This window comes from Ruegeria sp. CDSC085 (genome assembly GCF_059610465.1).
The window spans coordinates 449344-507014 of the sequence record NZ_JBXWNR010000001.1; the positions used below are offsets into that span (position 1 = coordinate 449344).

Genomic DNA, 57671 nt, shown 5'->3' on the forward strand with positions numbered 1-57671 from the left:
CATAAGCTTCAAGCAGAACCGGATAGTAGGCCTGGACTGTATCCTCGTCATAGGCCCCGACACGTTTTAACCCGTGGGTCAACATCATGCGTCCACCTCGCAGCGCTATACCTGAATCTGTGCCATGGACCAGTACATCCCCGTGCCCCATCTCGCGGAAACAATGGTTCGCAGCAGCCAGCAAATCGCCGGATGTATCCGCCAAAGTACCATCCAGATCGAAGATGACGGTGCGCATTTAGCCCCCTTGCTCGGCAGGTTTTCGCCGTGTCCTGTTTCAATCGGCAATCTTGTTTGATTGCCGAACGGCTTGCGCCTTTGACCTCAGCGGATAAAACGGACCGCAACAAAACACAAAGAGAAAACGATTTCATGAGCAATGCCCTTGTCATCCTTGCCGCCGGAAAAGGCACCAGGATGAATTCGGATCTTCCCAAAGTCCTGCATCCCATCGCTCAGGTTCCGATGCTGATCCATGCGATGCGCGCCGGATCCGTCCTGTCGCCCGAACGTACTGTGATCATTACCGGCCACGGGTCCGAAGCTGTGGCCAAGGCTGCAATGGCCGAGGATGAAGATGTGCGAATCGCCGTTCAGGAAGACCAGTTGGGAACGGCCCATGCGGTCGCCCAGGCCCGGAACGCATTGAGCGGATTCGATGGCGATGTGGTTGTTCTTTACGGCGACACCCCGTTCTTGCAGCCCGACACGCTGGAAAGGATGATCGATGCACGGTCCGGGAATGACTTGGTCATTCTTGGCTTTGAGGCGGTCGACCCTGCCCGTTATGGCCGGTTGGTCATGAATGGCGATGTGCTGGAACGCATTGTCGAGTTTAAAGATGCTTCAGATGAAGAACGATCCATAACTTTCTGCAATTCAGGGCTTTTGGCCTGCAATGCGCAGCTGCTGTTTTCGTTGATCGATGAGGTCGGAAACGACAACGCTTCGGGCGAGTACTATCTGACTGACGTGGTTGAAATTGCGCGCAGCCGTGGACTGAACGTGACCGCTGTCGCTTGCGATGAGGCACAGACACTGGGCGTGAACTCTCGCGCTGATCTGGCCGCCGCAGATGCCGTGTTTCAGGCGCGCGCCCGAGCTGAGCTTCTTGACCTGGGCGTCACATTGATGGCCCCAGAGACGGTGTACCTAGCTGCGGATACGGTGGTCGGGCGCGATACGGTGATCGAACCGAATGTGGTGTTCGGACCGGGCGTCACTGTTGAAAGCGGCGCGACGATCCGGGCCTTTTCGCATCTTGAGGGCTGCCATGTCAGCCGGGGCGCGGTCGTCGGCCCCTACGCTCGCCTGCGCCCCGGCGCCGAACTCGCTGAAAACACTCGGGTCGGCAATTTTGTCGAGATCAAGAATGCCGAAATCGCCGAAGGCGCAAAGGTCAATCACCTCAGCTATATCGGTGACGCGTCCGTTGGCGCTGCGACCAACATCGGCGCGGGGACGATCACCTGTAACTATGACGGCGTGATGAAGCATAAAACCACGATTGGTGAGAACGTCTTTATCGGCTCGAACACCATGCTGGTTGCCCCGGTTACTGTAGGAGATGGGGCGATGACCGCAACGGGCACTGTCGTGACCAAGGATGTGGACCCCGAGGCATTGGCCGTGGCCCGCGCCAAGCAGGAAAACAAGCCCGGATATGCGCGTAAATTGTTTGATATGTTCAAGGCGAAAAAGGCTCGCCACGATAAAAAGGCCTGAGAAATGTGTGGAATAGTAGGTGTTTTGGGGCAGCACGAGGCCGCCCCCATTCTAGTAGAAGCCCTGAAACGGCTGGAATATCGCGGCTATGACAGCGCCGGGATTGCAACCGTCAACGACGGCGCATTGGGCCGGCGGCGCGCGGTTGGCAAGCTGGTCAACCTCAGCGACCTTCTGGTGCATGATCCTCTTCCCGGAAAATCCGGCATTGGCCACACCCGCTGGGCCACCCATGGTGCCCCGTCAGTCAACAATGCACATCCGCACAAGGCGGGCCCGGTGGCCGTCGTTCATAACGGCATCGTCGAAAACTATCGCGACCTGAGGGCCGAACTAGCCGAACATGGTATTGATTTCCAAACCGAAACCGACACGGAAACGGTTGCTCTTATGACTGAACACCACCTGAACTTGGGCCTGTCCCCGGTTGAGGCCGCATTCAAGACAATCGACCAGTTGGAAGGCGCATTTGCACTGGCCTTTCTGTTCGACGGTGAGGACGACCTGATCGTGGCGGCCCGCAAGGGATCACCACTGGCCATCGGCCATGGGGATGGTGAGATGTATGTGGGGTCTGATGCCATTGCTCTGGCCCCGCTGACCAATCAGATCACATATCTGGAAGAAGGCGACCGCGCGGTTCTGACCAGGACGTCACTTGAAATCCGCAACGAGGCCGGTGAGCTGGCAAACCGGGAAAAGCGCAAGATCAAGCTGGATCATGCGCGCGCGGACAAAGGCGAACACAAGCACTTCATGGCCAAGGAAATCGCTGAACAGCCCATCGTTGTGGCGGAAGCAATCCGGTCCTACCTGCCCACGGGCGGCGACCGCGTGGTGCTGCCGGACACGGATCTGGATTTCAGCAAGCTGGATCGCCTGACCATGGTGGCCTGTGGCACCGCGTTTTACGCCTGCCTGACCGCGAAGTACTGGTTCGAACAACTGGCCAAAATGCCCGTAGAGGTCGATATTGCCAGCGAGTTCCGCTATCGCGAACCTCCGATCACGGACCGGACGCTGGCCCTGTTCGTCAGCCAGTCGGGCGAAACCGCCGATACCCTGGCGGCTCTGCGCTATTGCGAGGGCAAGGCCGACAAGATCGTTTCGGTCGTCAACGTCCCCGAAAGCTCGATCGCACGGGAAAGCGATATCGCCTTGCCGATCCATGCCGGTGTCGAGATCGGCGTCGCCTCGACCAAGGCCTTCACCTGCCAGTTGAGCGTGCTGCTGATGCTGGCGCTCAAGGCCGCCGCAGACCGGGGCACGCTGACGGATGAGGAAATCGCCGATCATGCCGCTGCGCTGCGAGGGTTGCCGACTGTACTGAACGCGGCACTCGATCAGAACCGGGCAATCCGCAAGGCCGCCCAACGCCTGTCCGAGGCGCGCGACGTCCTGTTTCTGGGCCGTGGCCTGATGTATCCGCTGGCAATGGAAGGCGCGCTGAAGCTCAAGGAAATCAGCTATATCCACGCCGAAGGATACGCGTCGGGAGAGTTGAAACACGGCCCTATCGCCCTGATCGATAAGCATATGCCCGTGGTTGTCATGGCTCCACGTGATACGGTTTTCGACAAGACCGTCTCGAACATGCAGGAAGTGATGGCACGGAAAGGTAAAGTGATCCTTGTCTCAGATGATGATGGCATTGACGAGGCCGGCGACGGTGTCTGGAGCACCATCCGCATGCCACATGTTCACACCAGCCTTGCACCGATCCTCTACTCGGTTCCCGCGCAATTGCTGGCCTATCACACGGCTGTTGCCAAGGGCACGGATGTGGATCAGCCGCGCAATCTGGCAAAGTCGGTAACGGTGGAGTGATTTATGGCCAAGCAGTTCCCGCAGCTTGATGATTCTCATCAAAAGTTCATTGAAGAGCAGCATATGTTCTTCGTCGGCACCGCCGGGGCCGAAGGTCGGGTCAATATTTCCCCAAAAGGAATGGACTCGCTGCGTGTACTGGGACCAAACCGCATTGTCTGGATGAACCTGACTGGCAGTGGCAACGAAACTGCGGGGCATCTTTTGCAGGTCAACCGGATGACGCTGATGTGGTGTTCTTTCACAACGCGTCCGATGATTCTGCGCACCTATGGAACAGCGCGTTGCCTGCATGTTGGCAACGAAGGTTGGGACGACCTTGCCGGTCTCTTCCCAAGTCACCGCAGTGCACGGCAAATCTATGACCAGTCGATCGAGATGGTACAAACCTCCTGCGGCTATGCCGTGCCTTTCATGGAATTCCAATCCGATCGCGACACGATGCAGAAATGGGTGGATGGAAAATCAGATGAGGAAATCCGTTCCTATTGGATGGAAAGGAACGGCCAGACGATTGATGGGAAACCAACAGGCGTTCCATTGTGATCCCCATGCTGACCGGATATCTCGATCAGATCAAAGCGCATGGTGACCCCGAACGGGCGAGCCAGATGGCCAGTTATCATAAGGCGGATCGCATCTATCTGGGCGTCGCAAACCCGGTTCTCAACGACCTGACCAAGGCGTGGCGGCAAGAACTGGATGTGCCGGCGCGGATCGCATTGGCGGACGCGTTATGGCAAACAAACATCCACGAAGGGCGTCTTGCTGCATCCAAGCTTTTGACACAGGCACGCATCCGACCTGACGCGACGGTTTGGGACTTGCTTCAAAGCTGGCTGCCGGATTTCGATGCATGGGCCGTCGCGGATCACGCGTGCATGGCGATGCAAAAGCGGCTTTCAGCAGATCCTGACCGACTGGATCAGGTTGAACATTGGACCCGGTCCGATCACATGTGGACCCGACGCGCGGCCCTGGTTGCAACCCTGCCCTGGACCAAACAGAACCACCCCAAGCCCGACGACCTGCACCGCCGTGATCGCATCCTTGGCTGGGCTGCCGGATATGTTCCGGACCGCAACTGGTTCATTCAGAAATCCATCGCCTGGTGGCTGCGAGAGTTATCCAAACACGACCCAAAGCGTGTCATCACCTTTCTGAGCCAACACGGCGATACCATGAAACCCTTTGCCCGCCGTGAAGCAGGTAAATACCTGAAAAATCAATCTGCGTAGACTTCGACCTCAACGAGTTCGTCGAAAGGCACCAACAACGCCCTCATAGCGTCCAGAGACAAGCGGCTGCCGCTACTGTCCGGGCCTGAGACCGGGACCAAAGTGATGTAGGCCTGCGCCCCTGTTCGTGGCACCACTACGCGCGCCGTAACTTCGGTGTCCACCAGCGGTGTCTGCATCCAGCGCCCCGGAGTGGTCGGATCCCCAAGCCCGGCTATGGTGGTTTTCGCCCCGACCCAGTTTGGCCGCGCGGAAACCGGTTCGGGTTGCAGCACCTCTTCAGCAACTGCGGTACCAACTTCAGCGTCGGGTGCCGTCTGGGCAGGCGCGTCGCCACCGCCTAAAACTCGGTCAGTCGTTGACCGCACGGCGTCGCATCCAGCCATGACCACAAATAGTAAAACAAGTGTTTTCTTCATGGCTGACACCTACAGCCCTGCGCCCATCTGTTCCAGCGCAAAGCACAGTTCGCCCTTGTCGCGGGCATGTTACGGCTTTACCTATTACATCATGACAGCTCCGCTCATCGACCCGTTTGCCCGCGCCATTACGTATCTCCGCGTCTCCGTCACGGACCGCTGCGACTTCCGCTGCGTGTATTGCATGTCCGAAAACATGACCTTTCTGCCCAAGAAAGACCTGCTGACACTGGAAGAACTGGACCGGATGTGCTCGACCTTCGTCAGGATGGGTGTCGAAAAGCTGCGCATCACGGGTGGTGAGCCGTTGGTGCGTCGGAATATCATCACGTTCTTCAACTCGATGACACGCCACCTGGACAGCGGTGCATTAAAAGAACTAACGCTGACAACAAATGGATCGCAACTGCACCGCTTCGCCGAAGACCTGTATGCCGCTGGCGTGCGGCGGGTGAATGTCTCTCTGGATACATTGGACGATGACAAGTTTGCCAAGGTCACGCGCTGGGGTCGCCTGAAACAGGTATTGGACGGAATTGACGCCGCGCAAAAGGCTGGCCTGCGGATCAAGATCAACGCGGTCGCGCTGAAAGGGTTCAATGAACCCGAACTTCCGAAAATCACGGACTGGTGTGCCGAGCGGGACATGGATCTGACCTGGATCGAAGTCATGCCTATGGGCGACATCGGCAACGAAGACCGCCTGGATCAGTACTGGTCGCTCAAAGACGTGCGGAAAGAATACGAAAACCACTATTCGGTCACCGATCTGGCCGAACGCACCGGTGGCCCGGCCCGTTACGTGCGGCTCGAGGAAACCGGCCAGAAAATCGGCTTTATCACGCCGCTGTCGCACAATTTCTGTGAAAGCTGCAACAGGGTCCGCCTGACCTGCACGGGCGAACTTTACATGTGCCTGGGTCAGGAAGATATGTCTGACCTGCGCGGAGCCCTGCGCGATCATCCTGATACCGAACAGCCACTTGAAGACGCGATCCGATCTGCCATCAATCTCAAGCCCAAGGGGCATGACTTCGACTATTCGCGCCAAGCCGTCGATGGCAGGATGAGCCGTCACATGAGTCACACAGGCGGCTGATATGCCGGATCACAACGGCCGCCCCACGGCGTTGTATCATGTGTATTGCACCCTCACGTCTCTTGCAGCACCTCTGATATGGCGAATTGTTCGGAATAAGTTGCGGGCAGCAAACGTACCTGTTGAGCGGCAACAAGAACGACTTGGACATGCCAGCCTGCCTAGGCCAAATGGGCGTTTGATCTGGTTCCACGCCGCCAGCGTTGGCGAAAGCCTTTCGGTCCTCAGCCTGATCAGACGGCTGGCAGCCCGCCTGCCCGAAACCGAATTTCTGATCACCTCCGGCACCCCGACCTCAGCGGCTCTTATCGAAAAACGCCTGCCGCCCCGCACACGGCATCAATACCCGCCGCTTGACACGGCAGGTCCGGTCCGGCGCTTTCTGAGCCATTGGCAACCAGAGGGCGGGGTTTTTGTCGAAAGTGAAATCTGGCCACGGTTGATTGTTGAAAGTGCCAAACGCGGTATTCCGCTCGCCCTTCTAAATGCACGACTATCGGACAAGTCCGTCGCTGGTTGGAAAAAACGCCCCGGAACAGCGCGGTTCGTCTTGAACAAATTCAACCTGTTCCTGACGCAGAACGACAAAACCGCAGCCAACCTGACGTCGATGGGTGCCCCTGCCGATCGCGTCCGGCCCGGCACCAATCTCAAAGCCATGTCCGATCCCCTTCCCGTGGACCACAACACGCTGGATGACATACGTTCTAAAGTCTCTGGCAGACCGGTGTGGATCGCCAGCTCGACCCACGCAGGCGAAGAGGAAAGCGTTCTGGCCGCGCATAAATCACTTCTGGAACGCTGGCCCGATCTGCTGCTGCTGCTGATCCCGCGCCACCCAGAGCGCCGCGGCGTTATCGCCAAACTACTGGAAGCCTCTGATCTCAACGCCGCGTTCCGATCCGAAAATTCCCCGATCAAAGCCGAGACCCAGGTATATGTCGCGGATACACTGGGTGAGACCGGCACATGGTACGCGCTGTGTCCCATCGTGTTCCTGGGTGGCTCCCTGAAAGACATCGGCGGTCACAACCCATTCGAACCGGCACAGGCCGGAGCCGCCGTGATTACCGGCCCCGGATACTTCAATTTTGCAGAAACTTTCGCGCCGTTGATCAAAACCGGTGGCGCCATCGAGGTTCGAACCGAAAAGGATCTCTCCACAGCGGTCGAGCATTGGCTTTCAGACGGTCAGGCCCTGAAAAAGGCCCGCAGCGCCGCCCAAACCTGCGTCAAGACCCAAAGCAACGCGCTGGACTCTGTTGTTGACACGCTATGCTGTTCGCTCGACCTGACGTGACCGGGCGGGATCCCTCTTCATCTGGCCAAAAGTATCCCGGGGGTGTGGGGGCAGAGCCCCCACTCGTCCGATCAGGCCGCCGGCATACGCTGCTCAACGATCTCTGCCCACCAGCTGCACCCGGCGGGAATCGCCTCATCGTTGAAGTTGTACTCCGGGTGGTGAACCATGGCCGTATCGCCGTTACCCATTAAAATATAGGCCCCGGGACGTTCCTCCAGCATGAAGGCAAAGTCCTCGCCTCCCATGACCAAAGGCGCATCGTCACAATCGCCGGATACCGACCGGGCAACAGCTGCGGCGAACTCTGTCTGTTCTTCACTGTTCACCATCACCGGGTACCCGCGGATGTAGGTCACGTTTGCGGTGCCTCCGAACGTGGCCGCGATTCCATTGCAGATCTCATTGATCCGCTTTTCGGCCAGATCCCGCATATCCTTGCTCATGGTGCGCACGGTGCCTTTGATCTGAACAGTCTGCGGGATCACATTGAACGCTTTCGACGAGGTCTCGAACGACGTCACCGACACCACGACCTGATCGATCGGATCGGCATTGCGCGAGGAAATGGTCTGAAGCGCCAAAACCGCCTGCGCAGCCAGTACCGTGGTGTCTACTGTTTCATGCGGCTTGGCAGCATGACCACCTCGCCCTTCAAAAGTGATGTCAAACTGATCGGTTGCGGCAAAGAAGGAACCGGGACGGATTGCGAACTTACCTACAGGTTGACCCGGCCAGTTGTGCATGCCGTAGACTTCCTGAATATTCCAGCGGTCCATCATGCCATCTTCACACATTTCACGACCACCGCCGCCGCCCTCTTCGGCAGGTTGGAAGATCACAATAACCGTCCCATCGAAATTTCGGGTTTCCGACAGGTATTTCGCAGCACCCAAAAGCATCGCCGTGTGGCCATCATGGCCGCAGGCATGCATCGCGCCCGGTGTTTTCGAGGCATAGTCCAATCCCGTCGCCTCATGGATAGGCAGCGCATCCATATCTGCCCGCAGACCGATCACCTTGCCCCTGCTGTCCGACTTGCCCTTGATCACGCCAACAACGCCGGTTCGCCCGATGCCGGTGACGACCTCGTCGCAACCAAACTCCTTCAACTTCTCGGCCACCATTGCGCTGGTACGGTGCGTTTCGAACAGGATTTCCGGGTTTTCGTGCAGATCCCGTCGCCACGCGGTGATCTCATCCTGCAACTCGGCAAAGCGGTTTTTGACTGGCATGTTTTCTCTCTCCTAATTCAGTTCAAGCCGCCGGCATTCGGCGCTCGACCATTTCTGCGAACCATGAGCATCCGATCGGGATGATCTCGTCGTTGAAGTTGTATTCAGGGTGGTGCAACCCGGCGCTGTCACCGTTGCCCAGAACGATAAAGGCTCCGGGCCGTTCCTCCAGCATGAACGAGAAATCCTCACCCCCCATCACCATCGGTGCCTCGATGCAGCTGCCCCCGACCGAGACCGCGGCTTCTGCCGCATATCCCATTTGAGTTTCGGCGTTGATCGTCACCGGCACGCCACGCGTGTAATTGACTTTCACGGAACCACCGAATGTTCCTGCAATCCCTTCGGCGACCTCTTTGAGGCGCTGTTCGATCAGATCACGCATCTCGTTGGAATGGGTCCGCACGGTACCGCGTATCTGCGCCGATTGCGGGATCACGTTGAACGCTGTCGAAGACGTCTCAACGGACGTCACCGACAGCACGGCTTGCAGGATCGGGTCCGCATTGCGCGACACGATCGTCTGCAACGCGACAATCAGTTGCGACAGCATCACGGTTGTATCGACCGTCTCATGGGGTTTTGCCGCGTGGCCTCCGCGCCCTTCAAGATGGATGTCAAACTCGTCCGCCGCCGCCAGCAACGGGCCTGAGCGGATTGCGAATTGCCCGGTCGCCACGCCCGGCACATTGTGCATCGCGTAAACTTCCTGAATGCCAAACCGGTCCATCAGACCGTCCTTGCACATGGCTTCTGCGCCATTCCCGCCCTCTTCGGCGGGCTGAAAGATCACGATTGCGGTGCCATCGAAATTGCGCGTCTCAGACAGGTACTTTGCCGCTCCCAAGACCATGGCAGTATGCCCGTCATGCCCGCAGGCATGCATCGCATTTGGTGTTTTCGAGGCATAGTCCAGCCTGGTCTGTTCCTGCATCGGCAGGGCATCCATATCGGCCCGCAAACCAATCACGCGGCCCTGCGTGTCGCTTTTGCCGCGAATAACCCCGACCACGCCGGTACGCCCGATGCCGGTTACGACCTCGTCACAGCCGAATTCCTTCAGTTTGTCGGCCACCAGTGCACTGGTGCGGTGCGTGTCGTACAGGATTTCCGGATGTTGGTGAATGTCACGCCGCCAACCTGTGATCTCTTCGTGCATCTCTGCGAGGCGGTTTTTGATCGGCATGGCATTCTCCCTGATTTAAGCGACGCGCAATCGTCGTTCCACGATCTCGGCAAACCAACTGCAGCCGGCGGGAATCGCGTCGTCGTCAAAGTTGTATTCCGGGTGATGGCACATGGCCGTGTCCCCGTTCCCGATAAAGATGTAGGCTCCGGGCCGTTCTTCAAGCATGTAGGCGAAATCTTCCGAGGGCATGATCGGATCAGTGTTGTCATTGACCTTGCCCGCGACGGCCTCGGCTGCCTCGGCAGCGTACGCCGTCTCAGCCTCGGAGTTAACCGTTACCGGATACCCCGGCGTCCAGACGACATCTGCCTTTGCGCCGAAGGCCGAAGCCGTATCCTCGGCGATCCTGCGCACGCGCTCTTCGGCAATCGTGCGGTATTCGGGGTCGAGCGTCCGGACGGTTCCCTGCAAACGCACGGTATGCGCAATCACGTTCGACGCGACGCTGTCCGTTTCGAACGTACCCACGGTCAGGACGACGCGTTTGATCGGATCGACGGTGCGCGCCACAACCGATTGCAACGACACGACAATATGCGAGGCCACCAAAGTCGTGTCTACCGCGTCATGCGGTGCGGCGGCGTGTCCGCCCTTGCCGGTGATCGTGATTTCGAACTCATCAGATGAGGCCAACAATGCGCCGGGTCGGATCGCGAACTCGCCCACTGGCAACCCCGGCATATTGTGCATGCCATAGACCTCATCAATGCCCCAGCGTTCCATCAGGCCGTCCCGACACATGGCCAGACCGCCTGCACCGCCTTCTTCTGCGGGTTGAAAAATCAGAACAACAGTGCCATCGAAGTTTCGGGTTTCAGCCAGGTACTGGGCGACCCCAAGCAGCATCGAGGTATGCCCGTCATGCCCGCAGGCGTGCATCTTGCCCGAAACGGTAGAAGCATAGTCCAGCCCAGTCGCCTCTTCGATCGGCAGTGCGTCCATATCTGCGCGCAGTCCGATTACGCGCCCGGTCGTGTCCTGCCGCCCGCGGATAACGGCCACGACACCGGTCTTGCCAATTCCCGGAGTGATCTCATCAACACCAAACTCCTTGAGGCGCTCGACGACAAAAGCAGCGGTTTCGTGCACGTCATACATCAATTCAGGATGCGCATGCAGGTGGCGGCGCCACGCGGCAATATCGCCGTGCATTTCTGCAAGTCTGTTTTTGACAGGCATCTCAAGACCTTCCTCTGAACAATTGATGCTATGTTGAATCTTACGCCGCGCCGAGCTTTTCAACCAGTCGTTGCATAAACTTGTGCCCCGCATCGAACTGCGCGATCGATATGAACTCGTTCGGCTGATGAGCCTGGGCAATATCACCAGGACCGCAAATCACGGCTGAATACCCTGCCTCCTGAAACTGCCCCGCCTCTGTCCCGTAGCTGACAACGTGGCTTGCATTATCCCCGGTCAGCGTGCGCACTAAAGCTTCCGCTTCTCCGTCCCGTTCAGGCACCAGTCCCGGAATTGAAAAATGTTCCTTCAGTTCGATGCGTGTTTCAGGGTGGACAGCCTGCATCCGTGCCTCGGCCGCGCGGACCTGCTGAAAATACGCGTCCTGCCATTGCGCCTTTGACTCATCCGGCACGGTGCGGAAATCCATCATGAACCGACAGTCTTTGGCAGTGATGTTGTGGGCTGTCCCGCCTTCTATCATTCCGACATGACAGGTTGTCCACGGCGGGTCAAATACGACCGCGATTTCGCTCGGCTCAGCGGCCATGCTTTCGGCATTTCTGTGATTTGCCCAGTCGATCAGAGGTGCCGCCGCCATGATCGCATTCACGCCGGTATGCATGATCGAACTGTGCACTTCGAACCCCACGATGTGAGTATCAAAGCCGAACCCGCCCTTGTGCCCCGTCACAGCCTGCATCATTGACGGCTCACCCACGATCACTGCTGATCCCTTGGGCAAGACCTGTTGCATTGCCTCAATCATGGGCGGCGCACCGGTGCATCCGACCTCTTCGTCAAAGCTGAGCGCAAGTTGCAGCGGCCGCTTTATTTCAGCGTAATGCGCCTCGACCAGAACCCAGATCGCCAGAGCGTCAAAACCCTTCATGTCGCAGGTGCCGCGACCGAAATACTTGCCGTCCTTCTCGGTCACCGTGAACGGATCGGAATCCCAAGGCTGCCCTTCGATCGGCACGACATCCGTATGCCCGGACAGAACCAGCGCACCCTCTTCCATCGGACCCACATGCGTAAAAATTGCAGCCTTGTGCGGTTGATCCGGGTCCGGCCACCGATGGGGTGCGATTCCATGACCTTGCAGATATTCCTCAACCCAATCCACCAGCGGCAGATTGGTGTCACGGCTTACGGTCGGAAATGAGATCAGCTTTGTCATGATCTCAAGCGGCGTCAAGCGTTTCGCCATTGGGGTCAATACCCGCTGTCGGTGGTCAGAATGAAGTGCCCGGCCTCAACCTCTCGATATTGCGAAGGTTCCGGCGCGTAGTCAGTGGGATGAATCGGAGATGGGATCGGTTTGAAATTCAGATCCTTTTCCGATTTCCGCTTGTTCGGGTCCGCAATCGGAACCGCCTTCATCAGCGCCTGTGTATAGGGATGCTGCGGGTTCTCGAATACCCGCGCCCGGGGCCCAAGTTCGACAATTCGACCCAGATACATAACCCCGACATAATGGCTGACCCTTTCAACCACGGCCATATCGTGACTGATGAACAGATAAGACAGGCCCAGTTCGGACTGCAATTCCATCATCAGGTTCAAAACCTGCGCCTGCACCGACACGTCGAGGGCCGAAACCGCCTCATCCGCGATGATAAGCTTGGGGTTCAGGGCCAGAGCCCGCGCGATGGCAATCCGCTGCCGCTGACCGCCCGACATTTCATGCGGGAACCGACGCATGAAGCTGCGCGGCAGTTGCACCTTGTCGAACAGTTGCGCCACGCGGTCCTGCAGTTCCGATCCCGATGCCACGCCATAGTTGCGCATCGGCTCGGCCACCTGATCGACCAGCTGCATCTGCGGGTTCAGCGAGGCGAACGGATCCTGAAAGATCATCTGCATGTCCAGCCGCGCCTTGCGCAAGCCAGACGGATCAAGCTTCATGATATCAACACCGTCCATATCAATCTCGCCCGCCAGAGGCTCGACCAGTCGCAGGATCGAGCGCCCCGCCGAAGACTTGCCGCACCCGGATTCGCCGACAAGACTGAGCGTTTGACCTTTGTTCAGTGTGAACGAGACATCCTCGACCGCATGAACGTTCGAGATCGTGCGCCGCAAAAGCCCGCCCTTGACCGGGAACCGGGTCGTCAGGTTCTTGACGGTCAGAAGAACCTCGTCTGTGCCCGGGATCGGTGCAATATTCTGCCCTTCGACCCCCAGCAGTTTCATCGGCTCGGGCGCAAATTTTCCCTGCATCTCGCCCAGTTTCGGCACCGCGGCCAGCAAGGCTTTGGTATAGTCGTGCTGCGGGTTTTCAAAGATTTCTTTGACGGTGCCTTCTTCGACCTTGTTGCCGCGGTACATGACGACGACACGGTCGGCCATCTGTGCAACCACAGCCATATCGTGGGTGATGAACATCACAGCCGTGCCGGTTTCCCGCTTGAGACGGTCCATCAGCGCGAGAATTTCGGCCTGAATGGTCACGTCAAGCGCTGTGGTGGGTTCGTCGGCGATCAGCAGGCGCGGCTCACAGGCCATAGCCATCGCAATGACAACGCGTTGACGCATCCCGCCCGACAGCTCGTGCGGATACTGTTTCAGGCGGCGCTCAGGCTCAGGTATGCGAACCTGGCGCAACAATTCAAGCGCCCGCGCTTCTGCCTGTGACTTCGACATTTCCTTGTGGATACGCAGTCCTTCGGTCAACTGGCGACCAACGGTGAAAACGGGGTTCAGGGCGGTCATCGGCTCCTGAAAGATCATCCCGATTTCATTGCCGCGAATCTGTTTCATCAGATCCTGATCGACCTTGGCCAGGTCCACTTCTTCGCCATCGCGACGATCAAACAGCAACTCTCCGCCCGCGATTTTGCCGCCACCGAACTCGACCAGCCGCATCAAAGACAATGACGAAACCGACTTTCCCGAGCCTGATTCGCCAACGATACAAACGGTTTCGCCTGGTTTGACCTCGAACGAGACGTCCTCAACGCCGACAACAGGACCGTCCTTCGTCTGAAACTCCACCCGTAGTTTTCTGATTTGAGCAATAGGCTGATCCAGCACGTGCGCGCTCCCTTGACGACGTTATTCTTGTTCTGAATGCCGAACGCTACGGCGGGCCACCGGGAAAAGTCAAACCCATTACACATTTTCGCGACGGCACCACTTGCATTTTTCTCAAGTTCTGTTTCGATACCCAACGTAACCGGCTTGGGGCGGCGGTGCCAACGGAAACCGTTAGCGCTATTATCTTTGATAGTCAAAGCCTTAACCCAAGACGGCAACGCCAAACCCGCAGGCCTTGCGGAGATAATCGAGACACGAACGTGTCCAATTCGGGAGTGACTTATGAAAATCAAAACCCTTTTGCTTGGTGCGATCGCAAGCACGGCAATGGCCCCCGCGGCCTTTGCCGAGCGCGGTTCGGACGGCAATGTCAGCATCATCTATTGGCAGGCTCCGTCGATCCTGAACCCGTTCCTGTCCGGCGGCACGAAAGACGTGGAATCAGCTTCGCTGGTGATCGAGCCTCTGGCCCGCTACGATCAGGACGGCAACATGGTGCCGTATCTGGCGTCCGAGATTCCGACCGTGGAAAATGGCGGTGTCAGCGAAGATCTGACGTCGATCACATGGAAAATCACGCCGGGAATCAAGTGGTCGGACGGCTCTCCGTTCACCGCCGCTGACGTGAAGTTCACCGCCGATTACTGTATGCACCCGGAAGGTGGCTGCGCGCAGGTGACAAAGTTCGAAGGCGTCACCTCGGTCGAAGCTGTTGATGACTTGACCGTCAAAGTTACCTTCGACAAGCCAACACCGTTCCCCTATGGCCCGTTTGTCGGCGGCGAAAGCCCGATCATTCAGGCCGCACAGTTCGCCGATTGCCTTGGTGCGAAAGCGCCTGAATGCACCGACCAGAACTTCAACCCCATCGGAACCGGCCCATTTGTCGTCACCGAGTTCAAACCGAACGACGTGATTACATTCAAGGCAAATGACAATTATCGTGACCCGGCCAAACCGGCCTTTGCGACTGTGACCTTCAAGGGCGGCGGTGACGCAACTGCTGCTGGTCGTGCCGTCATGGAAACCGGTGAATTTGACTATGCCTGGAACCTTCAGTTGGCGCCTGAAGTGATCGCACAGATGCAGGAAGGTGGCAAAGGTACGCCGGTTGCAGGCTTCGGCCCGCTGGTCGAGCGTATCATGATGAACCAGACCAACCCGTCGCCCGACCTGCCGGAAGGCGAGCGTTCGACCGCAAAGCACCCGCACCCGTTCCTGAAGGATCCGGCCGTTTACAAAGCCATGTCCATGGCCATCGACCGTCCGCTGCTGGTGGAGATCGGCTATGGTCAGGCTGGTAAAGTGACCTGCAACTGGGTTCCGGCGCCTGCCGCGTTCAACTCGACCTCGATGACCTGCGACACGCAGGATATCGAAGGCGCGAAAAAGCTGTTGGATGATGCGGGTATCGTGGATACCGATGGCGACGGCGTTCGCGAAAAAGACGGTGTTCCTTTGAAAATCGTCTACCAGACCTCGACCAACGCTGTCCGTCAGGACTTCCAGGCGCTGATCAAGGAGTGGTGGAGCCAGATCGGTATCGAATCCGAACTGCGCAACATCAACGCGTCGGTCTTCTTCGGTGGTGACCCGGGCTCGCCTGACACCTTCCAGAAGTTCTATGCTGACGTTGAGATGTACGCCAACACCTTCAACGGCACCGACCCGCAGTCCTATCTGGGCAACGGCCTGTGCGATAAGGCACCTCGCCCCGAGACCCAGTGGCAGGGAGAAAACATCAGCCGCTTCTGCAACGAAGAGTTCGACAAGCTGCACGGTCAGCTGGCTGAAACTGCGGGTCTTGAGCAACGTGCCGAGATCGCGAAAAAGCTGAACGACATCATGGTTGAAAACGGTGGCATGATCCCGCTGGTTCACCGTGGTCGTCTGTCGGCGCACGCAAACACCCTGGGTGGCGTTGTCCTGAACGTTTGGGACAGCGAGCTGTGGAACATTGCGGACTGGTACCGCAAGACCGGTTCCTAAGCCCTGACCTTGCAAAACCGCGCCCCGATCGTTATCGGGGCGCGGCCATTTGCATACCACCCCAACAAGAAGACGCATATAAAGGCGCCTCTTAATGCTTAATTTTACAATCAGACGACTGGTGCTGGCGGTTCCAACACTGCTGTTCATCAGCCTCGTCATCTTCCTGCTCCTCGAACTCGCACCCGGCGATCCGATGGCGCAGGTTCCGCTCACCGTTCCCCCCGAAGTCAAAGAAAAGATGCGCGAGGCGCTTGGCCTCGGCCAGCCGATGCATATCCGGTTCTGGAAGTGGATCGTGCAGTTCTTCTGGATCGAACCGCAGGTTCTGATCGACTCGATGTTCGGTACAACCTTTTCCGAAGGCGACCTGCGCGTGATATCCTGGCAGACCCGTTCGCCTGTCATGGACATCGTCGTTCAGCGGATTCCCCAGACCCTGTGGGTTGTCGGCACCGCCTACGTGGTCGCCATCCTGATCGCCCTGCCTATCGGGATCTATTCGGCTTATCGTCAGTATTCCTGGTTTGACCAGATGGGTACTTTCGTGTCGATGGTCGGTTTTTCTGTCCCGCCCTTCTTTTCGGGTGTGCTGGTGATCGTGATCTTCTCGGTCCAACTGGGCTGGTTCCCGTCGATCTATGACACCACGCTTGTGGTCAACAGTTGGGACAGCTTCATGCTGCAGCTGAAACAGATGATCATGCCCGTCATGGTTCTGGCCCTGCAAATCACGGCGCAGCTCAGCAGGTTCATGCGCGCCTCGATGCTGGACAATCTCAATCAGGATTACGTCCGAACCGCCCGCGCCAAAGGCCTGAGCGAATACACGGTGGTCATGGTCCATGTGCTGCGGAACTCGATGATCCCCGTGGTGACGGTTATTGCGCTGGGTATCCCGGCTATCTTCGGTGGCGCCATCATCACCGAACAGGTGTTCAAGGTGAATGGTATCGGTCAGTTGCTGATCGGGGCAATTCAGGCAAACGACCTGCCCATGGTGCAAACCCTGACCTTCATCTTTGCCGTGTTGATCGTCCTGTTCAACCTGATCGCGGACGTTCTCTATGGCATTCTGGACCCGAGGATTCGCTATGACTGATCATGATCGTACCGATACGCTGGTCCCGGACGAAGGGCTTGCTCCTGCCTCGACCGCACTGCCGACTGCTGACGTGATGGAAGAACTTGCCACCCCACCCCGCAGCCAATGGCGCGATGTGTGGGATCAGTTCAAGACACACAAAGGCGCAATGATCGGGGCGATCCTGTTCATCTTCATCGTGGCGGGCGTGTATCTGGGGCCATATCTCTGGAGCATTGATCCGACGCAGATCGATATCCGAGCCCGAAATCAGGGACCCAGCTGGGGGCATCCTTTCGGCACGGACCAACTGGGCCGGGATATTCTGGCCCGCATGATGTCGGGGGGGCAAACTTCGGTATCCGTGGGCATCACAGCGATGTTGCTGGCGCTGTTTCTGGGATCGTTCATCGGCGTTCTGGCGGGGTTCTTCAGACGGCTGGATGGCCCGCTCATGCGCCTGACCGATCTGTTTCTGGCCCTGCCCCTGCTGCCTTTGCTGCTGGTCATGATGCTGCTCTTCCGCGAGCCCCTGTCGGCCGCGTTCGGGCTGGAGCGTGGGATCTTCATCCTGATCGTCTGTGCCATCGGCATCACTTCGTGGATGCCTACAGCACGGATCGTACGCGGTGACGTGTTGGCCATCAAAGAGCGCGAATTTGTTCTGGCTGCCCGGTCCATCGGCACCAGCAATTCGCAAATCATCGCGCGGCATATCCTGCCGAACGTGTTGTCTCCGATTATGGTATCGGCGACGCTGGGGATTGCCACGGCCATCATCACCGAAAGCGCGTTGTCGTTCCTGGGCTTGGGCTTCCCACCTGACTTCCCGACATGGGGCCGCCTGCTGTTCGACGGTGTCGATTATCTGCAGCAATACCCCGAGCGCGTGTTCTGGCCCGGTCTGGCGATCTCGCTTACCGTTCTCAGCGTCAACTATCTGGGTGACGGTCTGCGCGACGCGCTGGATCCGCGCATCCGCGGTCGTTGAACTAAACCTAGCCGGCGCGCTTCAGTGCGCCGGCCAACAGCACGATCAGAACGGTCAATGGCAGCAGTACGGCAAAAGCCAAACGCAGGCCGAACAATTCCGCCAGAAGACCGATCAACGGCGGCCCGATCAACAGCCCCCCATACCCCAAAGTCGCAACGCTTGCGATGGCTTGCCCCGGCGGCACATTCGGATCGCTGGCCGCCCGGCTGAATGCCAGCGGCATGATCACGGCATAGCCTATTCCCATCAAGGCAAACCCGGCCAACGCAGTCAAAGGCGTCGCCGCAGAAACCACCGCGAAAACCCCGAACGCGGCGCAAATACCGCCGAAACGGGCCGTAACGACCGGGCCGAACCGCGTGATAACAACGGCACCTGCAAGTCGAAACGCCACCATGGTCACTGAAAACACCGCATAGCCCAAGGCGGCGACACTTTCAGATGCCGCCGTGATGTCACGCAGATAAATCGCGCTCCAATCCGCGACGGCCCCTTCCCCCAAGGCACCGCACAGGGCCGCAAAGCCGACCAGTATCAACGTGCCGGACGGCAACGCAAAGACCGAGCTTTGGGGGCCATCGGATCGTCTCGACGTCCAGCTTACCGTTGATGAGGCAAGTGCCAGACCAACAACCACACCACCAGCAAAGAGGAAATGCTCAAGAACTGTTAGCCCCATCTGAACCGCAACATATCCGCTGAGTGCGCCAAGACCGGCCCCAAGGCTCCACATTGCGTGGAAAGAGGACATTACAGGTTTGTCGTACGCCTGCTCAACCTCAGCGGCCCACGCATTCATCGCAACATCCATGGACCCGTGGAAGGCGCCAAAGATAAACAGGAACACCGCCAGCCCCCAGAACCCATCAGCCAGGGCAAGCAAGATCAGCGACACTGTGTACAGAACCGCAATGATCCGGGTGATTGCGACAGCGCCGAAACGATCCGTCAGTCGCCCGGTTATCGGAAACGAGCAGACGGCCCCCGCCGCCATGAACAACAGACCGTATCCCAGTGCCTCATGAGACAGTTCCAACCTGTCTCGCACGGCGGGAATGCGTGACGCCCAGATCCCGAACAGGGCACCATTCAGAATGAACATGGCGGCGACAGCACGCCATGCGGCAACTACGCTTATCATATGACTCCCTCGCTCTGCGTTCCAAGTGCCCGCTTTCTACAGGCCAGATGAAACTTGGCAATTGCGGCTTAACCGAGCCGTTTGCGAATACGTCGGACCGCGTACCACACCCCGGCGACAACAGGGATCGTAACCGCCGCTGTCAGCATGCCTTTGCTGATGCCAGAGGCCGTCAACGGATACAAAAGGTAGCTGACCAGCGAAACCGCATAATAGCTGATGGCAACGACAGAAAGCCCCTCTACCGTGTGCTGCAAACGAAGTGCCAGATCGGCGCGACGGTCCATGCTTTCCAGCAACGCCTGGTTTTGCGCGCTGCGTTCAACATCCACCCTAGTCCGCAGCAGTTCACCAGCACGGATGGCCCGGTCCGACAAGGCCTGAAGGCGGCGTTCCGTAGATTTCACGGTGCGAATTGCGGGGTCATAGCGACGCATCATGAAATCGGCAAAATTCTGACCACCCTCGAAACGCTGTTCTCGCAACACTTCGATCCGCTGGTTGACGATAGCCTCATAAGCGCCCGTGGCGCCGAACCGGAAGGAGCACCGGGCCGACAAAGTTTCGAGTTCAATCGACGTTGACAGCAAATCCTCCAAAAGCACGTCAGGCTGAGCCGAGTTGTCGGTCATCTGCCCCATCAACCGGGTGAGTTGCCCGTCCAGTTCCCCGATACGCGGCATCAGCTGCTTGACGCGCGCAAAACCCAGCATCGACATCGCCTTATACGTTTCGATTTCGCATAGTCGCTGAATAATTCGCCCCGTCCGGCGCCGTCCGGTGCCCTCGGCCACGAATAAAGCAAAACGCATATGTCCTGCCGGATCGATACGAAAGTCACTGGCGCAAATGGCGGCATCGTCCAATACTCTGGCCACGGCCAGGCTTTCCGGCTCGAACCAATCCAGCAGTTTTGACTTCACCACATCGTCACTTTCGCGTTTAACGACGCGCACCATCGCCGACGTTACCCTTTGCCCCGGGCTGGCCATCAGCCAATCAGGCGGAAAGACTTCAAAGTCGGCCGGGTTGAAGGCGCGATCACTCACGTTCTGAGCGATCGCGGTGTAGGTCACGAATTCGGTATGCTGCTCCCACTTCAACCAGTGGCGACCAATCTGACCCGCGTAATGTGTTGCATCAGGTTGAGGATGCTGCGCGCCGTGGCGGTCCAGCAGGTCGATCAAGTGAGCCAAATCCTCACAACGATCACGAGCGACCGCAGCCTCTGGTTTCTTGATCGCCAGAAAGACCACCGTACAGGGCATTGACGCGACCGGGAACGGTCGAGCATGCAGTTCATTGGCCAGCGCATAGCGAAGGGGATGGTCATCTATCGGTGTCATTCAGGGCTCCGCCTCGTCTCGCGCACTATACGACACATAAACGATACATCAATTCTCTTTTTATTTCATACACTTACAAGGATACAATGGTATACAACACTGCTATCTCATTGATTTGGCTGCCACAGCTCGATGGGGTTGCCTTCGGGATCATGGATGCGGGCAAATTTTCCAACCTCGCTGTCCCAGTCCGGATCGGCTTCCACTGTAATTCCAGCTTGCTCAAGCTGCGCCGTCATCGCGGCCAGATCATCAACACGGAAATTGATCATCCACTGCTGATCGGCCCGACCGAAGTACTCGGTGTCCTCGGCGAATGGCGCAAAGACCGTATAGCCTTCACGCTGCTTCCAGGGCACGGGGTCATAGTAATTGACGCCCAGGTGCTTCTCATACCAGGCGCTCAACGCCTTTGGGTCGCGGGCGCGAAAGAACACACCGCCAATGCCGTTCACCTTCTCCATCTTCGACCTCCTGCAATCCTCGGCTCCACCCCAGACTACCACACTCCGCCTGCTTCATCTGGCTGGAAATATCCTGGGGGTTTTGGGGGCAACGCCCCCATGCACACTCAAAAAGAAAAGGGCGCCCTAAGGCGCCCTTTGCACTCTGATCAAACCTGAAGATCAGTCGATCATGGGCAGCAGCTTGTCCAGCGACTGCTTGGCATCGCCATAGAACATGCGGGTGTTCTCTTTGAAGAACAGCGGGTTCTCGATGCCCGAATAGCCAGTGCCCTGACCGCGCTTGGACACAAAGACCTGCTTGGCCTTCCAACACTCCAGAACCGGCATCCCGGCGATGGGGCTGTTGGGGTCTTCCTGCGCCGCAGGGTTCACGATGTCGTTTGAGCCGATGACGATGGCCACATCGGTGTCCGGAAAGTCATCGTTGATCTCATCCATTTCCAGAACGATGTCATACGGCACCTTCGCCTCGGCCAGCAATACGTTCATGTGGCCCGGCAAGCGGCCCGCAACGGGGTGAATAGCGAAACGAACATTCTTGCCCTTGGCCCGCAGCTTGCGCACCAGTTCAGAAACCGATTGCTGCGCCTGCGCCACGGCCATGCCGTAGCCCGGGATGATGATCACGCTGTCAGCGTCGTTCAAGGCCGCAGCCACACCGTCGGCCTCGATGGCGATCTGCTCGCCTTCAACGGCCATCTGCTCACCCTGAGGGCCGCCAAAGCCACCCAGGATCACGCTGACAAAATGACGGTTCATCGCTTTACACATGATGTAGGACAGAATCGCACCGGACGAGCCCACCAGCGCACCCACCACGATCAGCAGGTCGTTGCCCAGCGAGAAGCCAATCGCCGCAGCCGCCCAGCCCGAATAGCTGTTCAGCATCGACACAACCACCGGCATGTCGGCCCCGCCGATGCCCATGATCAGATGATAGCCGATGAACAAAGCCGCCAGCGTCATCAGGATCAGCGGGAACAGGCCCCCTGTCGATGTGTACCAGATCAGGCAGATCAGCGAGAGACCTGCCGCCGTCGCATTCAGCGCATGGCCTCCGGGCAGCTTGGTCGCTGCCGAGGTCACTTTACCTGCGAGCTTGCCATAGGCGACGACCGAACCGGTAAAGGTGATCGCACCGATAAAGATGCCCAGGAACAGTTCCACATGCAGGATTGCCAGCTCAGCCGGGGTTTTCTTGGCGATCAGTTTGGCAAAAGCGCCCAGATCGGACAGGTCCGCCTGGCTTGCACTGTCAGAAATGGCCATGACCTGCGCCACGTTGCCAATCTCGAAATGCGCGTTGAAGCCGACGAACACAGCGGCCAGACCAACCAGCGAGTGCATCGCGGCCACCAGCTGCGGCATTTCGGTCATCTGCACGCGTTTCGCGACATACTGGCCGATAAAGCCACCGCCCGCGATCAACAGCAACGACAGCAGCCACAGACCGGAACCGGGGCCGACCAGCGTGGCAAAAACCGCCAGCGCCATACCGACGATGCCATACCAGACCGCGCGCTTGGCGCTTTCCTGGTTCGACAGACCGCCGAGCGAAAGGATGAACAGGACAGCCGCAACGACATAAGCGGCAGTAGTGAAGCCATAATCCATGTGCCCGGCCTCCTTAAGATTTCTGGAACATGGCAAGCATGCGCCGGGTTACGAGGAAGCCGCCGAAGATGTTGATCCCGGCCATGAACACGGACAGTGCCGCCAGCAGAATGACCAGGAATGACCCCGACCCGATCTGCATGAGCGCCCCCACAATAATGATCGACGAGATCGCGTTGGTGATCGCCATCAGCGGTGTGTGCAGGCTGTGCGCAACGCCCCAGATCACCTGGAAGCCTACAAAGATGGCCAGCACAAAGACGATGAAGTGCTGCATGAAGCTGGCCGGAGCGATCAGCCCCACCAACAGCATCAGCGCGCCACCAACACCCAGCAGGGTGAACTGCTGTTTGGTCTGCGCCTTGAACGCGGCAACCTCTTGCGCGCGTTTTTCTTCCGGGGTCAGTTCCTTGACCTCGACCTTCGGCTGAGCCGCGATCGCCTGCACTTTGGGTGGTGGTGGCGGGAAAGTGATCTCGCCCTCATGGGTCACGGTCGAGCCGCGGATCACGTCATCTTCCATGTCATGATTGATCTGACCGTCCTTTTCGGGCGTCAGGTCGGTCATCATGTGACGAATATTGGTGGCGTAAAGTGACGAGGATTGCGCCGCCATCCGGCTGGGGAAATCGGTATAGCCGATGATGGTCACGCCATTGGGGGTTACGACCTTTTCGTCAGGCACCGTGCCTTCGACGTTTCCGCCACGCTCAGCCGCAAGATCAACAATGACCGAGCCCGGCTTCATTGCCTTGACCATATCTTCCAGCCACAGCTTTGGTGCCGGGCGGTTGGGGATCAGGGCCGTCGTGATGACAATGTCTATTTCCGGGGCCAGTTCACGGAACTTGGCCAGCTGCGCATTGCGGAACTCTTCTGACTGAACCGAAGCATAGCCACCCGTGGCTGCACCATCTTGCTGTTCCTCTTCGAAGTCCAGATAGACGAACTCGGCCCCCATCGATTCGACCTGTTCGGCCACTTCCGGGCGCACGTCAAAGGCATAGGTGATCGCACCCAACGAGGTCGACGTCCCGATCGCGGCCAGACCGGCCACACCGGCGCCAACGATCAGCACCTTGGCAGGCGGCACCTTGCCGGCCGCCGTCACCTGACCGGTGAAGAAACGGCCAAAGTTGTTGCCCGCCTCGATCACCGCGCGGTAGCCCGCGATATTGGCCATCGACGACAGCGCATCCATTTTCTGCGCCCGCGAAATTCGCGGCACCATCTCCATCGCGATCACGTTCGCGCCCTTGGACTTGGCCAGTTCCATCCCCTCTTCGTTGCCCGCGGGATTGAAGAAGGAAATCAGCGTCTTGCTCTTGGTCAGACGTTTCAGCTCGGTCTCGGTCGGGATCCGAACCTTGGCGATGATATCCGCGGTTTTCCACAGCGACGCTGCTGTCTTGACCACCTCTACGCCCGCAGCCTCATACGCCGCGTCCGAAAAACCGGCGGCAACACCCGCTCCTTTTTCGATCAGGCACTCATAGCCCAGTTTTTGCAGTTGCACGGCCGAGTCCGGTGTCATCGCGACCCGGTTCTCGCCGTCCAGTATTTCCTTTGGCGTGCCTATCTTCACTGGCAGTCCCCCTAATTCTTACTCTGTCTGAGCGGGTGATCGGTATTCTTTGTTAAGCAAAGATGTATCCTGCGCAACATTATTTCGCAAGCGCAGCATTTCTGACGTGATGTCATTGCAGAATTCACCCTAGATCCAGCGCCGTGTCTTGCGTTCATAACGCGCGAAGTCGGCGCGAAAGGTTCGACGCAGGCGATCTTCTTCCGGCAGGATGAACCGACGCTCCAACACCCAGACGAAGACTGGTACAAGAACCAGGGATAATACGGCGTCAAAACGAAGAATAAGACCTGCAAGGATCAGAACATCGCCTGCATAGATCGGATTCCGACTGCGCTTGTAGATACCTGATTGCACCATAGACGACGGTGTTTCATGCGGAACAACAGTTGTCTTGTGGCGGCGGAATTCGACCACTGCCAGGACAGCCATCAGGAGGCCACCTCCGATCAGCACCCCGCTCAGAAGGTCCGTCAAACCGCCCTCAAGCGACAGGCCGAGTTTCAGATACTTGGCCTGCAACCAGGCAAGCGCAGCAAAAGCAATCAGCCAAACCGGTGGCACATCTATCCAGCGCATGCAGAGCCCTCATTAAGTGACGACAAGATCGAGCACATGTCGCATCTGAGCGATGTCCTACCGCTTTTGGGTCAAAATGGCAAAAGACCAGTATGTCGCATCGCATGGACTCACATTTGAGGATCGGCTACCTCAAAAGCAATCAACGACGATCACACAAGTTAGCGAGCCTTCATGACAGATTTTGCAGCAACCAAAGCCATGTTCGAATTGCCTGAAGGCGTCATTTATCTGGATGGCAACTCTCTGGGGCCGTTGCCCAAGACGGCAGGCACGCGGGTACAGGAAATGCTGACCGACGAATGGGGGCAGATGCTGATCACCGGTTGGAACAAGGCCGGTTGGATGGGCTTGCCTACCAGGCTTGGCGACCGGATTGGTCGTCTGATCGGAGCAGAGCCCGGCAGCGTGGTGACCGGGGACACTTTGTCGATCAAGGTCTATCAGGCCCTGGCCTCGGCCCTTGAACTGAATCCGGATCGCAAAGTGGTTCTGTCGGATAACGGGAACTTTCCTTCGGACCTGTACATGGCGGATGGCCTGTTGCGGTCACTCGGCGACGACTACGAATTGCGGATTGTCGATCCCGAATCCGTAGCCGACGCGATCACCGAAGAGGTCGCCGTTCTTATGTTGACCGAGGTGGATTACCGCTCGGGCCGCATGCACGACATGAAAGCGCTGACCGAACTGGCACATGCCAACGGTGTAGTGACGGTCTGGGATCTGGCCCATTCCGCAGGGGCCATTCCCGTGGACCTTTCAGGGTGCAACGCCGATTTAGCGGTCGGGTGTACTTACAAGTACCTCAACGGAGGTCCCGGCGCACCGGCCTTCATCTATGTCGCACCCAGATTGGCAGACAACACACGCCCCGCCCTTTCCGGTTGGCTGGGGCACGAAGCGCCCTTTGCCTTCGATCTCGATTACCGCCCCGGCAACGGCATTGAGCGGATGCGGGTGGGAACGCCACCCATCATCCAGATGACGGCATTGTCGGCCGCCATGGACATCTGGGATATGGCGGACATGGCCGACGTTCGCGCCAAATCGGTTGAACTGACCGAGCTTTTCATAGAACGCGTCGAGGCAACCTGCCCGGATCTGCAACTGGCCAGCCCCCGCAATCCAGAGCTGCGTGGCAGCCAGATCTCGTTCCGTTTCAAGGAAGGGTATGCCGCCATGCAGGCCCTGATCGCCCGCGGCGTGATCGGAGATTTTCGTTCACCCGACATAATGCGGTTCGGCTTTACACCTTTGTATATCGACGAAGGCGATGTCGAACGCGCCGTCGAGATTATCGCCGATATCATGCAGAACCGCCTGTGGGACACGCCCGAATACAAGATCCGTCAGCGCGTTACCTGACTTCGAGCCCGGCGCCGAAAAGGGCCGCAACCTGTGCGACCTGCTGTTCATAGACCTCGGCACCGGCGCCAATCAGCTTTAACCCCTTGAGTGTGGCGGTTATCGTCCGTCCGGTCTCCGCCGCATCAGCCAGCAGGCGCACCCGGCCCGATTGTTCCTGACGCGTTAGCCAGTCCGCATAGATACCTGCCAATTTGGCCTCACCCGCTGCGATGATTTCGGAAGACAGGGACTTGGTGTTGTCCAGCATCTCAAGCCCGTGGGGTGAGGCCAGAATTTTTGCCATCCCTTCGGTCTGCGCCTGAACTGCACGGGTCAAAACCTCGGGCACCGACCCCTGCGTCGCCAGCGCTTCGGCCACCGCGACGCTCTTTTCGGCATAGTACAACTCAGTCAGTTTGCTGACGATCGCCTCTTTATTCTTGTAATGCAGATACACCGCCGGCCGAGACATCCCCGCGCCGCGCGCGATGTCGTCCATTGAGGTCTTTCGGTATCCGTAAGTAGAAAAGGCCTGAAACGCCGAATTCAGGATCGCCTGTTGCCGTGAGCCGTCACTGTTATCTTTCATGCCTGAAGATCTGACATTTTTTGCTCAATTTGTCAATTGACATCCTGACACTTTTATACAATTATGTCACAAACCAGCCACAGCAACACGAGGTGCGCCATGGCGACGATCCTGAAGATCAACGGAAAGCAACATCAGGTGGACCTGCCTGATGACGTCCCCCTTCTTTGGGTTCTGCGGGATGAGGTCGGCCTGACCGGCACCAAGTTCGGCTGCGGCGTGGCCGCATGCGGGGCTTGCACCGTGCACATCGATGGCGAGGCCGTGCGCTCGTGCCAGGTGGCGCTGTCGGATGTCTGGGGTGACGTGACCACGATCGAAGGGTTCGGCTCACCGGACGCGCTGGCCACGATCCAACAGGCCTGGATCGAACATCAGGTCGCGCAGTGCGGATACTGCCAGTCGGGCCAGATCATGCAGGCCGCTACATTGCTGGCGGAAAACCCGGACCCCTCTGACGCAGACATCGACGAAGCGATGCAGGGCAACCTGTGCCGCTGCGGCACCTATCCCCTTATCCGCGCAGCGATCCATGACGCGGCATCCAAGCTGAAGGAGGCGTAAGCAATGGCTTCCGTTGGAAAAATCCTCCGCCGTACGTTCCTGATCGGCTCTGCCGCGATAGTTGGCGGCGTGGCCTTTGGCACCTATTACGTTACACGCCCCGCGGCCAACCCCTTGAAACCCGGCGAAGGCGAGGCGGCACTGAACCCGTTTGTGTTGATTGACCAGAACGGTGTCACCTTGTTCGCGCCCCGCGCGGAAATGGGTCAGGGCGTCCGAACCACATGGGCCGCGCTGATCGCCGAAGAACTGGATGTCGATCTGGATCAGATCACCGTTCTTCACGGTCCCGCTGCGGCGGCCTATTACAACTCGGCCCTTGTGGGCGAAGGGTTGCCAAACAAAGGGTACGATATCTCGAATTTCCAGCACAATCTGGGCGAGGCACTGGGCGTTCTGGGCAAAACGCTCAGCCTGCAAGTCACGGGTGGCTCGACCTCGATGAAAGATGGGTTTGACCGGATGCGGCAAGCCGGTGCTTCGGCTCGTGAAACACTGAAACGTGCTGCCGCAGACCGGTTGGGTGTCGACCCCTCGGATCTGAAAACGGCGTCAGGCCATGTCATTGCCCCCAACGGCGACAAGACTGCCTATTCAATGCTTGCCGAGGATGCCGCCGGGCTGGAGCCCGTTGAGGTGCCGTTGCGAGACCCGTCTGAATGGCGTTATCTGGGCCAAAGCCAACCGCGTCTCGACATGGTGGGCAAGGCGACGGGCACCGCTGAATTCGGCGTCGATGTTCGCCTGCCCGGCATGAAATTCGCCAGCGTCCGAATGAATCCCAAACTGGGCGGTGCAATGAATGGTTTTGACGACAGCGCCGCAAGATCCATGCCCGGGGTTGAGAAGGTTGTCGATCTGGGCACAGGCGTGGCCGTGATCGCAAGCAACACATGGTTGGCCAATCAGGCGGTTGAGGCCATTGACGTTGATTGGGGCGACGCGCCCTATCCGCCGGAAACCGAGGGCATCTTTGCCAGAATCGCCGAGGCGTTTGACGACGCACCGAACTCGACCATGCGCGACGACGGCGATGTCAGCGCAAGCCCGGAAAACGCGACGGAAATCACCGCCGAATATCGCGTGCCCTATCTGGCCCATGCAACGATGGAGCCGATGAACGCCACCGCGCTGTTTACCGGCGACGCTTTGGAACTGTGGTGCGGAAACCAGGCCCCGACCCTGATCCAGTTCCGCGTTGCCAACACCGCCGGTCTGGATACCGAAGCCGTCCAAATCCACACCACCTATCTGGGTGGCGGGTTCGGTCGCCGCGGAGAACTGGATTTTGGCGAAATCGCCACCAAGGTTGCCATGGCCATGCCCGGCACGCCGGTTCAGACAACCTGGAGCCGCGAAGAAGACATGCGTCACGACTATTTCCGCCCCGGCGCCATCGCCCGGATGCGCGGCGCGGTTCAGGACGGCACGGCCGTTCTCATAGACGGGAAGGTCGCTGCGCAATCTCCGACCCAACAGGCGGTCGAGCGCTACACCGGGTTTCCCGGCGGAGGCCCCGACAAAGTGCTGGTCGAAGGTTTCTTCAACCAGCCCTACGCAGTACCGAATTACCGCATGAGCGGTCACATTGCTGATCTGGCTGTCCCAGTGGGCTTCTGGCGCTCGGTCGGCAACAGCCACAACGGCTTTTTTCATGAGACATTCATGGATGAGATGGCTCACGCCGCAGGCCGCGATCCGCTGGAGTTCCGGCTGGATCTGATGAAGAACGAACACGCGCCGTCGGCGGGATGTTTGGAAGCCGTGAAGGAGATGTCAGGCTGGGCCGGCCAGACGACCGAAGGCGTCGGCCGCGGCGTGGCCTTCACATATAGCTTCGGCACCCCGGTGGCTCAGGTCATCGAAGTGGTCGACGAAGACGGCACCATCCGCATCAGCAAGGCCTGGATTGCCTGCGACATGGGGCTGGCGCTGGACCCGGAAAACGTCAAGGCGCAGATGTTCGGCGGTATGATGTACGGCCTGTCTGCCGCATGTTTCGGCGAGATCACCTTTGCGGAAGGCGAAGTCGAGCAATTCAACTTCCCCGACTATGACGCGATGCGAATGCACACTGCCCCGCAGGTCGAGGTGCGCGTACTGGAAACCAATCGGCATATGGGCGGCGCGGGCGAACCCGGAACACCGCCTTCGATGCCGGCGCTTGGCAATGCGCTTTTCGACCTGACGGGCAAGCGCGCACGCTCGCTTCCGCTGATCAATCAGTTCAACCTGCTGGTCTGATCGTTTTGGCGCCGCCTCTTGACTGGAGGCGGCGCCCCCCTTTTTCGCCCCTTGAGGTTCAGAAGCTGACAGAAAGAAAAACGGACGCTTCGGTCGTATCCAAATCATCTTCGAACAAACTCAGATATCCCAGTGTCGCCTCGACATAAACGGCCTCACTCGCGCGCCCGCGCACCCCTAAGCGCGTGGCCCAAGTCAAGTCGGTCTGGGATCCAGCGCCTATTCCAACATTGTCCCGGTCGAACCAGTATGTCGCGCTCAGCGTCGCAAAAGGAGACACGATCGATCGCGAAGTGACAAATGGCCTGCTGATTTCCAACTCAGGGGTTAAGGCGCTGTAAGTCGCTGAAGCAACTTGGCCAATTATGTTGACCGGAACACCTGCCACAGTGCCGCTCAGATCATAGTCTTCTGCGCTGTAGTTATAATAGTCAAAGGCAATCGACGGACGTAACAGGAAATTCCCGGCCTCGTACTGACCGATCGCCTCCAGATTGGCTCGCCACCGGGTCCGGTCGAAATCGCCACTTAAGCCCAGCACGTTCACATCCGTCGAAAACTCGCCGACGGTCGCCAGTCCATTCAGCACCCACCTCTCGGACATGCGCCAGGCAAAATAGGGGCCCGCAGCAAGCCCTTTAGTGTCTTGTCTGAATTGACCCTGAAACCCTTCGACATCAAGGTTTTCATATTCAACCTGAAATCCAACGACCAAGTCCGGCCTGACAAGCCTGTCAAACCCTGCCGCAAAATAGTTGTCATTTATGTCGACTTCTCCGACCCCGCGCGTGTCTTCGATTTCGGTATAGGTGAAATCTGTCCATACATTCCATGTGGACGGCAGCGCGAGATCTCGGCCTTCGGTCAAAGGAGGGCCTACAATAGGAGCAGTAACAGAGGGATCACATAAAGCCGCGTCAAGTTTACCCGTCGCTGCGTCAACACACTCAACACCGACAGCGTATACCCCGTCAGCAGCACTTTGTGGCCGAGTACGAGGTACAGCGGCCGCAGTTCCACCTCCAGCAAAACCACCACCAGAGCCACCGGAACCGCCACCGGAGCCACCAGAACCACCTCCGCCACCGGAGCCACCTGAACTGCCACCGCCGCCAAAGCCGCCGCCGGAGCCACCGGAACCGCCACCGCCGCCAAAGCCGCCGCCAGAGCCACCTGAGCCGCCTCCACCGCCAAAGCCGCCGCCAGAGCCACCTGAGCCGCCTCCACCGCCAAAGCCGCCGCCAGAGCCACCTGAACCGCCTCCACCTCCAAAGCCGCCGCCAGAGCCACCTGAACCGCCACCGGAGCCGCCTCCGCCGCCACCTCCACCGGGCAAGCTCCAGTTTCTCTGTTGGTTTTGTGTATCGATCAGGCAATCCTTGCCATTTGGTGCTCCACCGATTTCGAACAATCGGTGCACTCCACCATTTCCGTTTGAGACAAAGGGTGAAAAGCTTAGATGAACGCCTCTGCGAGACTTGTTCCAAGTGTCCACCGTTGTGTTGCCTTGCGCGGCTTCCAAACGAAAACCGCCTTGCTCAGTCGCAGACAACCAAACGGAGGATGCTGAATCACGCGTGCGTCCGATGTAAAGCAACTCACCTAAAGAACCACACTGCTGCGCCATCACTTCAGCTGCAAAACTGGAAGTTGCGAAAAATGTCGCTGCCAGAAACCTAACTGAACGCAGTCGCCTTTGGGTTGACCTTTGCATGTCTCAATCTCGCACCGTTTCGTGGCATTGGGGGCAAGCATTCAGACCTGCTGGCGGATAAACAAGGGTATTGGGCTCGTCTCATAAACAAATATTCGAATGTTGCGATTCAGAGACGGGGAATCGAGGGCAGCCCGCAGGCGCCGGTCAAGCAGATTGCCTTAGCCTTGCAGAACGATTGCTACAATTCCAGTTTCTAACCGCATCGCCGAAGGCTTCGAACAGGGGGCGCGAGACCGGATCATTGATCGCGTCCCATTCCGGGTGCCATTGAACCGACAAGGTAAAGCCGGGCGCATCCTTGATGTAAATCGCCTCGGGCGTCCCGTCCGGTGCATGGCCATCAATGACCACGCGCTGCCCAATCGTTTTGATGCCCTGACCGTGCAAGGTGTTGGTCATGACCTCGGCTGCGCCGAACAGTTTGTGAAAAACGCCTCCGTTTTCCAGTGTCACAACATGACGCAGAGCAAACTTTTCCTCCAGGGTTCCATCGGGCGGCATCCGGTGGTTCATCCGCCCCGGCAAATCGCGTATCTCGGGATAAAGCGTTCCGCCCATGGCAACGTTGACTTCCTGAAACCCCCGGCAGATGCCCAAAAACGGCGTACCCCTTTCAACGCAAGCGCGAACCAGCGGCAGAGTTATGGCGTCTCGTGCCCGGTCGAATTCGCCGTGTGCATCGGTTGCAGGTTCACCGTATTCTTCCGGATGCACGTTCGGGCGACCGCCAGTCAGCAGAAAGCCGTCGCAGACCTCCAGCAACTCATCGACCGACACGTACCGCGGATCTGCCGGTATCAGCAGCGGCAGACATCCTGACACGTTGGCCACGGCATCCGAGTTCATCGTTCCCCCAGCATGTGTGGGGTATTGGTCGTTCATGAGATACGAGTTGCCGATGATACCGACGACAGGCCGAGACATTCCGCTTTCCCTGCTGTTGTTATGACTGTCAAGGAAGCTAGCGGCAGCAGTTTTAACGTGCAAGAATACACGCCCTGCATGAAAGCGCAGGGACGTGTTCGAACACGCACCGTATGTCCTGATCTTTCCTGATTAATCGGAATTATTTCCCGAAAATAAGCAAAAAGAAGGAATATATCCACACTTCAACTGGAAAGACGCATAAATACAACGCTCTTGTTAAATCTCGCCGATCAGGCCGGCTGCCTCAATTCCCACCATTGCGGCCAGCGCATCATTGTCAGATGTGTCGCCGGTAACCCCCACGGCGCCGATCACGGCCCCCTTGCGATCACGCAGCAGAACTCCGCCCGGAACCGGCACGACCTGACCACCATAGACGCCATTCACAGAGGCCATGAAATAGGCCTGTGCTTCGGCGCGCTGCATCTGCGCGGTGCCCGCCATTCCCAGCATGACCGACCCATAGGCCTTGCCCTGCGCAATCCCGAAACGGCCCGGTGCAGCACCATCCTCGCGCTCAAACGCAATAACGTGCCCACCGGCATCCAGCACTACAACAGAGAGCGGCTTCAACTCCATCTCGTGGCCCTTTTCCAGAGTTTTGCGGATAATGGTGCGGGCTTTGCGTAGGGAAATTGACATCTGATGGTCCTCTTGTCGGATTGGAGTTCGAAAAAGCCCTCAAACGACCCGCCTGAGAGCCTTGATTGGGATTATCTTTGGCTGGCTTTCAACTCCAGCCGGCGCGCATGCAGGACCGGCTCGGTATAGCCCGAGGGCTGAACCCGACCCTTGAACACCAGATCGCATGCCGCCTGAAAGGCGATGCCGTCAAATCCCGGAGCAATCGGGGTGTAACCCGGATCGTTTTCGTTCTGGCGATCCACAACGGCGGCCATCTTCTGCAGAGCAGCCATTACCTGGGCTTCATCCACGATGCTGTGATGCAGCCAGTTGGCCAGCGCCTGCGACGAAATCCGGCAGGTCGCGCGGTCTTCCATCAGGCCGACATCGTTGATGTCAGGGACCTTGGAACAGCCCACGCCCTGATCGACCCAACGCACGACATAGCCCAGAATACCCTGCGCATTGTTTTCAAGTTCACGCGTGATTTCTTCGTCACTCAGGTTGCATCCAGCCAGCAAAGGGATGGTCAAGAGATCCTTCAACGTGCCACGCGCACCCCCTGCCGCCAGCTCGTCCTGACGGGCCAGCACATCGACCTTGTGGTAATGCGTTGCATGCAGGGTCGCGGCCGTGGGCGACGGTACCCAGGCACATGTCGCTCCGGCCATCGGGTGGCCGATCTTGGCCTCAAGCATATCGCCCATGCGATCCGGCATGGCCCACATACCCTTACCGATCTGCGCCCTGCCCTTCAAACCACAGGCCAGACCAATATCGACATTGCGATCTTCGTAGGACGCAATCCATGGCGTATTCTTGATGTCGCCCTTGGGCAGCATCGGACCCGCCTCCATCGAGGTATGTATTTCATCGCCGGTCCGGTCCAGAAAACCCGTGTTGATAAAGGCAACCCGTGATTTTGCGGCACGAATGCACTCTTTGAGGTTGACCGAGGTGCGGCGTTCCTCATCCATGATGCCCAGTTTCACGGTATTGCGCGGCAGGCCCAGAATATCTTCGACCATGTCGAATATCTCGACCGAGAACGCGACTTCCTCGGGCCCGTGCATCTTGGGCTTCACCACATAGACAGAGCCTTCGACAGAATTGCCCCCGTCTTGCTTCAGGTCGTGCATGGCGATCAGGGTGGTACACAGAGCATCCATCAAGCCTTCGCCGATCTCGCGCCCTTCTGCGTCAAGCACGGCCGGGTTGGTCATCAGGTGACCAACGTTGCGCACAAGCATCAAGGACCGGCCTTTCAGCTTGGCCTGATCACCCGACGAAGTGGTAAAGCTCAGGTCCTCTGCCAGTTTCCGAGTGAACGTGGTGCCGCCCTTGGTGACCTCTTCGGTCAGGTCGCCCTTCATGAGGCCCAACCAGTTGCCATAGGCCACAACCTTGTCGGCAGCATCGACGCAGGCAACCGAATCTTCGCAATCCATGATAGTGGACAGCGCGGATTCCAGCCGGACATCTGCAATGCCTGCTGGATCGGTCGCGCCTATGTTGCTTGTGGGGTCGATCATGATCTGGATGTGCAGACCGTTGTTTTTCAGAAGCACGAAGTCGGGCTTGTCCGCCGAACCACCAAACCCGGCAAATTGGGCGGGATCGCCCAGCGCAGGGGTCAGCACACCGTCGGTGACACCCAATTCGGTGACATCTGCCCATGATCCCGACGCCAGAGGCACAGCATCATCCAGAAACGCCTTGGCCCATGCGACCACCCGCGCGCCGCGCGCCGCATCATAGCCACCGCTTGCCGGCAGATCACCCATTGCATCCGTTCCGTAAAGCGCATCATACAGGCTGCCCCAGCGCGCGTTGGCCGCGTTCAGGGCAAAGCGTGCGTTGGTAATCGGCACAACCAGTTGCGGACCTGGGGTCAGGGCGATCTCTGGGTCGACATTGGCCGTTTCAATCTGGAACTCGTCGCCTTCTTCAACCAGATACCCGATCTCTTCCAGGAAAGCCGCATATTCAGCGGCATTGGTGTTCTGCCCCTTTCGGGACATATGCCACCCATCGATGCGGCTTTGGATCTCGGTCCGTTTGGCCAGCAACTCACGGTTTTTCGGTCCCAGTTCGCTCACCATCCGCGCCATGCCAGCCCAGAACTTCTGCGAAGAGACGCCCGTCCCCGGCAGCGCCTGCGTCTCGATGAACTCAGCCAAAACCGGATCGATTTGCAGTCCGCTCAGGGTCTGTCTGTCCGTCATTTTCCTGCTCTCCTGCGATTGTGCGCCGTTGTATGCATCGTGACTTAGGCGGAAAGTTTCCGATAGGCAACTTTCATCCCGTCATTTGGGGCATTCGCTTCAGCTTGAAGCTGTTTCAAAAACCACAAGGCAATGGCGGGAGCCGGTTGCAGCGCCCGAACGAAGCCCCTAACGTCGCGCAAGTCCCGAACAGATACGAGGCCCAAGATGCGCGACGCTGCCCCCACCACGATCCACCTGAAAGACTACACACCGTTTGGCTACCTGGTGGACAGCGTGCACCTGACCTTTGATCTGGCCGCGCACGCCACGCGCGTCACCTCGCGCATAGCGTTCCGGCCCAATCCCGACGCCACTGACCGCACATTCTTTCTGCACGGGGAAGAACTGAACTTGATCCACGCCGCCATTGACGGTGCCGGCATCGAGCCAGACGTGACCGACAAAGGACTAACCGCGGATGTCCCCGACGCGCCGTTCCTGTGGGAATCCGAGGTGGAAATCGACCCCGGCAACAACACCGCGCTGGAGGGTCTGTACATGTCGAACGGGATGTACTGCACACAGTGTGAGGCGGAAGGTTTCCGGAAGATAACTTTTTATCCTGACCGGCCGGACGTGATGTCCACGTTCACCGTGCGCATCAATGGTGACTTGCCGGTTTTGCTGTCGAACGGCAACCCGTCGGGCAAGGGTGAAGGCTGGGCCGAATGGGTCGATCCATGGCCCAAACCTGCCTATCTGTTCGCGCTGGTCGCCGGTGACCTGATCACACATCCCGGTCAGTTCACCACCAAATCGGGCCGAAACGTTGAGCTGAACCTCTGGGTTCGCCCGGGTGACGAGGGCAAGTGCGCCTTTGGCATGGAGGCTCTGAAAAGATCGATGAAATGGGACGAAGACGTCTATGGCCGCGAATACGATCTGGACGTGTTCAACATCGTCGCCGTCGATGACTTCAACATGGGCGCGATGGAGAACAAGGGGCTGAACATCTTCAACTCGTCGGCCGTTCTGGCCAGTCCCGAAACCTCGACCGACGCAAATTTCGAACGGATCGAGGCGATCATCGCGCATGAGTATTTCCACAACTGGACCGGCAACCGCATCACCTGCCGTGACTGGTTCCAGCTGTGCCTCAAGGAAGGTCTGACAGTATTCCGGGATGCGCAATTTACCTCCGACATGCGCTCGGCCCCGGTGAAACGCATCCACGATGCCATAGACCTGCGTGCCCGGCAGTTCCCCGAGGACAACGGTCCGTTGTCGCATCCTGTGCGCCCAGAAAGCTTTCAGGAGATCAACAACTTCTACACCGCCACCGTCTATGAGAAGGGTGCCGAGGTCATCGGCATGCTGAAACGGTTGGTCGGGGATGCGGCCTATGCCAAGGCGCTAGACCTCTATTTTGAACGCCATGACGGTCAGGCCTGCACGATCGAGGATTGGCTGAAGGTTTTCGAAGACACCACCGGGCGTGATCTGACACAATTCAAACGTTGGTACAGCCAGTCGGGCACTCCGCGCGTCAGGGTCGAGGAAGACTGGGCCGACGGCATGTATACTCTCACGCTGAAACAGCGAACCGACCCCACGCCGGGACAGGATGAGAAACTGCCGCAGGTCATCCCCGTCGCAATTGGCTTGCTTGGACCCAACGGCGATGAGGTTCGCGCGACCGAAGTGCTGGAACTGACACAGGCCGAACAGAGCTTTGAGTTCACCGGCCTAACGGCGAAACCCACGCCCTCGATCCTGCGCGATTTCTCGGCACCTGTTATTCTGGAGCATGACCAGTCGAACGCGGAGCGCGCGTTTCTTCTGGCGCATGACACGGACCCGTTCAACCGATGGCAGGCAGGACGAGATCTGGCACAGGACACCCTGATGCGGATGATCCTGGAGGATGCGGCACCGGATACCGATTACCTTGACGGAGTGTTGGCCGTGCTGCGCAATGACGAACTTGACCCGGCCTATCGTGCGTTGATGCTGGGATTGCCGACACAGTCGGAATTGGCAGCAGCCCTGCATGACCGCGGTCAAACGCCCGACCCTATGGCGATCTGGGCCGCGGTGGAAACGCTGCGACAGGCAACTGCCCAGAACGTACAGGATTTGCTGCCCCGCCTGGATAGTGAGGCTTTGGTGGACGGTCCCTACAGCCCAGACGCAGAACAGTCCGGCAAACGGGCACTTGGCAGCGCCGCGCTGGCACTGACCTCTCGTCTGGACGGCGGGGCGATGGCGGCTGAGGCGTATGACAAGGCAGACAACATGACATTGCAACTGACTGCATTGTCTTGCCTTCTTCGCGCCCGCAAAGGTGAGGCTCAGTTGGCTGCCTTCCACGACCAGTGGCGGCACGACCGACTGGTGATGGACAAGTGGTTTGGCTTGCAGATCGCAATGGCGGCACCAGAGGCGGCAGCCACAACAGCCGCGACTCTGACCAGGAATTCAGATTTCAACTGGAAAAACCCGAACAGGTTCCGCGCCGTCATGGGCGCCCTGGCGATGAACCACGCAGGGTTCCACCAGCCGGATGGTGCCGGGTATGCCCTGCTGGCAGATTGGCTGATCCGTCTGGACCCGGTGAACCCACAGACCACTGCTCGAATGTGCTCTGCGTTCCAGACCTGGAAACGGTATGATGAAGATCGTCAGGCCCTGATGCGTGCGCAGCTTTCCCGCATTGCGGAAACACCGAACCTGTCGCGGGACACAACCGAAATGGTGTCCCGCATCCTCGGCGCATGACGCCTTACAGCTTCGCCCGTAGCAACCGGAACTTAAAAACGCTGGCCATCCTGGCCAGTGTTTACGTGGCGTTGCTGGCATTGGTTGTCCTGTTTGACACGGCCTGGTGGATCGCCGGGCTGCTTTCGTTGGCCACCTTGCCCGCACTTTGGGACTTGGTTCAGAACACCGGCGCGGGCATGCACGTGGATCAGGATGCAATAAGCTGGTTCACGGGAAATCGACAGGGAGAGATTGCATTGCGCGACATCGACCATTTCCGCTTTGACACCCGTTGGGATTTCTCCGTTCGTGTGTCGATTGTTCTGCATTCCGGTAAACGAATCCGTCTGCCGGATGAGTCGCGTCCGGCGCATCGGGATTTGGAAACCCTTCTAAACCAAGCCGGAATTCGCGTAGAACGGCATCATTTCACCGTTTTCTGAAACACTGGACCTTTGAAGGGTGAATTGGACACTAAAAAGGAAAACTATTCGGCAATATACTTGATTTGAACCCGATATCCCGCCAGACTTCGGTGTCAGTTATCAGTTTTTTCAGTTTTGAGTTTCGCCATGTTTCGGTCGCTAAGGGCACTGTTCGCCCCATCCACAGCCAGTCCTACAAATACTTCAGCAGACCTGTGCGCGACAAAATCCGCGCTGGCGGCAGCCTTGCCCGAGCAGGGCCAGCTCAATATTCCTGTCGCAAAAACCGGCAGCGACGATCTGATCGGACATTCCACAATCGAACATGGCCGTTACCTGACCCGGCAGGACCGCTGGACGGAATTGTCGGAAAAGATGCGCGTGGCTGATCAGGATCGCGCCGCTGTTTCAGATGGTATGCCGGTTGCCGATCTGTTGGCGTTCGGCGCCAGATCTGACGTGGTCCTGGCTGCTGAACATGCGCTTTCGGATGGCAAGGCCATCTCGGATTACGACCTGTTGGGCGGCATCTCGGAACTTGAAGGCGAGATGGCGGACAACCCCGATGATCCAATGATCGCCACCGTCGTAGCCCTTGCCCATATCGATCTGGCATGGGCTTGGCGCGGCACGGCCTCGGACACGACGCTGCCACCCTTGCACCGGTCACGCTGCGCCGCTCATTTTGACCGCGCCGCAGCGATCCTGCCTAAGTGCAGGAAAAACGCCCCCGACAGCCCCCTGATTGCAGCGGCCCGGTGTGCATTACTGGCTGGTCAACGCAAATCCAACGCGCGGGTGTCTGACGAATATGAACGCCTGATCACTATGGATCCACACAATCAGCGCCACATGCGCGCTATGGGCAGCCACCTTCTGCCCCGCTGGTTCGGCAGTTACGAAGAGCTGGAGCTGCAAGCCTTGCGCACGGCCGCCAGAACACAGGATATCTGGGGCGCGGGTGGATACACATGGGTTCAGTTTGACGCCATCGCACTGGACGACGAGGCCTGTGCCCGCGTTGATATAGAGTATTTTCTTGAAGGTCTGCGCGATATCGTGCGCCTGCGGCCCGATCAGCAGATGATTAACATGCTATCATCTTACTGTGCGATCACCGTCCAGAACGGCCAGGGTCTGAACGATCAGGCTGACCTTGTCCGGTCTCAGATGCGCGACACGGCAAATTGGCTAATCCGAGATCATCTGACAGAATTGCACCCCTTGATCTGGGCGCACGCGGCCAACGGGTTCAACAACTCTGTCCGCATCAACTCACCCGAACGATTTGCTGCGCGCGGTCAGCGCGATGCCTTGCGCGCGATCTCGGATCTGTTTCGGGAAGAACTGCGCAGCGGTATGGATGTGACATTTACACCATCGGGTCTGCAGTTTTCCCAGAACTGAACACGACAGGATTCCCCCTTGCCCCTAGGCCCTGCCGGGCCTAATACGCAGGCTTAGACTTCTGCGGAAATGAGGCGCGCCATGCTCGATCTGACATACGAAATGCCCAAACCCAAAACCATTGCCGGGGCCAAGCACGATTGGGAACTGGTAATCGGGATGGAGGTGCATGCTCAGGTCTCATCCAATGCCAAACTGTTTTCGGGTGCATCCACCCAATTCGGGGCCGAACCGAATTCAAACGTGGCCTTTGTGGACGCGGCGATGCCGGGGATGCTGCCGGTGATCAACGAATACTGCGTGGAACAGGCGGTGCGCACCGGGCTGGGCCTGAAGGCGAATATCAACCTGAAATCAGCCTTTGACCGCAAGAACTACTTCTACCCCGACCTGCCGCAAGGATATCAGATCTCACAGCTTTATCATCCGATTGTGGGTGAAGGCGAAGTGCTGGTCGAGATGGGGGACGGCACCGCACGAATGGTGCGGATCGAGCGTATCCACATGGAACAGGATGCGGGCAAATCGATACACGACATGGACCCGCATATGTCTTTCGTCGACCTGAACCGGACGGGCGTTTGCCTGATGGAGATCGTTTCGCGTCCCGATATTCGCGGCCCCGAAGAGGCCGCTGCCTATATCGCCAAGCTGCGCCAGATCATGCGGTATCTGGGCACCTGCGACGGGAACATGCAAAACGGCAACCTGCGCGCCGACGTGAACGTCTCGATCTGTTTGCCCGGTGCGTATGAGAAGTATCAGGAAACACAGGACTTTTCGCATCTCGGCACACGTTGCGAGATCAAGAACATGAATTCGATGCGCTTTATCCAGCAGGCGATCGAGGTCGAAGCCCGCCGACAGATCGCCATCGTCGAAGGAGGAGGCACCGTCGAGCAGGAAACGCGTCTGTATGACCCGGACAAGGGCGAAACCCGTTCCATGCGGTCAAAGGAAGAAGCGCATGATTACCGTTACTTCCCCGACCCTGACTTGCTGCCGCTGGAGATCGAACAGACTTGGGTTGATGATATCGCCGCCAAACTGCCGGAATTGCCCGACGACAAAAAGGCGCGCTTCATCAGCGAATATGGCCTGACCGATTACGATGCTTCGGTTCTGACCGCCGAGGTGGAATCCGCCGCCTATTTTGAAGAGGTCGCAAAGGGCCGCAATGGCAAACTGGCTGCGAACTGGGTCATCAACGAACTGTTCGGTCGGCTGAAGAAAGAAGACCACGACATCACCGATTCACCCGTGTCACCAGCACAATTGGGGGGGATTATCGACCTGATCTCGTCGGATGCGATCTCGGGCAAGATTGCCAAGGATCTGTTCGAAATCGTTTACACAGAAGGCGGTGATCCGGCGCAGATCGTTGAAGATCGTGGCATGAAACAGGTGACCGACACCGGTGCCATCGAAGCCACTTTGGACGAGATTATCGCCGCCAACCCGGCACAGGTCGAGAAGGCCAAGGTGAACCCGAAGCTTGCGGGCTGGTTCGTGGGCCAGGTCATGAAAGCGACCGGCGGCAAGGCCAACCCGAAAGCCGTCAACGAACTGGTCAGCAAGAAGCTGGGGTCGTAAACCTTTCATTTTGTACAAGCCTGCCAGCAATCTTTGGCGGGTTTGTGCAATGGAAAACATCGCGATTTCTTGTGTTTTGAGGTCAAGCCTTCGGCTTGACTTCCCCCTGTTTGCGCTCTTTCTTCCGTTCCAGAGAGGTGCGCCATTATGCAAGACAGATTTGATCAGGAACTTGAAGACCGGCTGGTGCGTTATGCCGCCATCGACAGTCAAAGTGACGAGACATCCCCATCGACACCGAGCACTGAGATCCAGTTCAACATGCTGAACCTGTTGCGCGATGAACTGACCGGGATCGGCGCGCAGGATGTGAAGATGACAGGCGACAGTGTGGTTGTCGCGACCATTCCCGGAACAGCACCGGGTCCGACCGTGGGTTTTCTGGCTCATGTCGATACGGCTCCTCAGTTCAACGCGACCGGCGTCAAGCCGCGGGTGATCAAGGGGTATAACGGTGGCGATATCACCTTCCCCGACAACCCGGACCTGGTTCTTTCCCCGGACGAAAACCCCTATCTGGCCGAAAAGATCGGCCATGACCTGATCACCGCATCGGGCACGACTCTGCTGGGTGCGGATGACAAGGCCGGTGTATCGATTCTGATGACCATGGCACGGCACTTGATCGAAAATCAGGACATCCCACATGGTCCGATCCGCATCGCGTTTACTCCGGATGAAGAGATCGGCCGGGGTGTCACGGAGCAATTGCCCAAGGATCTGGGAGTGGATTTTGCCTATACGCTGGACGGGCAGCAAGCGGGTGAGATCGAGTACGAAAGTTTCTCGGCCGACCGCGCCGTGATCAGGATCGAGGGCGTTTCGATCCATCCCGGGCTGGCCAAGGAAAAGATGGTGAATGCCACGCATCTGGCGGCGAAGATCGTGCAGACATTGCCTCAGGCCACCATGACGCCCGAAACCACAGACGGGCGCGAAGGCTTCGTCCATGTCACTGACATGAACGGCGGATCATCCGAGATGGAGATCAAGCTGATCCTGCGTGATTTCGAGATGGACGGGCTGGAGGCGCAACGGGGCATCGTGCGTCAGGTCTGCGCCGCCGTGCAGGCCACGGAACCGCGCGCAACCATCACCTGCGACATCAGCCACCAGTACCGCAACATGCGTTATTGGCTGGAAAACGACATGACCCCGGTCGAGCTGGCGCGGGATGCGTGTCGCGAGTTGGGGATTGAACCGCTTTCCGTACCGATCAGGGGCGGCACGGACGGATCGCGCCTGACCGAATTCGGCACCCCCTGCCCCAACATCTTCACCGGGATGCAATGCGCCCACGGCCCGTTGGAGTGGATTTCAGTGCAGGACATGGCACTGGCGACGGAACTGTGCCTGTCGGTTGTGGCCAAGGCAGCACAAGCTGAAGCGAATGGTCCGTGCTGAATTCCGCCAGATGGGCAACGGCCCTTTCACCCGGGGGGCAGCGTGTTAAGTTGGCGCGGAAACGCATTTAGGAACAGTAGATGAAGCGCTACGAATACAAGGTCATCCCCGCCCCGCAAAAAGGTGTCAAAGCCAAAGGCGTGAAAACGGCTGAGGGCCGCTTTGCCGTCTCGGTCGAGCAACTGCTGAACCAGATGGGTCAGGATGGCTGGGAATACCAGCGAGCCGAGCTGCTGCCCAGCGAGGAACGCTCGGGTCTGACCGGATCGACCACGAACTGGCGCAATGTGCTGGTGTTTCGCCGCGTGGTGGAAGAAGAAGTCGATGCCTCGTGGGTCGGTGCAGCACCTGAGATGGATGACACCCCACTGGCCCAGCCGATCCCGGGCCCCGACGAGGTGCAGGCGCCGAAACCAATTGCAGCAGAGGCGGACGAGCCTCCTTTGTCGTTGAAGCGGTCTGATGACGCACCTGATGCAAGCGGCGCGTCGAAAACATAGTCTTGGGGACTGGTACGGCCGCCGGACCGAATGCAATCGGCCTGTGGCCTTGTGCAGAACGTCCGTTTTTGCCCTGACGTTCGTCAAGTCGATCCGGGTACGGCCCGTGTCTTCATAACCATATTGGCAAGCAATAAGGGCTATACCCTCAGGGAATCTGTGGCATGTTAGCCGGATATTCTGGAGGGACATCGAAATGGCTATTCGGCAGACACAAGGGCAGGCACGCCTGTATGACAGCATTCTCGACACGGTCGGTGACACGCCGTGCATTCGGGTCAACCGGATCGCGCCAGAGCATGTGACCGTCTATGTAAAGTTCGAGGCCTTCAACCCGGCAGGCTCGGTCAAGGACAGGCTGGCGTTGAATATCATCGAGGCCGCAGAACGGGACGGGCGGCTGAAACCCGGACAAACCGTTGTCGAAGCGACCTCTGGCAACACCGGGATCGGGCTGGCCATGGTATGCGCGGCCAAGGGATACCCTCTGGTCGTGACGATGGCCGAGAGCTTCTCGGTCGAGCGGCGAAAGCTGATGCGGTTCCTGGGCGCGAAGGTTGTTCTGACGCCAAAGGCGCAAAAAGGGTTCGGCATGTATACCAAAGCCAAGGAACTGGCCGAGGAAAACGGATGGTTCCTTGCCAGCCAGTTTGAAACTTCTGCCAATGCCGATATTCACGAAAACACGACGGCGCGGGAAATTCTTGCCGATTTCGAAGGGCAACGACTGGATTATTGGGTGACGGGCTATGGGACCGGCGGCACCGTTTCGGGTGTTTCACGTGTATTGCGGAAAGAGCGTCCCGAAACAAAAATCATACTGACCGAACCGGCCAACGCAGCCATCGTGTCATCGGGTTACGTCAACACCCGAAACGATGATCACCAGCCGACCGAAAGCCATCCCGATTTCGAACCCCATCCGATTCAAGGCTGGACACCGGATTTCATCCCGTGGGTCCTGCAGGAAGCCATCGACAATTCCTACTATGATGAACTGATCCCCATTCCCGGGCCAGAAGGGATAGAATGGTCTCGCCGGCTTGCCTCGGAGGAAGGGATTTTCACAGGGGTTTCAGGCGGGTCAACCTTTGCGGTGGCCATAAAGTTGGCGGAATCCGCGCCGGAAGGGTCCGTTATGCTGGTCATGCTGCCGGACACCGGCGAGCGTTACTTGTCGACCCCGCTATTCGAGGGAATCGAAGAGGGCATGACGGAGGAAGAATATTCCATCTCGGCATCGACGCCGTCCGCACAGATGAAGGCGGACTGACACGCAAAGATCATCAGTCACCAATATCCAGAGCCAGCGCGTGGATGCGCGGCACGATGTCGCCCAGCGCCTTGTGTACGGCACGGTGGCGGGCGACGCGGGATTTACCTTCAAATGCGCTGGCACGGATACGGACGTTGAAGTGACTTTCGCCGCCTTCCTGATAGCCCGCATGGCCCCTGTGGCTTTCGCTGTCGTCGATCACTTCAAGCTCGCGCGGATCAAAGGCGGCTTGCAGGCGGGTTCGGATTTCGTCTGTCACACTCATTTTTTCGCTCAGCGGCAAAAATATTGCCGCACCCCTCTTCTACTTTCGGCTGCTTAGATTAAACTGCTGCCTCCGAGTCGAAAAGACGCGTTCTTGAGGATTAGAGCATGGCGAAATCAGACCCCTTCGGATTCGATATGTCCGTTTCCAGCGCCAAGAAGAAGAATCCGCGGGGTCGTCGAGGCATGTCAGGTGCGTCCGAAACCTCTGTCCGGGTTTGTGATCACGAGGGATGTGAAGAGCCGGGTAAGTTCCGCGCGCCGAAGGCACCTGATGTCCTGGATGATTTCTTTTGGTTCTGTCAACAGCACGTGCGGGAGTATAACCAGAAATGGAACTTCTTTGACGGCACCACCGAGGCCGAGTTGAACGCGCAGCGATCAAAAGACAAAGTGTGGGAGCGCGAGACCAAGCCGATGGGCGACCCCGAAGCGCGCGCCTGGGCCCGTTTGGGGATCGAGGATCCGCATCAGGTGCTCGGCGCCAACAGCACGCAGAACAAGGGCCGCAACACGGGTGGCGGACGCCGCCTGCCGCCGACCGAACGCCGTGCGATCGAGATTCTCGAGGCAAATGACGGCTGGACCAAGGCTGAAGTCCGCAAGGCATACAAGAAACTGATCAAAGTGCTGCACCCGGACATGAACGGTGGCGACCGCTCGCAGGAAGAACAATTGCAAGAGGTCGTCTGGGCCTGGGATCAGATCAAGGACAGCCGGAACTTCAAGTAACGGTCACAGCTTTCCCAGCTTTACCTCCGCGGCACGCTTAACCTGAATGGTTGGGTGCCGCGGATGACACAACCTGAAACAACTGCGCTATTTCGGTGCGGAAATCTGTTTCAATCCCCGCGAAAGTGGTGGAGGATTCGGGCAGGTATTTTCAGGGATCAGTTACGTTGCGCACGACCATTTTCCTGTTGCTCGTCTCGCTATGCGGGCTAATCGCTGCCAGCTTTTTTCCGACTGACGCGGATTGGCTGTTCCTTCTGGCGTTGATTTGCGTGATAGCCAGCGCAATCCTTTTCGTAAGAGCCTGGTTCAGGTGGCGCAGGGCCAATACATGGATCATCGTGGACGGGTCGAACGTCATGCACTGGAAAGAAGGCACCCCGGATCTGGGCACGTTGAAGAAGGTCCTTGAGACTTTGAAGCAAGCCGGGTTCAAACCGGGCGTCATGTTCGATGCGAATGTCGGGTACAAGGTCGAAGGTCACTATATGAACGACCGGACGCTGAGCCGCGCCCTGGGCTTGCGCGCCAAGCAGGTCATGGTCGCCCCCAAAGGCATGCCAGCGGACCCGATGATTTTGCAGGCGGCGCGGGACAGCAAGGCACGCATCGTCACAAATGACAGGTTTCGGGATTGGGTAGACGAGTTTCCGGATGTGTTGAACGCGGATCGCCTCGTGAAAGGCGGCTTTCGCAAAGACCAGCTTTGGTTTTCGCTGTAGGCAAGCGACGGTCGATGCAAGGCAGAAACGCGCAAGGCCATGAAAATGGCGCTGCGTCCTGAAGTAGCCCATGGCAATCGATCCGAGAAAACACATTTGAAGGAACTTGCTGAGACAAAGGATCAGACCAGAGTCAGTTCGAATTTCAACTATTCGGATTTTTGTCCGGGTATGAGCTTCGCAATGCGATTGCTTCCCGGCGCTTCAAACAACTTAAGCGAGTCTGTTGCGACTCTGCAGTGCCGTCACGCAATTCGGGGAACAGTGCGAGCAGTTCTTCAACGTCCTCACGGCGAAAAGACTTCAGCGCCATATCACCCAGAAACAAGCTTTCGGTTGGCAATCCGTTCGACATCAGTATTGCGTGGCGACTGCAGGCAATATGGTAGTAAGTGACGCACTCATTGGATCGAACCCGATGAATGGTTTTGTCGTTGATCAGATGAACTGCTGCGGTGAAGATTTTTGCCTCTCCAAACAACAATTCTGCGCGCCACCCTTCCAGAACAATTCTGTGTTGCGGGGAAACGTACAAATCACGGCTAGGCAAGTTTTTTCCTATCGCTCCTTTTTCGATGCAAACGGGCCTCAATTGCGGGTTACGTTTCAAATCTTCCGCCTTCAGAGTCCTTTTTCCGATCCACTTAACTGGAAGAATTTCCCCACTGGAAGCACGCACTTTATCCCCAACTGATAGTTCCTCAACAGCACGATAGCCCTTTTCAGTTTCGATCAGCGTACCCTTCACGAAACACGGTACTGTTCCGGCCGGAAGAGCGACGGTCACGATGAGAGAGTCATTGTTACCGTTACCGGGACCTGTCGACGCGAATACCTCGACGGTCAGTTGCGTGTTTGGAGGAATAACAACACCAGAGGTCAGATCGACAGTCAAAACGCCGTTCGGTGAAATCGAAACGGAATAATCACTTGGGGCCAGTCCTCCTGTCCCTGAAACAATCACATTCCACGAAGCGCCTGCTTTGGTGGCCGTGTATTGCTGCATAACGGAAGACGATCCACTTGGGATGGCAATCGAAGAGGGACCCTGAATTGTTAGCGACATTCGAACCTCTACCGTTTAACACCAAGCCGAAAGCTACTTATGCGCAGACAATGAAATAGTTTAACTCGATGAATTCTCAAATTGCAATTTGAGCAATTCAGAAATTGGATGACCTACGCCTCACGTTGGAAATTGCACCATCTGAGATCTGCGTAGCGAGCCGCGAATATCGGAGCGTAAGGTAGCCCGGTGTCAATAAGGCCAGTTTCAAAGAAACACCCGCCTAAGTTCGCACACGCGCCTCTTTCCCTTGCCCTTGCCCGCAATATGTTGCACCACACACGGGTTCAAACCCGGCAAGGCGGGGCAAAGGATAAGGACAAGGCGCATGGCTGACGGATCGATCGATATCAACGCAAAACCTACCGAGGATATCTCGGTCCGTGACGTGTTCGGCATTGACAGCGACATGGCGGTCAAAGGTTTTGCCGAGCGCAGCGACCGAGTGCCGGCCATCGACCATACCTACAAGTTCGATCCGGAAACCACGCTGGCGATTCTGGCGGGCTTTTCCCATAACCGTCGTGTCATGATCCAAGGGTATCACGGCACCGGCAAATCGACCCACATTGAACAGGTGGCCGCCCGTCTGAACTGGCCTGCCGTACGAGTGAATCTGGACAGCCATATCAGCCGGATCGACCTGATCGGCAAGGATGCGATCAAACTGCGCGACGGCAAGCAGGTGACTGAGTTCCACGAAGGCATCCTGCCCTGGGCGCTGCGCAACCCGGTCGCCATCGTGTTCGACGAATATGATGCGGGCCGCGCCGACGTGATGTTCGTGATTCAGCGCGTGCTGGAGCATGACGGCAAGCTGACCCTGCTGGACCAGAACGAGATCATCACGCCGAACCCGAATTTCCGCCTGTTTGCCACTGCCAACACGGTCGGTCTGGGCGACACGACGGGTCTGTATCACGGCACGCAGCAGATCAACCAGGCGCAGATGGACCGCTGGTCGCTGGTGTCGACCCTGAACTACCTGAGCCATGATGCAGAGACGATGATCGTTCTGTCGAAGGCGCCGCATTACAACACCGCAGAGGGCCGCAAGACCGTCAGCCAGATGGTCACCGTCGCCGACCTGACCCGAACCGCCTTCATGAATGGCGATCTGTCCACCGTCATGAGCCCGCGGACCGTCATCAACTGGGCCCAAAACGCCGAGATCTTCCGCAATGTGGGCTATGCGTTCCGCCTGTCCTTCCTGAACAAGTGCGATGAGTTGGAGCGTCAGACCGTGGCCGAGTTCTATCAGCGCTGCTTCGATGAGGAGTTGCCTGAGAGTGCCGCGAGTGCAAGCTTGGGGTAAGCACCCAAATTGCGCCCGTTCCGGGCGCAATGCCTCCGGCAGGGATATTTTGGGCCAGATGAAGTCGGATCCGTTACAGTTTTCAACGCCGGGCAGGTCATTTTGATGAGGTCTTAAGGACATGGCACAGAAGAACGACAACCCTGCTGATCCGTTCAAGAAGGCCCTGGCCGAAGCCACCAAGGTCATGGCCGATGATCCCGAGCTGTCGGTGACTTATACCGTCGACCCTTCGGGCATGTCGGGCGAGTCGATGCGGCTGCCACAGGTCTCGCGCCGGATGACGCGCGAAGAAGTGCTGTTGGCGCGCGGCACGGCGGATGCCTTGGCGTTGCAGCGCAAGTATCATGACGACGCGACCCATGCGCGCTATGCGCCCCCGGGCGATATGGCGCGGGATCTGTACGAGGCGATGGAGACCGCCCGCTGCGAAGCGATGGGCGCGCGGGATATGCCGGGCACCGCCAGCAACATTGATGTGAAGATCGGGCACGAAGCGATCCGGCGGGGGTATGATCAGTGCAAACAACCCGCCGATGCTCCTCTGTCGGTTGCGGCAGGGTACCTGATCCGGCATCTGGCCACCGGTCGTGATCTACCCCCTGCCGCTGAAAATATCATGAACCTGTGGCGTGGGTTCATCGAAGAGCAAGCTGGTGGAACGCTGGAAAATCTGGACGAAATCCTCTCGGATCAGGCGGAATTCGCCAAATTCGCCCGTCAGGTGATCAAGGATCTGGGATATGGCGACCAGCTTGGGGATGACCCAGATGAGCTGGACGACGAGCAGGAAGACCAGGCCGAGGAAGACGCCGAGGACCAGCCCGATCCCGACAGTACCGGCCAGGACGATCAGGACGATCAGGACGCGGATGCGACCCCTGAGCAGACTCAGGAGGAGCAGCAGGATCAGTCTCAGGCCCAGGTCTCGATGGATGAAATGGCCGAGGACGAGATGGGCGACGAGGCTGAGATGCCGGATGGCGAAGCGCCGCTGGAGCCACCTGCCCCGCCGCCTGCATCCGAGGCAGACCCGGATTACAAGGTCTATCTGGACACCCATGACGAAGAGATCGCCGCCGAAGACCTGGCGGAACCTGCCGAGCTGGAACGCCTGCGGGCCTATCTGGATCAGCAGTTGGAACCGCTGAAGGGGGCGGTATCGCGTCTGGCCAACAAACTGCAACGCCGCCTGCAAGCGCAGCAGAACCGCAGCTGGGAATTCGACCGCGAGGAAGGTATTCTGGACGCGGGCCGATTGGCACGCGTTGTGGCGAACCCAACCACACCGCTGAGCTTCAAGGTCGAAAAAGACACAGAGTTCCGCGACACGGTTGTCACGCTTTTGCTGGATAATTCGGGGTCTATGCGAGGACGGCCGATTTCGATCGCCGCCATCTGTGCCGATGTACTGGCGCGGACGCTGGAGCGGTGCAATGTGAAGGTCGAGATTCTGGGCTTTACCACGCGGGCGTGGAAAGGCGGTCAGGCACGTGAGGCGTGGCTGAATGATGGCCGCCCGCAACAACCCGGGCGTCTGAACGATCTGCGTCACATCATTTATAAAGGGGCCGATGCCCCCTGGCGTCGCGCGCGGCCCAATCTGGGGCTGATGATGAAAGAAGGCCTGCTGAAGGAAAACATCGACGGCGAGGCGCTGGAATGGGCGCACCGGCGGATGCTTGCACGGCGCGAGCAACGCAAGATCCTGATGGTGATCTCAGACGGCGCACCAGTCGATGACTCTACGCTGAGCGTGAACCCGGCCAACTCTCTGGAAAAACACCTGCGCGACGTGATCGCAATGGTTGAGAAGCGCAAGATGGTCGAATTATTGGCTATCGGGATCGGCCACGACGTGACACGGTACTACGACCGGGCCGTTACGATTACCGATGTTGAACAGCTGGCTGGTGCAATGACCGAACAACTGGCAGCCCTTTTCGACAGTGACCCGCGGGCACGGGCGCGGGTAATGGGGATGAGAAAGGTCAGCTGAATCTGACTTTGCGTCCAGCGGGGGTATTTTCCCAATGATGGGGTGTTTGGCTTTGCTGAACATCGGCTTTTTCAAGCGGGGTGATCCCGTCTGGACTTTTTTTGAAATGCGCCTCAGGGTCACGCCCAAAAGCTGTGAATGAGGCCGCCCATGTTCCAATCCTTCAAAGTGACCGCCCGCCCGGAACAGGGGGCCCCGCGGCTGGCCGCCTTGCGCGAACAGATGGTGCAAGAAGGGCTGGACGGATTTCTGATCCCCCGCGCGGATGCGCATCAGGGCGAATATGTCGCGGCACACGATGAGCGTCTGGCCTGGCTGACCGGGTTCACGGGCTCGGCCGGGTTCTGCGCCGTCCTGCGCGACGTGGCCGGAGTTTTTGTCGACGGGCGGTATCGCACCCAGGTCAAGGCACAGGTTGCAGAGGATTTCACTCCGGTCCCCTGGCCAGAGGTGAGCCTGAGCGCCTGGCTGAAAGAGCGGTTGCCAAACGGGGGAAGGATCGGTTTTGATCCGTGGCTGCATGCGGCGGGGCAAATTTCAAGCACGGTAAGTGATCTGGAAGGATCGGGCATCGATCTGGTGAGATGTGAGAACCTTGTGGACCGGGTCTGGGCAGATCAGCCGGCCCCACCGATGAACCCGGTCAAGGCGCATCCGATTGAGTTTGCCGGGGAAGGTGCGGACAGCAAGATCGCCCGTCTAGCCGGCAACCTACGGCGGGCCGGACACACGGCAGCGGTGATCACCTTGCCGGATTCGATCATGTGGCTGTTGAATATCCGTGGGTCGGATATTGCCTACAATCCGGTGGCCCACGGTTTTGCCATACTGCATGCAGGAGGTCAGGTCGATCTGTTCATGGCGGCCACGAAACTGGCCGGGGTAAGGGATCATCTGGACACACTGGTGACCTTGCGCGCGCCGGAAGATTTTCTGAATGCGGTTGCGGCTCTGGCCGGGCCGGTGCAGGTGGATAACGCTTCGGTGCCTCAGATCGTGGCGGATGCGTTAGGCGATGCGATGACGGATGGCGGCGACCCCTGTGCCCTGCCCAAAGCCTGCAAGAATGCGCCTGAAATCGCGGGCAGCGCCGAGGCGCATTTGCGCGATGCAGTGGCGGTCATCGAAACGTTGTGCTGGCTGGACGAAAAGGCCCCGGGCAGCGTGACCGAAACACAGGTTGTCACCCGGCTGGAAGAAAACCGGCGCAAGGACAATGCGCTTCAGGACATCTCGTTCGATACCATTGCAGGTACGGGTCCGAACGGCGCGATCATGCATTATCGTGTGACCGAAGAGACCGACAGCCAGTTGGAAAACGGTCATATTCTGGTGCTGGACAGTGGCGGGCAATATCTGGACGGCACCACCGACATCACCCGAACCATTGCCATTGGTGACGTCGGAACAGAGGAGAAAACCTGCTTTACCCGTGTTCTGAAGGGCATGATTGGCATGTCGATGCTGCGCTGGCCTGCGGGCCTTGCAGGGCGGGATATCGAATGCGTGGCCCGCGCGCCGCTGTGGTCGGCGGGGCAGGATTTCAATCACGGGGTCGGGCATGGGGTCGGAGCCTATCTGAGCGTGCACGAAGGGCCGCAGCGCCTGTCGAAAGTCAGCCATGTACCGCTGCAACCCGGCATGATCCTGTCAAACGAACCCGGATATTACCGCGAGGGTGCCTTTGGCATTCGAATCGAGAACCTTGTGGTGGTCGAAGAGGCGCCTGCCCTGCCCTCCAGCGACGCCGAACGCGCAATGCTGAACTGGCGTACTCTGACCTTTGTGCCGATTGACCGCAGGCTGATCATGGTCGAAATGTTGGCGGCGGACGAACGCGACTGGCTGAATGCCTATCACCGCGACGTTGCGGAAAAAATCCGCCCAAGGCTGGGACAAGACGCGCAACTGTGGTTGGATGCCGCAACTGCCCCAATCTGACACCGGTCTGTTACACAGAACGGGCAGAGGAGAGGCCCAAATACGACGACGGAAGGAAATGGAATGGCTGAGATCACGATCCGGAAAGCGCCGGGTAAATGGTGTGTCCGCTCGGGCGGTGCGATTCTGGGCGAAACGAACAACGCGCTGGAACTGCATGAAGGCGACAAGGATCCGGTGATCTATTTCCCGCGCGGTGATATTGCGATGGCATTTCTGGACCGGACCGACAAGGTAACGCACTGCTCTGGCAAGGGCGACGCGACGCATTTTTCCATCGTCAACAAGTCATCCGTGACCGCCAATGCGGTCTGGAGCTATGAAAACCCGGCCCAGGCAGTGGCCGAGATCAAGGACCATCTGGCATTTTATCCCGCCGAGTCGGTGAAGGTGGAGCAGATTTAAAGCCCTCATTTGACATACTGTCGACTGCCGGTGACCCATTGGCAGCATTGGGGCGCAATTGGCTAAGAGCCCAGCTGGCTGAAATCAGGGCCCTGCCACTCTGACTCGGCAGCTCTGCGGCGCGCAATCTCTTGTCGAATCAAATCGATATGCAATCGCGCGTCATACGCGACCTGACGGTAGGCAAGCGGTAGGTTGAGGTTAGCAATGCTGGTATCCAGTTCCTCAATGCTGTCCGCCACTGCGTCTACGTCGCCCAGCGTCCGAGCCTGCCCCAATTCTTCCTCCAGCGCTGCGATTTTCTGGTAGAAACGCCAGACACGGCGTTTCTGGAACCACACATACCCGGATGGAACGAGCCGCAAAAGCGGAGCGAGGAAAAGTAAAGGCAACAGCAATAGAAGAACCCGGCCAAACTGAGCAGCAATCCAATAGGGCAAAACGGCATGTAGAAAATTTGGCCCGGTGTTTATCAGCTCTTCAGCAACTTCGTTTAGTGGAGCGGGCGGAGACTCCGTTTTCGGGTATTCCCTTGAACTCTGCAATATGCCGGGCTGACCATGAATGATCTTCGCTGCGGTAACCAACCGATCTGCGACTGCCGGGTGCAGATCAGGCCCGGCAATCATTGATGCCCTCAAAGCTAAGATCTTTACGTCCACGGGCGGTCTTGGAGGGTCGAGAGTGATTGACCCAGCGGGCACGGTAACCGAACTTGCCCCCCGGAGTTTCAATGCAAGCGCGTCGACCAACGCCATGGGGACGAATTCTATGTTAGGGTCAAAAATCGCATCCATGAGATATGGCGCATCCAGTGGTGCAACAAACAACGCAGCATCGGCTTTGCCGGAATAGAGCGCATCGATAGCATCAGGTCCTCCTGCATCCACAAGCGTAATGCCGGTATCCTTATGCCCCGCCGCTTCTATCAGGGCGATGGCAGCCGCACGGCTTCCGGACCCTTCTGCCCCAGCGGCAAGTCGGATGCCCTCCCATTCCCCCGCATTGCCACCAATTGGGCTGGGCTTTCCTCGAAACACCACCATTGGTTCAAGAAAAATGGCCCCCAACGATTGCAATCCACTTTCCCGAGGAAGATTCAGACCACCTTGAACAATCGCTACATCGACTTCACCGGAAACAAGCTTCTTTATGTTCTCTACAGAACCTGCGGTTTCAACCAAATCAATGTGAATGCCGTCTCGCGCCAGCTCTGCCTTGTAAAGCTGACCGATCTGCCAATACCCCCCGCCGCTCACCCCGGTCGCTAGCCGTATGCTGTTGGGTGGTTTCAATCCAAGAATCAGAAACGCAATCATCCCGACAAACAGAATTGGAAGAAGAACAAAGATGAGTAGGCGCATGAATTCTCGCATTCAGATGATCCGAACTGACCCTTAAACCTCGCCTGTTCGCAATCTTCGCGTCAACGAAAATCAATCCAGCACAGCAGCGAATGATGCGTGGGGCGAAAAGTCCGGCTGGTGTTTGGCTTGCAAAAATGGCGCAACCTTGGTCGCGGAAAAGCTAAGCCGGCCGGAGTATTTCCGGAAACGGCTCATCGTTCATCCAGCCGGTTCTTATTTCAGCTTCGCAAGAAATCTTGCTTCGAAGCCCACCTCACGCAGCTGTGGCATGCATGTGAGCGGCATTTGCGGCACACTTCTTCCGGATATCCACCGGAGGCTTCCATGCAGATTTCAAGACGCGGTTTAGCCGGGATGATCGGGGCTGGAGCAATTGCACCCGGAGCGCTTTGGGCGCAGCAGGATCCGGTTCTGGAGGCATTGCGCAGCACGCTGAACGGGCGTCGGACCGCGTTTGAGGCACAGATGGCGTACCTGAAAGATCGCGGCCAGCCGGATGTTGTGGCCGGGTTGCTGACCGCGATGCGCTATGCTGACAGGCGGCGGGACGAGATCGTCGAGGTGATGCAGGCTGTGACCGGGCAGCGCTATGGCAATGACTGGTTCGAGTGGATGCTGTGGCAGGAACGAAACCCACAAATTGTCCCTCATCCTTCGCTGATCCCGTTCAAGCGCGAGGTTCTATTGGGGATCGACCCGAATTTCGATCTGTTTCTGCGGTCTGAGTATCTGCAACGTGACAGGATGAAGATCCGCCTGGAAGAGATCGCCTGGGGCGGCGTGTCCAAGGATGGTATTCCGTCCCTGGACAACCCAACCCTGATCTCTGCTTCAAATGCGGGGTATCTGAAGGGCGACGATCTGGTGTTTGGCGTGGCCATCAACGGCGATGAGCGTGCCTATCCCCTGCGGATCATGGGATGGCACGAGATGTTCAACGAGGTGATCGGAGGCGTGCCCGTGGCGCTGGCCTATTGCACGCTTTGCGGGTCGGGCATCCTGTTCGAAACCCAAGTGGCGGGGCGGCGAAAGCCGTTCGTTTTCGGGTCGTCAGGTTTCCTCTATCGATCGAACAAGCTGATGTTTGACCGCGAAACGCATTCGCTGTGGAACCAGTATACCGGCAAGCCTGTTGTGGGGCCTTTGGTGAACAGCGGCATCACGTTGAAACAGCGCCCGGTGGTGATCACGACATGGGCCAGCTGGAAGACCTCGCATCGCAAAACCCGTGTTCTGTCGCTGAACACCGGGCATCGGCGCAACTACGGATCGGGCGTTGTTTATCGCGACTATTTCGCCTCGAGCGAGCTGATGTTCCCGGCTGTTGTGGATCGGTCCCGGCATCGGCAGAAGGATTACATCTTTGCCGTGCGCCAGTTTGGCGCCGCCCGCGCCTGGCCTCTGGATGCGTTCAAGGGCAAACCTGTGATCAACGATGCGATCGGCCAGACACCTTTGGTTCTGATTGGCGATCCCAAAGAGCGTAGTGTGCGTGCTTATGAACGAAAATCTCATGAGTTCCGGGCAACGCAAAGCGGGTTGCAGGATAGCGCAGGGAACGGTTGGAACGTCACGGAAGAGGCTTTGATCGGGCCTGAGGGCGCGCGTTTGCCTCGGGTCGCCGGGCATATTTCGTACTGGTTTGCGTGGGACAATTATCTGGGTGACGCAGCCAGCGTGTATGGTGAGTGAAACTCAGGAATGCTCTTCAGCGGCCGTTGCCGCAAGCGCCCTGTTATATGCCTTGAGAGCGTCGACGTAATAGAGCGCGCCAACGGGTGTCTCGGATCCGTCTTTTTCCAGAATGATAACCGGAATGCAGGGGATGTCGTCACGATCGAAGTAAGGCATGGCGGCTTCCAGCGTGGCGCTGGCCTGAATGCACATGCCCTGTTCGATCAGCCCCTGTGCCTCTTCCTTCGTGATCGACCGTTGATCCCCAAGCGGACGCATCACTGCCCCGGCACGGAGCATTGCCAGCAGATACGCCTGCGGCCCCGCGGCCAGGTGGACATCACGTCGTTCCAGCTGGGTCAGGAAGAAAGACCGGTCCACCAGGCGTGAGGCCAGCGCCGTGGACATTGACACACTGACCATAACCGCAAGGCCGATCTGCCAGTCGCCGGTCAGCTCAAAGACGATCAGAGTGGTCGAGATAGGCGCCCCAAGCACCGCCGCAGCCACGGCCCCCATACCGGCAAAGGCATAAAGCGTGTGCGTGCCCGAAACGTCCGGCAACAACCCGGTCGCGATCAGCCCGAAGGCCAGCCCGGTCAGCGCGCCAACCATCAGAGAAGGCGAGAAAACACCGCCACCCATGCGCCCCCCCATCGTGATGGCAACCGCAACCGTTTTGGTCACCGCAAACAGGATTGCCGTTGTCAGCACCAGATCACCGGTCAAAGCGCGGATCGTGGTTTCATACCCAACGCCGATGATATGCGGAAACCAGATTGCCATCAGCCCCAGCATCGCCCCGGACACCGCAGGGCGCAGCCAGCTCGGAATTGACAGACGGTTCTGGATATGGCTGCCGATATCCTCGGCAAAGAAGATCGACCGCATCAGCAGCAACGCGACAAATCCGCAGATCAGGCCCAGGATCAGGAAGGCCGGAAGCTCGACATAAAATTGCAGCGATCCCGGCGTCTCGAGAGTGAACTCGGTCACGTCGCCATATTCCAGCCGGTTGATCACCGTTCCCGCGACCGAGGCGATGACGATTGGTGCAAAGGCGTGAACGGCGAAATGGCGCAGCACGACCTCGAGCGCGAACAATGCCCCGGCGATGGGGGCGTTGAAGCTGGCCGACACGGCCGCAGCAACGGCGCAGCCCAGCAGGTCACGGCCCGTGATCCCATCCGCGTGAATTCGGTTGCTGACCCATGTGGAGATGACCCCGGCCATATGCACCACCGGGCCCTCGCGCCCCGTTGACCCGCCCGAACTGAGAGTGATCAGCGAGGCAAAAAACGACGCGATGCCGGCCTTGACCTCGACCCGCCCGTCAGTGATGGCCGAACCTTCAATCACATCGGCAACCGACCTCACGCGCCCGTCATTGGTGAACCGGTTCAGGATCACGCCGACGATCAAACCGCCGATGATGGGAATGATCAGAACCATGAACCAAGGCAGTTTCTCGGCGTGGCTGTGCAGCAGCAGTATGTCATCGGTGTCGTAAAGATAGGCCTGCAACGCACGGATGGCCTTGCGGAAGCCGA

Annotated in this window: 48 protein-coding genes (2 of these 48 only partly in view); 26 read left to right on the forward strand and 22 right to left on the reverse strand. The window is 58.2% G+C overall.

Going from position 1 to position 57671, the window contains the following annotated elements:
* Positions 1-238, reverse strand: the beginning of a protein-coding gene (locus AC2FJB_RS02290; protein WP_496719217.1) for an HAD-IA family hydrolase. 434 nt of this gene lie to the left of the window's left edge; the window shows 238 of its 672 coding nt (coding positions 1-238); the start codon lies at positions 236-238; its stop codon lies off the left edge, out of view.
* A 134-nt stretch (positions 239-372) separates the two neighbouring features.
* Here AC2FJB_RS02290 and glmU point away from each other — a divergent pair, with 134 nt between their 5' ends.
* The 4 genes from glmU to AC2FJB_RS02310 are packed head-to-tail and all read left to right on the forward strand — an operon-like array spanning position 373 to position 4790.
* Positions 373-1725, forward strand: a complete 1353-nt coding sequence (gene glmU / locus AC2FJB_RS02295; protein ID WP_496719218.1) for a bifunctional UDP-N-acetylglucosamine diphosphorylase/glucosamine-1-phosphate N-acetyltransferase GlmU — start codon at positions 373-375, stop codon at positions 1723-1725.
* A 3-nt stretch (positions 1726-1728) separates the two neighbouring features.
* The gene (glmS, locus tag AC2FJB_RS02300) at positions 1729-3552 is read left to right on the forward strand and encodes a glutamine--fructose-6-phosphate transaminase (isomerizing) (protein ID WP_496719219.1); all 1824 of its coding nucleotides are present in this window, start codon (positions 1729-1731) and stop codon (positions 3550-3552) included.
* 3 nt (positions 3553-3555) lie between these two features.
* A complete protein-coding gene (locus tag AC2FJB_RS02305) occupies positions 3556-4098 on the forward strand; it encodes a pyridoxamine 5'-phosphate oxidase family protein (RefSeq protein ID WP_496719220.1) in 543 nt (180 codons plus the stop codon).
* 5 nt (positions 4099-4103) lie between these two features.
* The gene (locus AC2FJB_RS02310; RefSeq protein WP_496719221.1) at positions 4104-4790 is read left to right on the forward strand and encodes a DNA alkylation repair protein; all 687 of its coding nucleotides are present in this window, start codon (positions 4104-4106) and stop codon (positions 4788-4790) included.
* On the opposite strand, the gene AC2FJB_RS02315 is transcribed toward AC2FJB_RS02310, so the two are convergent.
* Positions 4778-5209: a hypothetical protein gene (locus AC2FJB_RS02315; RefSeq protein WP_117868383.1), complete on the reverse strand. Its 432-nt coding sequence runs from the start codon at positions 5207-5209 to the stop codon at positions 4778-4780. The two genes, AC2FJB_RS02310 and AC2FJB_RS02315, sit on opposite strands and share 13 nt — an antisense overlap.
* Positions 5210-5300: 91 nt before the next feature.
* Between AC2FJB_RS02315 and moaA the strand changes: the two genes are divergently transcribed.
* Both moaA and AC2FJB_RS02325 read left to right on the forward strand, forming a co-directional pair.
* A complete protein-coding gene (gene moaA, locus AC2FJB_RS02320; protein WP_496719256.1) occupies positions 5301-6308 on the forward strand; it encodes a GTP 3',8-cyclase MoaA in 1008 nt (335 codons plus the stop codon).
* A 1-nt stretch (position 6309) separates the two neighbouring features.
* Positions 6310-7608: a 3-deoxy-D-manno-octulosonic acid transferase gene (locus AC2FJB_RS02325; protein WP_496719222.1), complete on the forward strand. Its 1299-nt coding sequence runs from the start codon at positions 6310-6312 to the stop codon at positions 7606-7608.
* A gap of 71 nt (positions 7609-7679) precedes the next feature.
* On the opposite strand, the gene AC2FJB_RS02330 is transcribed toward AC2FJB_RS02325, so the two are convergent.
* From AC2FJB_RS02330 to AC2FJB_RS02350, 5 genes are read right to left on the reverse strand one after another with little or no spacing between them, the layout of a single operon-like run.
* Entirely contained in the window at positions 7680-8843 is a 1164-nt protein-coding gene (locus AC2FJB_RS02330; RefSeq protein WP_496719223.1) for a M20 aminoacylase family protein, read from the reverse strand.
* Between the two features lie 22 nt (positions 8844-8865).
* On the reverse strand, positions 8866-10029 hold the full coding sequence (locus tag AC2FJB_RS02335) for a M20 aminoacylase family protein (RefSeq protein ID WP_496719224.1): 1164 nt from the start codon (positions 10027-10029) through the stop codon (positions 8866-8868).
* Positions 10030-10044: 15 nt separating this feature from the next.
* Entirely contained in the window at positions 10045-11211 is a 1167-nt protein-coding gene (locus AC2FJB_RS02340) for a M20 aminoacylase family protein (protein ID WP_299894645.1), read from the reverse strand.
* Positions 11212-11251: 40 nt separating this feature from the next.
* On the reverse strand, positions 11252-12421 hold the full coding sequence (argE, locus tag AC2FJB_RS02345) for an acetylornithine deacetylase (protein ID WP_496719225.1): 1170 nt from the start codon (positions 12419-12421) through the stop codon (positions 11252-11254).
* 5 nt (positions 12422-12426) lie between these two features.
* Positions 12427-14247 (reverse strand): ABC transporter ATP-binding protein, encoded by a 1821-nt coding sequence (locus AC2FJB_RS02350; RefSeq protein ID WP_496719226.1) that lies wholly within the window; start codon positions 14245-14247, stop codon positions 12427-12429.
* Positions 14248-14532: 285 nt separating this feature from the next.
* Between AC2FJB_RS02350 and AC2FJB_RS02355 the strand changes: the two genes are divergently transcribed.
* The 3 genes from AC2FJB_RS02355 to AC2FJB_RS02365 all read left to right on the forward strand — a co-directional run bounded on the left by AC2FJB_RS02355 (position 14533) and on the right by AC2FJB_RS02365 (position 18314).
* Complete coding sequence (locus AC2FJB_RS02355) at positions 14533-16239, forward strand: peptide ABC transporter substrate-binding protein (RefSeq protein ID WP_496719227.1); 1707 nt, start codon at positions 14533-14535, stop codon at positions 16237-16239.
* A gap of 94 nt (positions 16240-16333) precedes the next feature.
* A complete protein-coding gene (locus AC2FJB_RS02360) occupies positions 16334-17341 on the forward strand; it encodes an ABC transporter permease (RefSeq protein WP_117868375.1) in 1008 nt (335 codons plus the stop codon).
* Positions 17334-18314 carry an ABC transporter permease gene (locus tag AC2FJB_RS02365; protein ID WP_117868374.1) on the forward strand — a complete coding sequence of 327 codons (981 nt, stop codon included), beginning with the start codon at positions 17334-17336 and terminating at the stop codon, positions 18312-18314. The genes AC2FJB_RS02360 and AC2FJB_RS02365 overlap by 8 nt, the downstream gene beginning before the upstream one ends.
* A 7-nt stretch (positions 18315-18321) precedes the next feature.
* Here the strand turns inward: AC2FJB_RS02365 and AC2FJB_RS02370 are convergent, their stop codons facing one another.
* From AC2FJB_RS02370 to AC2FJB_RS02395, 6 genes are all read right to left on the reverse strand, one after another.
* The gene (locus tag AC2FJB_RS02370; protein ID WP_496719228.1) at positions 18322-19458 is read right to left on the reverse strand and encodes an MFS transporter; all 1137 of its coding nucleotides are present in this window, start codon (positions 19456-19458) and stop codon (positions 18322-18324) included.
* A gap of 68 nt (positions 19459-19526) precedes the next feature.
* Positions 19527-20804 (reverse strand): DUF3422 family protein, encoded by a 1278-nt coding sequence (locus tag AC2FJB_RS02375; RefSeq protein WP_496719229.1) that lies wholly within the window; start codon positions 20802-20804, stop codon positions 19527-19529.
* A gap of 107 nt (positions 20805-20911) precedes the next feature.
* Positions 20912-21268, reverse strand: coding sequence for a VOC family protein (locus AC2FJB_RS02380; RefSeq protein ID WP_496719230.1), 357 nt, complete (start codon positions 21266-21268; stop codon positions 20912-20914).
* Positions 21269-21430: 162 nt separating this feature from the next.
* Positions 21431-22885 carry an NAD(P)(+) transhydrogenase (Re/Si-specific) subunit beta gene (locus tag AC2FJB_RS02385; protein WP_496719231.1) on the reverse strand — a complete coding sequence of 485 codons (1455 nt, stop codon included), beginning with the start codon at positions 22883-22885 and terminating at the stop codon, positions 21431-21433.
* Between the two features lie 13 nt (positions 22886-22898).
* Positions 22899-24470, reverse strand: a complete 1572-nt coding sequence (locus AC2FJB_RS02390) for a Re/Si-specific NAD(P)(+) transhydrogenase subunit alpha (RefSeq protein WP_496719232.1) — start codon at positions 24468-24470, stop codon at positions 22899-22901.
* 129 nt (positions 24471-24599) lie between these two features.
* Entirely contained in the window at positions 24600-25049 is a 450-nt protein-coding gene (locus AC2FJB_RS02395) for a methyltransferase family protein (protein ID WP_496719233.1), read from the reverse strand.
* Positions 25050-25223: 174 nt separating this feature from the next.
* Here AC2FJB_RS02395 and kynU point away from each other — a divergent pair, with 174 nt between their 5' ends.
* The gene (kynU, locus tag AC2FJB_RS02400) at positions 25224-26417 is read left to right on the forward strand and encodes a kynureninase (protein WP_496719234.1); all 1194 of its coding nucleotides are present in this window, start codon (positions 25224-25226) and stop codon (positions 26415-26417) included.
* Here kynU and AC2FJB_RS02405 read toward each other — a convergent pair.
* A complete protein-coding gene (locus tag AC2FJB_RS02405) occupies positions 26410-26988 on the reverse strand; it encodes a TetR/AcrR family transcriptional regulator (protein WP_496675313.1) in 579 nt (192 codons plus the stop codon). The genes kynU and AC2FJB_RS02405 overlap by 8 nt on opposite strands.
* 99 nt (positions 26989-27087) lie before the next feature.
* Here AC2FJB_RS02405 and AC2FJB_RS02410 point away from each other — a divergent pair, with 99 nt between their 5' ends.
* Together AC2FJB_RS02410 and AC2FJB_RS02415 are read left to right on the forward strand one after the other, a co-directional pair.
* Entirely contained in the window at positions 27088-27552 is a 465-nt protein-coding gene (locus AC2FJB_RS02410) for a (2Fe-2S)-binding protein (protein ID WP_496719235.1), read from the forward strand.
* A 3-nt stretch (positions 27553-27555) separates the two neighbouring features.
* The gene (locus AC2FJB_RS02415; protein ID WP_496719236.1) at positions 27556-29796 is read left to right on the forward strand and encodes a xanthine dehydrogenase family protein molybdopterin-binding subunit; all 2241 of its coding nucleotides are present in this window, start codon (positions 27556-27558) and stop codon (positions 29794-29796) included.
* A gap of 58 nt (positions 29797-29854) precedes the next feature.
* Here AC2FJB_RS02415 and AC2FJB_RS02420 read toward each other — a convergent pair whose 3' ends face one another.
* From AC2FJB_RS02420 to AC2FJB_RS02435, 4 genes are all read right to left on the reverse strand, one after another.
* On the reverse strand, positions 29855-31216 hold the full coding sequence (locus AC2FJB_RS02420; RefSeq protein WP_496719237.1) for an autotransporter outer membrane beta-barrel domain-containing protein: 1362 nt from the start codon (positions 31214-31216) through the stop codon (positions 29855-29857).
* Positions 31217-31657: 441 nt separating this feature from the next.
* Positions 31658-32437, reverse strand: a complete 780-nt coding sequence (locus tag AC2FJB_RS02425) for a gamma-glutamyl-gamma-aminobutyrate hydrolase family protein (RefSeq protein WP_117868362.1) — start codon at positions 32435-32437, stop codon at positions 31658-31660.
* Positions 32438-32656: 219 nt separating this feature from the next.
* Positions 32657-33082, reverse strand: coding sequence for a GlcG/HbpS family heme-binding protein (locus tag AC2FJB_RS02430; RefSeq protein WP_117868361.1), 426 nt, complete (start codon positions 33080-33082; stop codon positions 32657-32659).
* A gap of 71 nt (positions 33083-33153) precedes the next feature.
* Positions 33154-35289 carry a malate synthase G gene (locus AC2FJB_RS02435; protein ID WP_496719238.1) on the reverse strand — a complete coding sequence of 712 codons (2136 nt, stop codon included), beginning with the start codon at positions 35287-35289 and terminating at the stop codon, positions 33154-33156.
* A gap of 207 nt (positions 35290-35496) precedes the next feature.
* On the opposite strand from AC2FJB_RS02435, the gene pepN reads away from it, so the two are divergent.
* The 7 genes from pepN (at position 35497) to AC2FJB_RS02470 (ending at position 44633) form a co-directional block, all read left to right on the forward strand.
* Positions 35497-38049, forward strand: coding sequence for an aminopeptidase N (gene pepN / locus AC2FJB_RS02440; protein ID WP_496719239.1), 2553 nt, complete (start codon positions 35497-35499; stop codon positions 38047-38049).
* A complete protein-coding gene (locus AC2FJB_RS02445) occupies positions 38046-38474 on the forward strand; it encodes a hypothetical protein (protein WP_117868358.1) in 429 nt (142 codons plus the stop codon). Before pepN ends, AC2FJB_RS02445 begins: the two co-directional genes overlap by 4 nt.
* A gap of 129 nt (positions 38475-38603) precedes the next feature.
* A complete protein-coding gene (locus tag AC2FJB_RS02450; RefSeq protein WP_496719240.1) occupies positions 38604-39863 on the forward strand; it encodes a hypothetical protein in 1260 nt (419 codons plus the stop codon).
* A gap of 81 nt (positions 39864-39944) precedes the next feature.
* Positions 39945-41456 (forward strand): Asp-tRNA(Asn)/Glu-tRNA(Gln) amidotransferase subunit GatB, encoded by a 1512-nt coding sequence (gene gatB, locus AC2FJB_RS02455; RefSeq protein WP_117868357.1) that lies wholly within the window; start codon positions 39945-39947, stop codon positions 41454-41456.
* Between the two features lie 147 nt (positions 41457-41603).
* Entirely contained in the window at positions 41604-42860 is a 1257-nt protein-coding gene (gene pepT, locus AC2FJB_RS02460) for a peptidase T (protein WP_496719241.1), read from the forward strand.
* An 80-nt stretch (positions 42861-42940) separates the two neighbouring features.
* Positions 42941-43360, forward strand: coding sequence for a DUF4177 domain-containing protein (locus tag AC2FJB_RS02465; RefSeq protein ID WP_496719242.1), 420 nt, complete (start codon positions 42941-42943; stop codon positions 43358-43360).
* Positions 43361-43556: 196 nt separating this feature from the next.
* Entirely contained in the window at positions 43557-44633 is a 1077-nt protein-coding gene (locus AC2FJB_RS02470) for a PLP-dependent cysteine synthase family protein (protein WP_496719243.1), read from the forward strand.
* A 13-nt stretch (positions 44634-44646) separates the two neighbouring features.
* Here AC2FJB_RS02470 and AC2FJB_RS02475 read toward each other — a convergent pair whose 3' ends face one another.
* Positions 44647-44901 carry a BolA family protein gene (locus tag AC2FJB_RS02475; RefSeq protein ID WP_117868353.1) on the reverse strand — a complete coding sequence of 85 codons (255 nt, stop codon included), beginning with the start codon at positions 44899-44901 and terminating at the stop codon, positions 44647-44649.
* 107 nt (positions 44902-45008) lie between these two features.
* On the opposite strand from AC2FJB_RS02475, the gene AC2FJB_RS02480 reads away from it, so the two are divergent.
* Together AC2FJB_RS02480 and AC2FJB_RS02485 are read left to right on the forward strand one after the other, a co-directional pair.
* On the forward strand, positions 45009-45632 hold the full coding sequence (locus AC2FJB_RS02480; RefSeq protein ID WP_117868352.1) for a J domain-containing protein: 624 nt from the start codon (positions 45009-45011) through the stop codon (positions 45630-45632).
* A gap of 167 nt (positions 45633-45799) precedes the next feature.
* A complete protein-coding gene (locus tag AC2FJB_RS02485) occupies positions 45800-46354 on the forward strand; it encodes an NYN domain-containing protein (protein WP_496719244.1) in 555 nt (184 codons plus the stop codon).
* A 145-nt stretch (positions 46355-46499) separates the two neighbouring features.
* Here AC2FJB_RS02485 and AC2FJB_RS02490 read toward each other — a convergent pair whose 3' ends face one another.
* A complete protein-coding gene (locus AC2FJB_RS02490) occupies positions 46500-47420 on the reverse strand; it encodes a Hint domain-containing protein (protein WP_117868351.1) in 921 nt (306 codons plus the stop codon).
* Positions 47421-47748: 328 nt separating this feature from the next.
* Between AC2FJB_RS02490 and cobS the strand changes: the two genes are divergently transcribed.
* The 4 genes from cobS (at position 47749) to AC2FJB_RS02510 (ending at position 53080) form a co-directional block, all read left to right on the forward strand.
* Positions 47749-48735 (forward strand): cobaltochelatase subunit CobS, encoded by a 987-nt coding sequence (cobS, locus tag AC2FJB_RS02495; protein WP_299894715.1) that lies wholly within the window; start codon positions 47749-47751, stop codon positions 48733-48735.
* A 121-nt stretch (positions 48736-48856) separates the two neighbouring features.
* Positions 48857-50734 carry a cobaltochelatase subunit CobT gene (gene cobT / locus AC2FJB_RS02500; RefSeq protein ID WP_117868349.1) on the forward strand — a complete coding sequence of 626 codons (1878 nt, stop codon included), beginning with the start codon at positions 48857-48859 and terminating at the stop codon, positions 50732-50734.
* Positions 50735-50884: 150 nt separating this feature from the next.
* Entirely contained in the window at positions 50885-52675 is a 1791-nt protein-coding gene (locus AC2FJB_RS02505; RefSeq protein WP_496719245.1) for an aminopeptidase P family protein, read from the forward strand.
* A 63-nt stretch (positions 52676-52738) separates the two neighbouring features.
* On the forward strand, positions 52739-53080 hold the full coding sequence (locus AC2FJB_RS02510; protein WP_496719246.1) for a DUF427 domain-containing protein: 342 nt from the start codon (positions 52739-52741) through the stop codon (positions 53078-53080).
* Between the two features lie 62 nt (positions 53081-53142).
* Here AC2FJB_RS02510 and AC2FJB_RS02515 read toward each other — a convergent pair whose 3' ends face one another.
* Positions 53143-54444, reverse strand: coding sequence for a TAXI family TRAP transporter solute-binding subunit (locus AC2FJB_RS02515; RefSeq protein WP_496719247.1), 1302 nt, complete (start codon positions 54442-54444; stop codon positions 53143-53145).
* 327 nt (positions 54445-54771) lie between these two features.
* Here AC2FJB_RS02515 and AC2FJB_RS02520 point away from each other — a divergent pair, with 327 nt between their 5' ends.
* Positions 54772-56139, forward strand: a complete 1368-nt coding sequence (locus tag AC2FJB_RS02520) for a DUF3179 domain-containing protein (protein ID WP_496719248.1) — start codon at positions 54772-54774, stop codon at positions 56137-56139.
* 3 nt (positions 56140-56142) lie between these two features.
* On the opposite strand, the gene AC2FJB_RS02525 is transcribed toward AC2FJB_RS02520, so the two are convergent.
* Positions 56143-57671: the 3' portion of a chloride channel protein gene (locus AC2FJB_RS02525; RefSeq protein WP_496719249.1), read on the reverse strand. Its footprint extends 157 nt past the window's final position; 1529 of the gene's 1686 nt are visible here — the last part of the coding sequence; its start codon lies beyond the right edge, outside the window — the gene reads right to left on this strand; the stop codon is at positions 56143-56145.

What these genes read in the sequence shown, in the direction of transcription:
- glmU (WP_496719218.1), top strand. Translation starts at nt 373, where the DNA reads ATGAGCAATGCCCTTGTCATCCTTGCCGCCGGAAAAGGCACCAGGATG.
- glmS (WP_496719219.1), top strand. Translation starts at nt 1,729, where the DNA reads ATGTGTGGAATAGTAGGTGTTTTGGGGCAGCACGAGGCCGCCCCCATT.
- AC2FJB_RS02305 (WP_496719220.1), top strand. Translation starts at nt 3,556, where the DNA reads ATGGCCAAGCAGTTCCCGCAGCTTGATGATTCTCATCAAAAGTTCATT.
- AC2FJB_RS02310 (WP_496719221.1), top strand. Translation starts at nt 4,104, where the DNA reads ATGCTGACCGGATATCTCGATCAGATCAAAGCGCATGGTGACCCCGAA.
- AC2FJB_RS02315 (WP_117868383.1), bottom strand. Translation starts at nt 5,209, where the DNA reads ATGAAGAAAACACTTGTTTTACTATTTGTGGTCATGGCTGGATGCGAC.
- moaA (WP_496719256.1), top strand. Translation starts at nt 5,301, where the DNA reads ATGACAGCTCCGCTCATCGACCCGTTTGCCCGCGCCATTACGTATCTC.
- AC2FJB_RS02325 (WP_496719222.1), top strand. Translation starts at nt 6,310, where the DNA reads ATGCCGGATCACAACGGCCGCCCCACGGCGTTGTATCATGTGTATTGC.
- AC2FJB_RS02330 (WP_496719223.1), bottom strand. Translation starts at nt 8,843, where the DNA reads ATGCCAGTCAAAAACCGCTTTGCCGAGTTGCAGGATGAGATCACCGCG.
- AC2FJB_RS02335 (WP_496719224.1), bottom strand. Translation starts at nt 10,029, where the DNA reads ATGCCGATCAAAAACCGCCTCGCAGAGATGCACGAAGAGATCACAGGT.
- AC2FJB_RS02340 (WP_299894645.1), bottom strand. Translation starts at nt 11,211, where the DNA reads ATGCCTGTCAAAAACAGACTTGCAGAAATGCACGGCGATATTGCCGCG.
- argE (WP_496719225.1), bottom strand. Translation starts at nt 12,421, where the DNA reads ATGGCGAAACGCTTGACGCCGCTTGAGATCATGACAAAGCTGATCTCA.
- AC2FJB_RS02355 (WP_496719227.1), top strand. Translation starts at nt 14,533, where the DNA reads ATGAAAATCAAAACCCTTTTGCTTGGTGCGATCGCAAGCACGGCAATG.
- AC2FJB_RS02360 (WP_117868375.1), top strand. Translation starts at nt 16,334, where the DNA reads ATGCTTAATTTTACAATCAGACGACTGGTGCTGGCGGTTCCAACACTG.
- AC2FJB_RS02365 (WP_117868374.1), top strand. Translation starts at nt 17,334, where the DNA reads ATGACTGATCATGATCGTACCGATACGCTGGTCCCGGACGAAGGGCTT.
- AC2FJB_RS02370 (WP_496719228.1), bottom strand. Translation starts at nt 19,458, where the DNA reads ATGATAAGCGTAGTTGCCGCATGGCGTGCTGTCGCCGCCATGTTCATT.
- AC2FJB_RS02375 (WP_496719229.1), bottom strand. Translation starts at nt 20,804, where the DNA reads ATGACACCGATAGATGACCATCCCCTTCGCTATGCGCTGGCCAATGAA.
- AC2FJB_RS02380 (WP_496719230.1), bottom strand. Translation starts at nt 21,268, where the DNA reads ATGGAGAAGGTGAACGGCATTGGCGGTGTGTTCTTTCGCGCCCGCGAC.
- AC2FJB_RS02385 (WP_496719231.1), bottom strand. Translation starts at nt 22,885, where the DNA reads ATGGATTATGGCTTCACTACTGCCGCTTATGTCGTTGCGGCTGTCCTG.
- AC2FJB_RS02395 (WP_496719233.1), bottom strand. Translation starts at nt 25,049, where the DNA reads ATGCGCTGGATAGATGTGCCACCGGTTTGGCTGATTGCTTTTGCTGCG.
- kynU (WP_496719234.1), top strand. Translation starts at nt 25,224, where the DNA reads ATGACAGATTTTGCAGCAACCAAAGCCATGTTCGAATTGCCTGAAGGC.
- AC2FJB_RS02405 (WP_496675313.1), bottom strand. Translation starts at nt 26,988, where the DNA reads ATGAAAGATAACAGTGACGGCTCACGGCAACAGGCGATCCTGAATTCG.
- AC2FJB_RS02410 (WP_496719235.1), top strand. Translation starts at nt 27,088, where the DNA reads ATGGCGACGATCCTGAAGATCAACGGAAAGCAACATCAGGTGGACCTG.
- AC2FJB_RS02415 (WP_496719236.1), top strand. Translation starts at nt 27,556, where the DNA reads ATGGCTTCCGTTGGAAAAATCCTCCGCCGTACGTTCCTGATCGGCTCT.
- AC2FJB_RS02425 (WP_117868362.1), bottom strand. Translation starts at nt 32,437, where the DNA reads ATGTCTCGGCCTGTCGTCGGTATCATCGGCAACTCGTATCTCATGAAC.
- AC2FJB_RS02430 (WP_117868361.1), bottom strand. Translation starts at nt 33,082, where the DNA reads ATGTCAATTTCCCTACGCAAAGCCCGCACCATTATCCGCAAAACTCTG.
- AC2FJB_RS02435 (WP_496719238.1), bottom strand. Translation starts at nt 35,289, where the DNA reads ATGACGGACAGACAGACCCTGAGCGGACTGCAAATCGATCCGGTTTTG.
- pepN (WP_496719239.1), top strand. Translation starts at nt 35,497, where the DNA reads ATGCGCGACGCTGCCCCCACCACGATCCACCTGAAAGACTACACACCG.
- AC2FJB_RS02445 (WP_117868358.1), top strand. Translation starts at nt 38,046, where the DNA reads ATGACGCCTTACAGCTTCGCCCGTAGCAACCGGAACTTAAAAACGCTG.
- AC2FJB_RS02450 (WP_496719240.1), top strand. Translation starts at nt 38,604, where the DNA reads ATGTTTCGGTCGCTAAGGGCACTGTTCGCCCCATCCACAGCCAGTCCT.
- gatB (WP_117868357.1), top strand. Translation starts at nt 39,945, where the DNA reads ATGCTCGATCTGACATACGAAATGCCCAAACCCAAAACCATTGCCGGG.
- pepT (WP_496719241.1), top strand. Translation starts at nt 41,604, where the DNA reads ATGCAAGACAGATTTGATCAGGAACTTGAAGACCGGCTGGTGCGTTAT.
- AC2FJB_RS02465 (WP_496719242.1), top strand. Translation starts at nt 42,941, where the DNA reads ATGAAGCGCTACGAATACAAGGTCATCCCCGCCCCGCAAAAAGGTGTC.
- AC2FJB_RS02470 (WP_496719243.1), top strand. Translation starts at nt 43,557, where the DNA reads ATGGCTATTCGGCAGACACAAGGGCAGGCACGCCTGTATGACAGCATT.
- AC2FJB_RS02475 (WP_117868353.1), bottom strand. Translation starts at nt 44,901, where the DNA reads ATGAGTGTGACAGACGAAATCCGAACCCGCCTGCAAGCCGCCTTTGAT.
- AC2FJB_RS02480 (WP_117868352.1), top strand. Translation starts at nt 45,009, where the DNA reads ATGGCGAAATCAGACCCCTTCGGATTCGATATGTCCGTTTCCAGCGCC.
- AC2FJB_RS02490 (WP_117868351.1), bottom strand. Translation starts at nt 47,420, where the DNA reads ATGTCGCTAACAATTCAGGGTCCCTCTTCGATTGCCATCCCAAGTGGA.
- cobS (WP_299894715.1), top strand. Translation starts at nt 47,749, where the DNA reads ATGGCTGACGGATCGATCGATATCAACGCAAAACCTACCGAGGATATC.
- cobT (WP_117868349.1), top strand. Translation starts at nt 48,857, where the DNA reads ATGGCACAGAAGAACGACAACCCTGCTGATCCGTTCAAGAAGGCCCTG.
- AC2FJB_RS02505 (WP_496719245.1), top strand. Translation starts at nt 50,885, where the DNA reads ATGTTCCAATCCTTCAAAGTGACCGCCCGCCCGGAACAGGGGGCCCCG.
- AC2FJB_RS02510 (WP_496719246.1), top strand. Translation starts at nt 52,739, where the DNA reads ATGGCTGAGATCACGATCCGGAAAGCGCCGGGTAAATGGTGTGTCCGC.
- AC2FJB_RS02515 (WP_496719247.1), bottom strand. Translation starts at nt 54,444, where the DNA reads ATGCGCCTACTCATCTTTGTTCTTCTTCCAATTCTGTTTGTCGGGATG.
- AC2FJB_RS02520 (WP_496719248.1), top strand. Translation starts at nt 54,772, where the DNA reads ATGCAGATTTCAAGACGCGGTTTAGCCGGGATGATCGGGGCTGGAGCA.